41 protein-coding genes and 1 pseudogene (1 of these 42 cut by a window edge) are annotated in these 53,321 nt (G+C 46.5%); 25 read left to right on the top strand and 17 right to left on the bottom strand.

From position 1 onward, the window contains the following. Positions 1-145: 145 nt before the first annotated feature. A complete protein-coding gene (locus VFC92_08480) occupies positions 146-1,687 on the bottom strand; it encodes a T9SS type A sorting domain-containing protein (GenBank protein ID HZK08223.1) in 1,542 nt (513 codons plus the stop codon). Positions 1,688-1,872: 185 nt separating this feature from the next. Here VFC92_08480 and VFC92_08475 point away from each other — a divergent pair, with 185 nt between their 5' ends. From VFC92_08475 to metK, 4 genes are all read left to right on the top strand, one after another. Further along, the gene (locus VFC92_08475) at positions 1,873-4,164 is read left to right on the top strand and encodes a tetratricopeptide repeat protein (GenBank protein HZK08222.1); all 2,292 of its coding nucleotides are present in this window, start codon (positions 1,873-1,875) and stop codon (positions 4,162-4,164) included. Between the two features lie 21 nt (positions 4,165-4,185). Continuing rightward, positions 4,186-5,313, top strand: a complete 1,128-nt coding sequence (gene dnaN / locus VFC92_08470) for a DNA polymerase III subunit beta (protein HZK08221.1) — start codon at positions 4,186-4,188, stop codon at positions 5,311-5,313. Between the two features lie 411 nt (positions 5,314-5,724). Next, positions 5,725-6,633, top strand: coding sequence for a gliding motility-associated ABC transporter ATP-binding subunit GldA (gldA, locus tag VFC92_08465; GenBank protein HZK08220.1), 909 nt, complete (start codon positions 5,725-5,727; stop codon positions 6,631-6,633). 191 nt (positions 6,634-6,824) lie between these two features. Further along, complete coding sequence (gene metK / locus VFC92_08460) at positions 6,825-8,135, top strand: methionine adenosyltransferase (protein HZK08219.1); 1,311 nt, start codon at positions 6,825-6,827, stop codon at positions 8,133-8,135. Positions 8,136-8,351: 216 nt separating this feature from the next. Here metK and VFC92_08455 read toward each other — a convergent pair whose 3' ends face one another. After that, complete coding sequence (locus VFC92_08455; GenBank protein ID HZK08218.1) at positions 8,352-9,089, bottom strand: T9SS type A sorting domain-containing protein; 738 nt, start codon at positions 9,087-9,089, stop codon at positions 8,352-8,354. A gap of 167 nt (positions 9,090-9,256) precedes the next feature. On the opposite strand from VFC92_08455, the gene VFC92_08450 reads away from it, so the two are divergent. After that, complete coding sequence (locus VFC92_08450; protein ID HZK08217.1) at positions 9,257-9,625, top strand: MmcQ/YjbR family DNA-binding protein; 369 nt, start codon at positions 9,257-9,259, stop codon at positions 9,623-9,625. On the opposite strand, the gene VFC92_08445 is transcribed toward VFC92_08450, so the two are convergent. Both VFC92_08445 and VFC92_08440 read right to left on the bottom strand, forming a co-directional pair. Next, positions 9,622-9,876 (bottom strand): hypothetical protein, encoded by a 255-nt coding sequence (locus VFC92_08445; GenBank protein ID HZK08216.1) that lies wholly within the window; start codon positions 9,874-9,876, stop codon positions 9,622-9,624. The genes VFC92_08450 and VFC92_08445 overlap by 4 nt on opposite strands. 74 nt (positions 9,877-9,950) lie before the next feature. Beyond that, complete coding sequence (locus tag VFC92_08440; GenBank protein HZK08215.1) at positions 9,951-12,320, bottom strand: Smr/MutS family protein; 2,370 nt, start codon at positions 12,318-12,320, stop codon at positions 9,951-9,953. Positions 12,321-12,730: 410 nt separating this feature from the next. Between VFC92_08440 and VFC92_08435 the strand changes: the two genes are divergently transcribed. The 7 genes from VFC92_08435 to VFC92_08405 all read left to right on the top strand — a co-directional run bounded on the left by VFC92_08435 (position 12,731) and on the right by VFC92_08405 (position 20,954). After that, complete coding sequence (locus VFC92_08435; GenBank protein ID HZK08214.1) at positions 12,731-13,615, top strand: endonuclease/exonuclease/phosphatase family protein; 885 nt, start codon at positions 12,731-12,733, stop codon at positions 13,613-13,615. Between the two features lie 60 nt (positions 13,616-13,675). After that, positions 13,676-14,860 (top strand): MFS transporter, encoded by a 1,185-nt coding sequence (locus VFC92_08430; protein HZK08213.1) that lies wholly within the window; start codon positions 13,676-13,678, stop codon positions 14,858-14,860. Then, entirely contained in the window at positions 14,857-15,330 is a 474-nt protein-coding gene (gene ybaK, locus VFC92_08425) for a Cys-tRNA(Pro) deacylase (protein HZK08212.1), read from the top strand. Before VFC92_08430 ends, ybaK begins: the two co-directional genes overlap by 4 nt. Positions 15,331-15,506: 176 nt before the next feature. Continuing rightward, the gene (locus tag VFC92_08420) at positions 15,507-16,502 is read left to right on the top strand and encodes a N(4)-(beta-N-acetylglucosaminyl)-L-asparaginase (protein HZK08211.1); all 996 of its coding nucleotides are present in this window, start codon (positions 15,507-15,509) and stop codon (positions 16,500-16,502) included. Between the two features lie 437 nt (positions 16,503-16,939). Then, positions 16,940-19,942, top strand: coding sequence for a GH92 family glycosyl hydrolase (locus VFC92_08415; protein ID HZK08210.1), 3,003 nt, complete (start codon positions 16,940-16,942; stop codon positions 19,940-19,942). Positions 19,943-20,205: 263 nt separating this feature from the next. Beyond that, on the top strand, positions 20,206-20,466 hold the full coding sequence (locus VFC92_08410; GenBank protein HZK08209.1) for a UPF0175 family protein: 261 nt from the start codon (positions 20,206-20,208) through the stop codon (positions 20,464-20,466). Beyond that, on the top strand, positions 20,463-20,954 hold the full coding sequence (locus VFC92_08405) for a DUF3368 domain-containing protein (protein ID HZK08208.1): 492 nt from the start codon (positions 20,463-20,465) through the stop codon (positions 20,952-20,954). The genes VFC92_08410 and VFC92_08405 overlap by 4 nt, the downstream gene beginning before the upstream one ends. Before the next feature lie 171 nt (positions 20,955-21,125). Here VFC92_08405 and VFC92_08400 read toward each other — a convergent pair whose 3' ends face one another. Continuing rightward, on the bottom strand, positions 21,126-23,414 hold the full coding sequence (locus VFC92_08400) for a GH92 family glycosyl hydrolase (GenBank protein ID HZK08207.1): 2,289 nt from the start codon (positions 23,412-23,414) through the stop codon (positions 21,126-21,128). Between the two features lie 169 nt (positions 23,415-23,583). Between VFC92_08400 and VFC92_08395 the strand changes: the two genes are divergently transcribed. Beyond that, positions 23,584-23,865, top strand: coding sequence for a pyrimidine/purine nucleoside phosphorylase (locus VFC92_08395; protein ID HZK08206.1), 282 nt, complete (start codon positions 23,584-23,586; stop codon positions 23,863-23,865). Between the two features lie 151 nt (positions 23,866-24,016). Here VFC92_08395 and VFC92_08390 read toward each other — a convergent pair whose 3' ends face one another. From VFC92_08390 to htpG, 7 genes are all read right to left on the bottom strand, one after another. Next, entirely contained in the window at positions 24,017-26,953 is a 2,937-nt protein-coding gene (locus VFC92_08390) for an insulinase family protein (GenBank protein ID HZK08205.1), read from the bottom strand. A 426-nt stretch (positions 26,954-27,379) separates the two neighbouring features. Next, positions 27,380-28,576, bottom strand: a complete 1,197-nt coding sequence (locus tag VFC92_08385; protein ID HZK08204.1) for an MFS transporter — start codon at positions 28,574-28,576, stop codon at positions 27,380-27,382. 79 nt (positions 28,577-28,655) lie between these two features. Continuing rightward, on the bottom strand, positions 28,656-29,711 hold the full coding sequence (locus tag VFC92_08380) for a VOC family protein (GenBank protein HZK08203.1): 1,056 nt from the start codon (positions 29,709-29,711) through the stop codon (positions 28,656-28,658). Continuing rightward, on the bottom strand, positions 29,708-30,505 hold the full coding sequence (locus VFC92_08375; GenBank protein ID HZK08202.1) for an SDR family oxidoreductase: 798 nt from the start codon (positions 30,503-30,505) through the stop codon (positions 29,708-29,710). The genes VFC92_08380 and VFC92_08375 overlap by 4 nt, the downstream gene beginning before the upstream one ends. Positions 30,506-30,551: 46 nt before the next feature. Then, positions 30,552-31,817, bottom strand: a complete 1,266-nt coding sequence (locus VFC92_08370; GenBank protein ID HZK08201.1) for a DEAD/DEAH box helicase — start codon at positions 31,815-31,817, stop codon at positions 30,552-30,554. 245 nt (positions 31,818-32,062) lie between these two features. Beyond that, positions 32,063-32,524 carry a TPM domain-containing protein gene (locus VFC92_08365; GenBank protein ID HZK08200.1) on the bottom strand — a complete coding sequence of 154 codons (462 nt, stop codon included), beginning with the start codon at positions 32,522-32,524 and terminating at the stop codon, positions 32,063-32,065. A gap of 114 nt (positions 32,525-32,638) precedes the next feature. After that, positions 32,639-34,552, bottom strand: a complete 1,914-nt coding sequence (htpG, locus tag VFC92_08360; GenBank protein ID HZK08199.1) for a molecular chaperone HtpG — start codon at positions 34,550-34,552, stop codon at positions 32,639-32,641. 440 nt (positions 34,553-34,992) lie between these two features. Between htpG and VFC92_08355 the strand changes: the two genes are divergently transcribed. The 7 genes from VFC92_08355 (at position 34,993) to VFC92_08325 (ending at position 43,960) form a co-directional block, all read left to right on the top strand. Then, complete coding sequence (locus VFC92_08355; protein HZK08198.1) at positions 34,993-35,217, top strand: DUF4492 domain-containing protein; 225 nt, start codon at positions 34,993-34,995, stop codon at positions 35,215-35,217. A gap of 54 nt (positions 35,218-35,271) precedes the next feature. Further along, entirely contained in the window at positions 35,272-36,855 is a 1,584-nt protein-coding gene (locus VFC92_08350) for a cytochrome ubiquinol oxidase subunit I (GenBank protein ID HZK08197.1), read from the top strand. Between the two features lies 1 nt (position 36,856). Then, the gene (gene cydB / locus VFC92_08345) at positions 36,857-38,038 is read left to right on the top strand and encodes a cytochrome d ubiquinol oxidase subunit II (GenBank protein ID HZK08196.1); all 1,182 of its coding nucleotides are present in this window, start codon (positions 36,857-36,859) and stop codon (positions 38,036-38,038) included. A 46-nt stretch (positions 38,039-38,084) separates the two neighbouring features. After that, positions 38,085-38,210, top strand: coding sequence for a hypothetical protein (locus VFC92_08340; GenBank protein HZK08195.1), 126 nt, complete (start codon positions 38,085-38,087; stop codon positions 38,208-38,210). A gap of 425 nt (positions 38,211-38,635) precedes the next feature. Then, entirely contained in the window at positions 38,636-42,511 is a 3,876-nt protein-coding gene (locus VFC92_08335; protein HZK08194.1) for a T9SS type A sorting domain-containing protein, read from the top strand. A 78-nt stretch (positions 42,512-42,589) separates the two neighbouring features. After that, positions 42,590-43,294, top strand: coding sequence for an RsmE family RNA methyltransferase (locus tag VFC92_08330; protein HZK08193.1), 705 nt, complete (start codon positions 42,590-42,592; stop codon positions 43,292-43,294). A gap of 9 nt (positions 43,295-43,303) precedes the next feature. Next, the gene (locus tag VFC92_08325) at positions 43,304-43,960 is read left to right on the top strand and encodes a DUF4159 domain-containing protein (GenBank protein HZK08192.1); all 657 of its coding nucleotides are present in this window, start codon (positions 43,304-43,306) and stop codon (positions 43,958-43,960) included. 119 nt (positions 43,961-44,079) lie between these two features. Here VFC92_08325 and VFC92_08320 read toward each other — a convergent pair whose 3' ends face one another. The 3 genes from VFC92_08320 to VFC92_08310 form a co-directional block, all read right to left on the bottom strand. Further along, complete coding sequence (locus tag VFC92_08320) at positions 44,080-46,719, bottom strand: valine--tRNA ligase (GenBank protein HZK08191.1); 2,640 nt, start codon at positions 46,717-46,719, stop codon at positions 44,080-44,082. Positions 46,720-46,932: 213 nt separating this feature from the next. Further along, positions 46,933-47,805: a succinate--CoA ligase subunit alpha gene (gene sucD, locus VFC92_08315; GenBank protein HZK08190.1), complete on the bottom strand. Its 873-nt coding sequence runs from the start codon at positions 47,803-47,805 to the stop codon at positions 46,933-46,935. A 172-nt stretch (positions 47,806-47,977) separates the two neighbouring features. Beyond that, on the bottom strand, positions 47,978-48,406 hold the full coding sequence (locus VFC92_08310) for a transposase (GenBank protein HZK08189.1): 429 nt from the start codon (positions 48,404-48,406) through the stop codon (positions 47,978-47,980). A 184-nt stretch (positions 48,407-48,590) separates the two neighbouring features. Between VFC92_08310 and VFC92_08305 the strand changes: the two genes are divergently transcribed. The 3 genes and pseudogenes from VFC92_08305 (at position 48,591) to VFC92_08295 (ending at position 50,249) form a co-directional block, all read left to right on the top strand. Then, complete coding sequence (locus VFC92_08305) at positions 48,591-49,094, top strand: thioredoxin domain-containing protein (protein ID HZK08188.1); 504 nt, start codon at positions 48,591-48,593, stop codon at positions 49,092-49,094. Between the two features lie 51 nt (positions 49,095-49,145). Further along, positions 49,146-49,520: pseudogene (gene trxA / locus VFC92_08300) on the top strand (thioredoxin). Positions 49,521-49,631: 111 nt separating this feature from the next. Continuing rightward, a complete protein-coding gene (locus VFC92_08295) occupies positions 49,632-50,249 on the top strand; it encodes a WbqC family protein (GenBank protein HZK08187.1) in 618 nt (205 codons plus the stop codon). Between the two features lie 107 nt (positions 50,250-50,356). On the opposite strand, the gene VFC92_08290 is transcribed toward VFC92_08295, so the two are convergent. Together VFC92_08290 and VFC92_08285 are read right to left on the bottom strand one after the other, a co-directional pair. After that, entirely contained in the window at positions 50,357-50,653 is a 297-nt protein-coding gene (locus VFC92_08290; GenBank protein ID HZK08186.1) for a GYD domain-containing protein, read from the bottom strand. 178 nt (positions 50,654-50,831) lie between these two features. Further along, a complete protein-coding gene (locus tag VFC92_08285) occupies positions 50,832-51,713 on the bottom strand; it encodes a hypothetical protein (GenBank protein HZK08185.1) in 882 nt (293 codons plus the stop codon). 123 nt (positions 51,714-51,836) lie between these two features. Between VFC92_08285 and VFC92_08280 the strand changes: the two genes are divergently transcribed. Beyond that, a complete protein-coding gene (locus VFC92_08280; GenBank protein ID HZK08184.1) occupies positions 51,837-52,556 on the top strand; it encodes a hypothetical protein in 720 nt (239 codons plus the stop codon). Positions 52,557-52,704: 148 nt separating this feature from the next. Then, on the top strand, positions 52,705-53,321 hold the 5' portion of the coding sequence (locus tag VFC92_08275) for an alpha-amylase family glycosyl hydrolase (GenBank protein ID HZK08183.1). Its footprint extends 2,167 nt past the window's final position; only the first 617 of its 2,784 coding nucleotides appear in the window; its start codon is at positions 52,705-52,707; the stop codon falls past the right edge of the window.

Raw genomic sequence — 53,321 nt, 5'->3', positions numbered from 1 at the left:
GGGGGGGGCAGTGCTATGTAAAAATGAACTTTTCATTCTAACTCTATTGAAGCAGCAAATGTAAGAATAAACCCCTTGATTACAAAATGTCTTTTGAAAAGGAAATAATTCTTAAAAATTAATTTTTATCGATTGTGGATGGGTTTTACCGAACCACCACCCTTGCCTGCTTTGCAAACCCTTCTTCCGGCACTAGCTGAAGTAGATAAATTCCCGGGCGCAGGTGTGAAATATCTATTGTGATTTTCCGGGTTCCTTGTTCGCAAAGTGTTGCAGGCACTTGGTGTACCAATACGCCGGTGAGCGAAAAGATTTGCAGCGAAACCTGCTGCGCTTTTTCCAAATCAAAACCTACCACAAAGCTTCCTTTGGCAGGATTTGGGAAAACCCGGAGTGCAGCGGCTTCCCTTGCCGGATTTTCAGGAGATAAAAAGCCCAGTGGTGCAGCGTCAAACTCATAGGCGCCCATGTCGATGATGGCGGTGCCGTTGTGGTTGCCGTCCCAGATGCGGTGGTTCATCAGCAGATCGCCGGCGGGCAGCAATAGTCCGGTGGTATCAGCCGTTCCTGCATCGATGCAGGGCGACGATTCGCTTAGCGCAAAAGGTGTTGCGCCTGATCCTGCAAAAGCCGGATCGGCATCTATGTTTCCTTCGAGCCAGTACACGGTAATACTATCCGGATGCACCACGCCTGCCTGGCCACCGGCAATGTTGCAGTAGCTTACAATGAGCGTTGCCGGCGAACTCATTTCATCAAAAAATAGCTCGGTGGGTCCATTATTGAATAAGATGCTATTGATAAAAGTTGCGGAGCTTCCACCATAACACCACACACCTGCCTGCGTATTGCCGGTATTATTGACCATAGTAATATTGATGAAGTTTCCGGTGCTGTTATCCATCAACGCTATTGCACTGCCACGGTCCTCGAGGTATGCATGATTACCAATGATCAATGCATTGCGTATGGTAATATCGGATTGGATACAGGTTATAGCGCTGCCGTTCTGAGCTGATGTATCAGTGGAGAAAATTACATTTTCGAGTATCGGCTTGCAAAATTCCGTGCAGAATAAGCCTGCACCACCTTCCATCCAACTTGTATTTCCTTTGAATGTTACATCAAATAATTCAGGATTTGAAAATGATTTACAATAAATTGCTCCTCCGTGATAACTACACGAATTTCCTAAAAGCTCCACATGGGCTATCAAAGGGCTGGCTGTATCGGAACAAAATATTCCGCCGCCATCGTAAGCCGCATGATTATTAACAATCTTCAGATTGGTGAGTGTAGGACTGGAATGATGGCACTTGATTCCATTACCAAACCAGGCTCTGTTGTTATCCCTTATGGTAAAACCGCATAAAACCGACTGCCGGGTTTCGTTATTCTGAAAACTTATAATTGACGAGAAAGGGAATAACGAATCCGGTTTAAGGATGGTTTCCGAAATCATGGCAGTGTCAGCGGTAGTGAGGTAAAGGGAGGCAACGGTTATGCTTTTGCCATTGAAATTAATAGCCTCATAATAGGTGCCCGACGCCACCAGCACCGTGTCGCCGGCTTGTGCAGCATCTATTCCGCTTTGAACCGTGGGATATTGTTGTGGCACATGCAGGATTTGAGCCGTAAGTATTTGGCTCATCATCAGAAAAATGAAAGTGTAGAGAATTGTTTTCATGATTTTTTTGTGTTTAATACAAAATTAATTTTTTTGTATGATCAATCGAACGAAATATTAATAAAACATGAAATCGTCAAACAAACGACAAATCCCGACCATAAGAAAGCGTTTTAAAATCGTTGACAACATTTTAATAAATTAAAGCTATGCACTTTGCCTCATTTCATTAATTTTGCCAGACAATGAAACGAAACATTTTATTTATCGGGTTTTTATTTTTTACCTCGCTGCTCTGGGGTCAGGTGAGCGATGAAGCCGCTGCCTACCGGCAACTGGCTGTGCGCCTTACGGCTCAGGCTGCCACAGCCGACAGTGCGGGTAATGCCGACGAAGCGCTGAAATTGTTACAGCGTGCCATTGCCATCGACCCGCAATATGCAGGGGCTTTCGCCAAATCCGGTGACATTTATTACCAACAAGAAGATTTTGCGAAAGCATACGCCTATTTTGATACAGCCTTAGCGCTGGAGCCATCACAGCCACTTTACCTGCAACGCGCCGAAGTGCAGATGAAACTTGGAAACATGGAAGCTGCCCGTCGCGACCTTGCGCTGGCGGGCGTTTCGCCGGACGCTGACAACGCAGAAGCCCTTTCGGTGCAATCAGCTTTGGCTGATCAATATTATGAGCAAGGAATGATTTTGCTGTCGCAGAAAAAAACTGACGCAGCTTTTGATAGTTTTAATGAAGCCATCCTGCTCGATCCCAATTTCGCGAAAGCCTACATACAAAAAGGATTGATATTTTATGACAATGCCGATTATGTGGCTGCGACCAATAATTTTAGTCGTGCGCAACAGCTGCAGCCCGAAAGCGGAGCCGTACTCTACATTGTAAAAGTCCTTTTGGCCACCAGCCAAACCAGCAAAGCTACCCAACAACACAACGCCATTGATACTGTGGGTTTTGACGAATCAGCAAAGGAGCTTTATCAGGATGTGAGCGCATTGCTGGCGCAGCATTATCTGGATCAGGCCAGCCGAAAGATAGCCGAGGGACAAGCCGATGAAGCGTTTCCGTTGCTACAACAAGCTGTTGCTATCGATGCCAACAACGGTGAGGCATACAGTTATCTGGGTGCTGTTAATTTTAATAAAAAAAATTATGAAGCTGCAATAACCGCCTACAACCGGGCTATTGAGCTGGCACCGCAGCGGCAGGATTATCTGAACCGTGGCGCTGCCCGCACCGAGCTGGGTGATCTGGAAGGCGCTTTCGCGGATATGTCGGTGGCACGGAATTTTTCGGAAGAAATTGTAGAACCCACCAAACCCGAAAGCCAACCGGAACCTGTAGCGATTGAACCCGCCGCTCCGCATACGATTTCAATTGTGGAAACGAAACCCACTCCAGTCGAAACGGAGCCTTCATCGAAATCCACAGAGCCGGCAAAGGATTATTTTTATTGGATCGACCGTGCCGACCAAGCTTTCCGTGCCAACGAAAAAACCAACGCACGCGAATATTATCGGATGGCGCAGCAGACCGACCCTTCCAAAAGATATCCCGAAACACAGCTTAATTTGCTTGAGCAAGAAATAAAGCCGGCTCCTGTTCCAAAAGCAAAATCTTACGACCAACTGGTTTCAACAGCTGATTATTATTACAGCATAAAAGCCTACAAAAACGCCAAAGAGCATTACGCCCAAGCGTTGGAGCTGGCGCCCGAAAAGAAGTATCCGGCATTGAAGATTGAAGAGATCGACCAACTCTATCTTAACGATAGCATCCCTGCGGCTACTTCCGATAGCAACGATCCTGAAACTTTGGACATAGATGCTTTGCCAGGCCAGAGCAATTCCGGTGCTGGTTTTAACGATGCAAGCAACGCCCTTTATAACGAAGGACTGCGCCGATACTACGACAGCGACCTCACCGGCGCATTGCAGAAGTTTAGAGAAGCCATCGCGCGCGATTCTTCTTTTGTAGATGCCTATTTCAACAGCGGATTTATAAAATTAAATCAGGCTAAATTTGAAGAAGCCATCGCCGATTTCGACATCGTGCTATCGCTGCAACCCAACGACAAAGCCTGGTTTTACAAAGGCCGCGCGCTCATGGGGCTCGCACAATTTCCCGAAGCAGTGGTGCAATACACTTTAGCTATTAATTATAATCCTCAGTTTTTTTATGCTTACAATAATCGCGGGAATGTGCTTTTTCAAATGGAACAATTCCAGGAGGCTGCCGACGATTTTACGGCTGCCATCGACATCAATCCCGATTATGTGTTTGCTTACAACAATCGCGGAAACGCATATTTTAAGTTAAACGATTATCAGGCCGCCATCGACGATTACGACAAAGCTATCGGGCTACGACCCGACTATGGATTTGCGTATCTTAACCGCGGCATCACCTATGAGGTGACCGGACAAATGGACAAAGCCTGCTCCGACTGGCAAAAATCCGCTGAGTTGGGCATCCAGGTAGGTTATGAATATTATATCGAACAGTGTTTAAAACAAGAGTAATCATCAAAATCAACATAGAAAATGAAATTTATCGTATCCAGCAATTATCTGCTGAAAAACCTCCAGTCGATCAGTGGCGTGGCCAGCTCCAGCAACACGCTGCCAATTCTCGACGATTTCCTTTTTGAAATCCGTGAAGACATCCTTCAGGTCACGGCTTCCGACCTGGAAACCACCATGACGGTGAGTCTGAAACTTACCATGAGCGAAGAAGAAGGAGCCATAGCCGTGCCTGCCAAAATTCTGCTCGACACGCTAAAAACCCTGGCGGATGTACCCATCACCTTTACCACCAACAACGACACCTACGCCATCGAAATGACTGCCGGTGGAGGTAAGTACAAACTAAGCGGCCACAACGGCGAAGAGTTTCCAGAAACGCCCAAGGTGGAAGAAGGCAGCAGCTTTACCATTAAATCGACCATCCTCTCGGAAGCCATCAGTAAAACTGCTTTTGCTGCAGGCAACGACGAGATACGCCCTGTTATGTCGGGGGTGCTGATGGAGCTTACCGACGAAGGCATGGCGCTGGTTGCCACTGATGCGCACAAGCTGGTTCGCTATGCCCGCAAAGATGTTATCACCGACAACTACGACTCGATCATTCTGCCCACCAAGCCGCTCAACCAGATCAAAAATATATTGGGCAACGAGGAGATGGATGTAAAAGTGGAATACAACGACAAGAATGCCTTTTTTGCTTTTGGAAATATCCAGCTGCTGTGTAAACTTATCGTGGGCAAATATCCCAACTACCCGGCGGTAATCCCTGTGGAAAACCCAAACAGGTTGCAGGTAAGCCGCTCGCTGCTGCTCAACACCATCAAACGTGTTTCGCTGTTTGCCAACCAAAGCACCCACCAGATACGTTTCAAAATATCGGGGCAGCTACTGGAACTATCGGCCGAGGACATCGACTATAGCAACGAAGCTGTCGAAACCATAAGCTGCAACTACGACGGCGAAGACCTCGAAATCGGTTTCAACTCCAAATTTATGCAGGAGATGCTCAACAATGTCAACACCAAAGAAGTGCTGCTGAAAATGTCGCAACCCAACCGCGCCGGCCTGATCATACCCGTAGAAGACGAACCACAAGACAACGAAGAGATCCTGATGCTGGTAATGCCCGTGATGCTGAATAGCTAAGATGGCAGTAGAAAGAGGTGAGAAATGAGAAGTCAGCCCAATAGAATGACGAATTGAATTCTAAAATTCTGAATCTTAAATATCGACTTTTTAATTTTGCTCCGAAAAGAATGAATTGTAAAGACGCCCAAATTGGGCGTCTTTACGTTTTACGACTTTGGTATTAAAAAGGTAATTTGAAATCTGATGTCTGGGATTTGTTTGAGTTTTTGCATTTTCTTTTTTGAAATTTATTTGGAATATTTACCCCGACTAATGCCGGATGTCTTTTTGTTATTGTTTACACCGACTACCGGCGGTTGGAATTTCAATTCATTGCAGCCGGATGGCTTTTCCTTTTTGATTACAATAAAACCCCAATTTGCCTGTTTTTTGTGAAAACGAAGCAGCAACACAAAATCACCAACACGTATGTCGATTTCCGTTCAAAACATTACCAAATACTACGGCGAGCAGAAGGCGCTGGATGATGTTTCTTTTACCATCGAACCGGGAAATATCGTCGGGCTACTCGGCCCCAACGGCGCCGGCAAATCCACGATGATGAAGATACTCACCGGGTTTATCCCGGCTTCCTCTGGCGCAGCCACCATCAATGGCATGGATGTGTTGGAAAATAACCTCGAAGTGCGGCGACTTGTGGGCTATCTGCCCGAAAACAATCCGCTGTATCACGAGATGTACGTGAAAGAATATCTGGAATTTGTAGCGGGTATTTATAAATTGAAAAACGTGAAACAGCGCGTCGATGAAATGATAGAGCTTACCGGCATTACACCCGAGTACCGCAAGAGGATTGGCGCGCTTTCCAAAGGCTACCGGCAACGTGTCGGGCTGGCGCAGGCGCTCATCCACGACCCCGAAATTCTTATCCTCGACGAACCTACCTCCGGCCTCGACCCCAACCAATTGCTCGAAATCCGTCAGCTTATTCAGCAGATTGGCCGCCGCAAAACGGTGATGCTCTCCACGCACATTATGCAAGAAGTAACGCAACTCTGCCAGCGCGTTATCATCATCAACAACGGTAAAATAGTGGCCGACGACACCACCGCCAATCTGCAAAATCCCGAAAAAGCCGAGCAGGTGCTCGTGATAGAATTTGACAAACCGATCGACGCCGAAAAGCTGTTGAAGATTGACGGTGTTCACAAAGCGGAGCCTGACAGCGAAAACCGCTGGATCATCACCTCAACGGCAAGCCGCGACGTGCGTCCCGACCTTTTCCAGTTGGCCGTGCAGGAGCAGCTCACCGTGCTTTCGTTGCAAAAACGTGATGATTCTCTGGAGCAGATATTTCAGTCGCTTACCAAAAATTAACACCCTGCAATTTGAAATATAAAATTACTTTTGCCCACAAATCCGGAAGACAACATGCCGGTAACGATTAGAATGGAAAGATTTGATTGATTGCAACCATTTAAAAAAATGCTAAAACAGAACGTTTTACCATCCGCCAATCAGCCTTCTTTCCACACATTTTTTTTATTAAAAATTTTAAAAATTCAACGATGAGTTACTTATTCACATCAGAATCGGTTTCCGAAGGTCATCCCGACAAGGTAGCCGATCAGATTTCGGATGCATTGGTAGATGCTTTTCTGGCGCACGACAAAGAGTCGAAGGTGGCGTGCGAAACGCTTGTTACAACCGGCTTGGCGGTGCTAAGCGGCGAAGTGCGCACGACCGGATACATAGATGCTCAGGAGATTGCGCGTGAGGTAATCAACAAGATCGGCTACACCAAGCAAAGCTATCATTTCGATGGCAGCTCCTGCGGCGTGATCTCGGCCATCCATGAGCAGTCGGACGACATCAATCGCGGTGTGGTGCGCGCACGCGAAGAAGACCAGGGCGCCGGCGACCAGGGAATGATGTTCGGCTATGCCACCGATGAGACGGACAACTACATGCCCCTCACCCTCGAGCTTTCGCAAATACTGCTGTACGAGTTGGCGGCCATTCGCCGGGAAGACCAGCAAATGAAATATCTCGCTCCCGACTCAAAATCGCAGGTGACCATAGAATACGACGACGAAAACCAGCCCATACGCATCGATACCATTGTAGTTTCGACACAACACGATGCGTTTGATCCCGACGATGATAAGATGGTTGCAAAAATTAAAGAGGACGTTATAAAGATTTTGATTCCACGCGTCCTCAAAAAGAAAGAGCTGGAGCGCTATCGTCATTTGTTTAAAGACGACTACAAACTGCACGTAAATCCTACGGGGAAGTTTGTGATTGGCGGCCCGCACGGCGACACCGGCCTCACCGGGCGCAAGATCATTGTGGACACCTATGGCGGCAAGGCTCCTCACGGTGGCGGCGCTTTTTCGGGCAAAGACCCTTCAAAGGTGGATCGCTCGGCAGCGTACGCCGCCCGCCACATGGCCAAAAATCTGGTGGCTGCCGGCGTAGCTCGCGAAGTGCTGGTACAGGTGGCTTATGCCATCGGCGTGGCCGAACCGGTGGGGCTTTATGTAAATACATTCGGCACGGCTCAGGCAAAAAATGCTGACGGAAAAGTGATGAAGGATAGCGAGATTTCAAAAGTTGCCCACGAGGTTTTCGACATGCGCCCTTACGCTATTAACCAGCGCTTCCAACTAAAAAATCCTATTTACCAGAAAACGGCTTCCTACGGGCATTTTGGCCGTGATCCGTTTACGGATGAAGTAGAGGTTTTTTATACCGATAAGGACATAACCACCAGAACCATTGAAGACAAGCAACACCACTTTAAAACTGTGCAATTTTTTGGATGGGAAAAGCTCGACTATATCGCACAGGTAAAAAAAGCCTATCATCTGAAATAAGCCTTCGCAAAGGCTCTGCAATTAAAAAAAGGACAGCATTGGATGCTGTCCTTTTTTGTTTCGCCTAGGTTCATCAGTTGACACTGTTTTTTTAGGATCATCAAGCCGGATAATTTGATGAACCAGCTTTGCTGATATAGCCTGATGGCAGCCAACAAAAAACCCCCTGCCGATCGACAGAGGTTTTTTTGCATTGAAATATCGTTTGTTGTTGGCTTAGCGCGAAACCACCAGACGCTTGGTTGCGATGATGTTGTTATCGACTACAATAGAGTAGAAATAAATTCCCTCTTTCAGATCGTTGACGTCGAAGGTAACTTTGCCGCTTGTTCCAAACAGCATAATCTCTTTTACCTTGCTACCCAGCAACGAATGCACACTGATAACAGCCTGACGTGCATTGGCCGGAAGTTGATAATCAAAATTAACACGAGATGAAGCGGGGTTGGGATAAGGATTGGAAATTACCACGTTTTGCTGGCTTGGTGCATCAGCGATACCAATACCGGAGGCAAAGTAATGCACTTCAACCCAAACCGAATCATTCACATTGTTTTCATCAAAAAAGCTGTAAATCATTCTGGTGATACCGTTGTGTTCTTTGGGTTCATAGTGAGCACTAAATTCGATGTTAACCGTTCCAGGGAAAATAGGGACTACCGTTGGTGAGAGGTACACAAAACTTGGAAAGCATGCGCCCCAACAGTAATAGTTGTTTGTACCAGGAATAGTGTCAACCACAATTTTGCGTACTTTAACCATTAAAGTTTCGGTACTTGAAAGATTTTTGATGGAAAGTGCAGCCATCAGTTCCGGCTGCGACGGGTCACCGGGAATGGTGATAGTATTGCCCGACGGAATGACCTGACCTTCGTGTGTGATTTGCATCTGCTGAGCAAAAGCCCCAAAAACAAATGCGACTAAAAATAGTGAGGAAAGTAATACGTTTTTCATAATATTAGTATTTAAAATTAGTGCGTTTTCAGTTTCAATATTTATGCCAGTATTCGTTTTGACGATTAGTTTATAAAATTGTTACAAAAGTACTGCAAAAAATTTTAGCTTCGCAAAATATGCTTTTTTAAGAAAGAAAAAGACACATCCATAAATTGTAAAAACCGATGATGAATGTTGAAGAAATCCGCGACTATTGCCTAAAAAAGCCATGTGTAACCGAGAGCACTCCTTTTGATGAGGTGACGCTGGTATTCAAGGTTTGTGAGAAAATGTTTGCTGTGGTTCCTCTGGACGAAACCGAATGCAAGGTAGCGCTCAAATGCGATCCGGAGAAAGCTATCAGCCTGCGCGAACATTTTCCTTCGGCTGTTGTCCCTGCGTGGCATTTCAACAAAAAACACTGGAATAGCGTCATCGCCGGGCAGGCTCCAAGTCGGCGACATGTGGAACAATGGATCGACGACTCTTACAATCTGGTGGTGGCAGGCTTTACACGAAAACAAAAAGAAATGCTGAAAGAAGCAGATGGTTAAGAATCTTTTGAGGCCGGCTTGCTCACCGTTTTCTTTTTTATAAAAAAACCACCAATTAAATATCCCATCAAAGCTCCCCAAATAATACTCATGTAGGGATTGGAGGTGATGGCGCAGGTGCCGCTGGTGCAGCCCATCTCGGTGTAATAAATCCAGCCACCCACAGCTCCCGCTATCAGGCCGATGAGTGAGGGCAAAGGCAGGATTGCAAAAAATCGCTCTTTAAAAGTTCTGTTCTTATTTTCAGTCATAAGTTGTTTTTTTTAATCAAACACTCCAAACAGGTAAGGGCTAAAAATGTTTGCTTTTAAAAACGCCGGGTAAATCACTTTAGTATCACTACCGTGATTCCGCTGCCGCCCATTTCCACCTTCTCATCGTTATACTGTTTTACTTCAGAATGTCCACGCAACTGCTCGCGGATGATGTCGCGCAAAATGCCGTTGCCTTTGCCGTGCAGTATGCGCACTTCTTTGATGGAAAGCAGCATAGCATCGTCGAGATATTTTTGAAGTTCACCGATGGATTCTTCGGCACGCTTGCCGCGCAGGTCGAGGGTCAGCCTAAAATCCGTCATCTTCGTGTTGAGTTCATCCACAATATGGCCATACGACCTGCGGCGCATTACCACCTTTTGGTGATATTCTTCTTCGCCCACATTCACCAGCTGAACCACCGGCACCCTCATCATCACGCTGCCAAAGCTCACCACCGCCTCGCCGCCGGCAAGTTCGATCACTTCGCCCACGGTAACCTGTGGCGGGATGCGCACCCGGTTTCCCACCAGGATGCGACTTTCTTTTGCAGGCGTTTTTGCCTTTTTAGGTTTGGATGGCGGTTTCGTTTCGGGAGCCGGTGCGGCCTGCTGCTGCACCTTGTCGCCCTCCTCCTCAAGCCGCTGCCTGATTAGGCGTGTCTGTTTCTTTTCGGCCTGGGCTTCTTTTATCTCACGGATGGTATTCTCAATAAGCTTGTTGCTGCCATCAACGATCTGCGCTGCTTCTTTGCGTGCTTTGGCAAGCAATTTTGCCTTGTTGGTTTCGAGCGTTTCGAGCAGCGTGGTGTATTTGGCCAATGATTCGCTGGTCTTTTTTTCGAGTGCTTCCAGCTCCTTTTGTTTTTCGGCCACCTGCCGCTTCTCCACCTCGAGTTGCTGCAACTGCCGATCGAATTTCACCTGAGACTTGCCTGCTTTTTTCTCAGCGCTGCGCAGGATGTACCATGGGAAACCCGTTTTGCGCGCCATCTCAAAAGCAAAAGAACTGCCCGGATTTCCCATTTGTAGCTGGAAAAGCGGCTGCATCTTTTTGGTGTCGAAAAGCATGGCACCGTTCACCAATCCGGGCGTTTTGTCGGCCAGCAACTTCAGATTGGTGTAGTGCGTCGTTACCACGCCAAAAGCGCCTTTGCTATTCAAATGTTCGAGCACAGCTTCGGCAATGGCGCCGCCTACCTGTGGCTCCGTTCCGGTTCCCAGTTCATCTATCAAAAACAGGCTGCGGTTGCCGGCTTTCAGTGAAAAATGCTTCATGTTGCGCAAATGCGAGGTGTAGGTGCTCAGATCGTTTTCGAGCGATTGCTCGTCGCCAATGTCTATAAACAAATCCTTAAAGACGCCCACCTCGGAAGTCTCGCGCATGGGAACTAACAATCCGCATTGCACCATATATTGCAGCAATCCCACCGTTTTCAGGCACACCGATTTGCCGCCGGCATTGGGACCGGAGATTACCAGAATGCGTTGGTCTTTATTAAGATCAATATCCAGCGGTACGATACTTTTTTTCTGTTTTTGGTGTGCCAGAAAAAGCAACGGGTGACGCACATCGCGCCACGAAACAACAGGGAAATCGTTGAGGATGGGCAGCCCGGCCTGCAGCACCAACGCCAGCGAAGCACGTGCCCTGATAAAATCGACCTCGCCCATAAAATAATAGGAGCGAATAACTTCGGGTGCCTGTGGCCGCAGATAGTCGGTGAAGACAATGAGGATTTTGGTGATCTCGCGTTTCTCGGCGTTTTCGAGTTCTTTTATCTCATTGTTGGTCTCGAGCGCTTCGGCGGGTTCGATGTAAACCGTTTGGCCGGTAGCCGATTCGTCGTGGATAAAACCTCTGATCTTGCGTTTGTGCGTGGCCGGAACCGGAATCACCGTGCGCCCGTTGCGAATGGTGACTTCGTCATTTGGGTTAACCCAGCCACTTTTTCGCGCCTGCAAAAGGATGTTGCGGATGCTTTTGTCCACTTCGCCGGCAAGCCGAAGCAAGCGCTGACGTATCTCCTTCAGCTTTTCGCTGGCCAAATCCTTGATGCGCCCCCGATCGTCCATGATGCGATGGATGGCGCGCAGAAGTTCGTTTTCGATGGTAATATCCCGAACCAAAGATTTTAGTCGCGGAAACTTTTTTTCATCAAGCTCACGCAGGTAGGTGATGATTTCGAGCAGCGTCTGCAACGACGATTTCAGATCAAAAAGCGTTTCCTGCAGCAGGTGCGTTCCCGGCAGACTGATGCGCTGCAGGTCGGGGACAAGATTAAAATAATTCTGGGCCGGAAATGTTTTTCCAAAAAGCAACAATTGCCTGAACTCTTCGGTTTGTTCCAGTTGCAAACGAATGGTTTCGTAATTGGTTTCAAACCGGATGTTATCCACATATTCCTCACCCATTGTGCTTACGCAATCTGATCGGAGCATGTTTCGAATCTGATCAAAACCTATCTTCTCTTCAAAATTTCCCGGAAATATCACCTGTTGCTTTTTTTTGCAAAATTATCAAATCCCGCCAATAAGCAGTCGCCAGTCTTCAGTCACCAGTTTCCAACCTCCATCGTTCGGCTTAGCGTTCGGCTTAGGCTGCGGTGGCTGTGGTGGTTGAGCGTAGTCGAAACCAGCTTGTCGAAGTCAGCCTAAGCTGCATCTATTTTCGCAGGCTTAGCCTGCCCTTTTCAATTAAAAGATAGCAAAAGGATTTAAATTTCGCCCTGCGCCCTGCGCCAAGCGCCCTGCGCCAAGCGTTTTCCAAAACCATCCGCCGTAAGGCAAAAGTTATAACTTTGTCCGCACCAAAAAAGTGGTTCAAAAGGATTAACCAAATGTTACTAAAAATGCGAACTGTTCTTCGTCTGCTGCTGTTAGCGTTTGTCATGGTATTGATGAAATCAATTGTTCAGGGCCAGACCACCGGCGACGACACGAAAGCTACCATCCGCGTGGTGAGCTACAACATTCGTTATGATAATCCTAACGACGGCCTCAACGCCTGGCCGTTTCGCGAAGAAAAAGTTGCCACGCTGCTTCGTTTTAATGGAGCCGATATCTTTTGTGTCCAGGAGGCATTGGCCAATCAAATTGTTGATTTGGCGAAAGCCTTCCCGGAGTTTGATTATTACGGCCCGGCACGCGAAGATGGTAGCCCGGGAGGCGGAGAACATAATCCCATCTTTTATAATCGAAATAAATTCAATTTACTTTCGACCGGCACAAGCTGGCTCTCCGACACGCCTGATGTTCCTGGAAGCAAAAGTCCGTCGGCGGCGCTGCCGAGGATTGTGTCGTGGGTAGAATTGCAAGATATAGCCACCGGCAAAAATTTCCATGTTTTTAATACGCATTTTGATCACATTGGTGAGCAAGCACGTGTGGAAGGAGCCAAAGTCGTTACAGCCAAACTGGCTACACTTCCTGCCGACGCCCGCGTTATCCTCACCGGCGACTTCAACACATCGTTCGATACCGAACCCATCACCATTATTACCAATCCCAATAATAAAATGATGATGACCGACAGCCGGCAGTTGTCAAAATATCCGCCGCTGGGTCCGGATTTCACTTTTGCAGGATGGCAATTGGAGGGAACTCCCGGCAACACCATCGACTTTATTTTTGTAAACAAACCCATCCAGGTGATTTACCATGTGGTAATTGCAACCCACAGTGGCGGCGTCTATCTTTCGGATCACCTGCCCGTGCTTGTTGAACTGGAACTCTAATTATAAAATGATAAACTATCTATTTTCTAATCAAAAAATCACTGCAAAAAACTAACGCGCATGAAACGAACACCTAACGCACTGGCGGCAACGCCGATTTTCCTGGCATTTCTCTGTATGGGCTTTGGCGACGTGGCCGGGCCGCTCACCGGACTCGTTAAAGAAGAATTTAACTTATCGAACGCCATGGCGCAGCTCATCCCGTTTATGGGCTTCATCATGTTTGGACTGCTCTCGCTGCCCATGGGCATTTACCAGGATCGTAAAGGCAAGAAATTTATTTTGATGCTGGGACTTATTTTGGCACTGTTCGGCCTGGTATTGCCCATCATTGGCAACTACAGCACTTTCAGTCTGCTGCTCCTCTCGATATTGTTGTTGGGCGCCGGAGCTGCCACGCTGCAAGTGGCCGGCAACCCCATCATGCGCGATGTTTCGCCCGAAGGCAAATATTCTCGCAACCTTTCGCTGGGGCAGTTTGTCAAAGCCATCGGCTCACTCTCCGGCGCACTCATCCCACTTTTGGCAGTAGCTTATTGGGGTGCCGATTGGCGGATTCTCTTCCCGATTTATAGCGCCTTTTTGCTGCTCACCATCGTCATCCTTTCGCTGGTGCGCATACCGCGAACACTCGCCGAAAAAGTTTCGACAGCCACCTTTAAATCTACCTTTCGCCTCATGGGCAATCCCTACATCTTCATGATGGTGATGGCAATATTTGTTTACGTAGGCGCCGAAGTATCGATGAGCTCTCAACTGCCTATTTTCCTCGAAAACCGCTACGGTATCGATCTTGCAACGCTTGGCATTGCCGGCACAGGACTTTTCTTCGTTTCGTTGATGATCGGTCGTTTTCTGGGCGGCGTCATCCTCAACTGGATTCGTCCGCGCACGTTCCTCACCATCACCCTGCTGCTTTCGCTCGTCGGACTGGCTGGTTTATTCATCCAAAACCAGATAGCAGCCATCATCAGCATTATTGTGATAGGAATGAGTTTTGCTAATATTTTCCCACTCATCTTTTCCATCACCGTCGATTGGATGCCGCACCGCAGCAACGAGCTTTCGGGGCTGATGGTTACAGCCATCGTGGGTGGCGCCTTCATCCCACCAATAATGGGGTTAGTTGCCGATAACATCGGGATCATGTTGAGCTTTATCGTGCCGATGATTTGCATCCTTTATATTCTTTACGTAGCCCTTATCGGGAAAAGGAAAGGTCAACAACCGGCATTTGAGAAGTGAAAAAGACCAACGCCGCACGCATCCTCGACCAGCATAAAATAGATTATCAACTGCTGGAATATCAGGTGGACAAAACCGATCTGAGCGCAGTCGCTGGCGCTGCTAAAGTGGGTATGCCGGTGGAAACCGTTTATAAAACGCTGGTGCTGCATGGCGACAAAACGGGCAATCTTATCGCTATGATTCCCGGCGATGCCGATGTAGATCTGAAAAATCTGGCAGCGTTGAGTGGCAATAAAAAATGCCAGATGCTTCCACTCAGAGAGGTACACGATGCAACAGGTTACATCCGCGGCGGCGTGTCGCCATTAGGTCTTAAAAAGGATTATCCGATATTTATTCATTTAGAAATAAGAAATCATCCAAAAATATCTGTCAGCGCCGGGATGCGCGGACTTCAGTTGCAACTGGCTCCCGAAGATTTGATCGCAGTCACCGGGGCAACCATCGGTAACATAACGGCGGATTGAGGATGGAAGCTCCAAAACCCAATCTACAAATGACAAATAAATCTCAAAAAATAAAATCTCAAAAAGCAGGTTGGGTTTGCTCGTTGGTTTTTTTTAATTGAAATTTATTTGGAAATTGTTTTATTGTTGCTTGGGATTTAGAAAAAGCGCTCGTTTATTTAAAACCAAAAATAAAGATGAATAGAAGAAGTTTTATCACCAAAACCACCATCGCTGCCTCCGGCGTGGTTGCAGCATCATCTCTTTTTCAAAAAGAGGTAATGTCAAATCCGGTTCCAGTGCCTTCCGAATCGGGCGCTGCGATTCGTCCGCTCTCCATCAGCACCTGGGTGCACGGACTGGAAGCCAACCGCGTGGCCATGGTGATGATGCAGCAAGGCGGCCGCGCACTCGACGCGGTGGAGGCGGGAGTAAAAACCGCCGAGGCCGATCCTGAAAACCAAAGTGTGGGCTTTGGCGGACGTCCCGATCGCGACGGCAACGTCACGCTCGACGCCTCCATCATCGACGAAAAGGGCAACTGCGGCGCGGTGGCTTACCTCCAACATATTGTTCATCCCATTTCGGTGGCACGCCTGGTGATGGAGAAAACGCCGCATGTGATGCTGGTAGGCGAAGGTGCGCTGCAATTTGCGTTGGAAAACGGATTTCAAAAAACTAATTTGCTTACGGATGCTTCGCGCAAAGAGTGGGAAGAGTGGAAAAAGGAGAGCAAATATCAACCTGTCCCCAACATCGAAAACCACGACACCATCGGGCAGATTGTAATCGATGCAGCGGGCAACCTTTCGGGCGCATGCACCACCAGCGGCATGGGTTTTAAAATGAATGGCCGCGTGGGCGACAGCCCCATCATCGGCGCAGGGTTGTATGTTGACAACGAAGTGGGCGGCGCTACTGCTACAGGCATTGGCGAGCTGGTGATGCGTACCGTGGGCAGTTTTCTGGTGGTGGAACTGATGCGCAACGGACGCTCGCCGCAGCAAGCCTGCGAAGAAGCAGTTACGCGAATAGCCAACAGCAAGATTGATCTCACAGATTCTCAGGTGGGTTTTGTAGCTGTAAATAAAAATGGTGAAACGGGAGGATACAGTCTTCGTCCCGGTTTCGACTATGCTTTGGCCATTGGCAACGAAAACAAGATGATTCCGGCAGAGAGCTATTTTAAATAAAATTATCTTAATGAAATAGAATCACTGGTGTCCGGTACAATAGATTCTTCGCTACGCTCAGAATGACAACGCTTGCGATGGATTGGAGGAGGGAGGGCTAAGTCGGCGGCTCCGCCGCCGACTTAGCCCTCCTAAAAACCCTAAAGCCTTGTCATTCTGATCCGCCAACCGGCGGAGAAGAATCTATTTAAAGGAAATTATGTTTACCGGACAACAATGAAATTGATTATCGAATTCCGCACGAGTTGAATCGAACCTTGAGCTTTGAAGTGCAAATAAATAATAGTTTTCTCTCCGACCAGTTGGCGGATCGAAACGACATGACTGGCGCGCAGGAGTGGGAGACTAAAAAATTTGCACAGCAAATTTGGAAGGAGAAATCTATTAAAAATAAAACAGGATCATTAAAACAATGAATTTTTTAAAAACGAAAAGCTATGAAACTACCATCTGCAACTGATTACCTATCAAAAAATAAAATCTCTGTTTTTTTGCTTTCAATAGCCTTGCTGCTGATTGTTGGCTGTAGTGAAAAGAAAGACCGGATTACCCGTTACGTCGATCCGCTCATCGGCACCGATGCGCACGGACACGTTTATCCCGGTTCTGCTGTGCCTTTCGGGATGGTGCAGCTCAGTCCCGACACGCGCAAAGACAGTTGGGATGGCTGCTCAGGATACCACTATTCCGACAGCACCATCATGGGATTTAGCCACACCCACCTGAGTGGAACAGGCGTGGGCGATTACGGCGACATCAGGATAATGCCCACCACCGGAGCCATTATTACCGAACCGGGAGCGGAAGAGAATCCAGAAACGGGTTATCGCTCGCGTTTCCGGCACGAAACCGAAACTGCTACCGCAGGATATTACGGCGTTCAGCTCGACGATTACAACATCCGGGCAGAGCTTACCGTCACGCCCCGTGCAGGTTTTCATTGTTATACCTATCCGGCCACCGACGAAGCCAACATCATCATTGACCTCACCGAAGGCGTTACTTCCGATAAAATTTTAGAGCTTTGGATAGAGATCATCAGCGACACTGAAATTCAAGGTCTGCGTCGCACCAGCGGATGGGCAAAAAACCAATACGTTTTTTTTAATGCCGAATTTTCAAAACCTTTCAAACGATATGGTTTACTTAAAGATGGAACTGAACAGCCACTCGAAAAAAAAGTGGAAGGTACCGATGTTAAAGCCTGGATCACATTTGCCACCGCAGCGGATGATCAGGTGAAGGTAAAAGTGGGCATTTCGGCGGTGAGTGCTGAAAATGCACGCATGAACCGCCAGGAGGAAATTCTGGGATGGAACTTTGAGAAAATTCGCCGTAAGGCAAATAACCTCTGGCATGACGAACTTACAAAAATAGAAGTGAAGGCGGACAATGCTTCCACAGAAAGTCTTCAGGTTTTTTATACCGCACTTTACCACGCGCTGCTCAACCCCAATCTTTACAGCGATGCGGATGGCAGCTATCGCGGTCACGACAACGAGATTCACAAGAGTGCCCACAGCACCAACTATTACACGGTTTTTTCGCTTTGGGATACTTACCGTGCCGCCCATCCGCTGCTTACTATTTTGGATGAAGAGCGCACCAACGACTTTATCCGCACCATGCTGCTGCAATACGAGCAGGGCGGTTTACTGCCCGTGTGGGAGCTGGCGGCCAACGAAACAAACTGCATGATTGGCTACCATGCTGTATCGGTAATTGCTGACGCTTACGCGAAAGGCATCCGCGATTACGACACCGAGCTGGCGCTTGAAGCCTGCGTAACGAGCGCCATGCAGAATCAGTTTGGTTTGAAATGGTACAAAGAGTTGGGCTACATACCTTCAGACGAAGAATCGGAGTCGGTCTCGAAAACGCTCGAATATGCTTACGACGACTGGTGTATCGCGCAATTTGCTAAAGGACTCGGCAAACAGGAAGTTTACGAAACATTTATAAAGCGGGCACAGAACTACAAAAACGTATACGATCCGCAGACAAAATTCATGCGCGCAAGGCTCAACAGTATGTGGTTTTCTCCGTTCGATGCGCACGAAGTCAACTTTAACTATACCGAGGCCAACTCGTGGCAATACAGCTTTTACGCCCCGCAGGATATCAGCGGACTGATGCAGCTAATGGGCGGTCCGGAAATTTTGGCGCAACAGCTCGATGGCCTCTTTACAGCACCCGAGGAAACCACCGGACGGCGTCAGTCGGATATTACCGGGCTGATTGGCCAATATGCCCACGGCAACGAGCCCAGTCACCATGCAGCTTATCTTTATAATTATTGTGGTCAGCCGTGGAAGACGCAGGCGCTGGTGCGCAAAATTATGAGCGAGCTTTATACCCATCAGCCTGATGGCTTGTGCGGCAATGAAGATTGCGGACAGATGTCGGCCTGGTATGTAATGAGCGCCATGGGATTTTATCCGGTAGCGCCCGGCTCGAATGTTTATGCCATCGGCAGTCCGGCCTTCACAAGTATGAAACTACATCTTGAGAATGGGAAAAAGCTGGTTATTGAAAGCACCAATTTCTCCGATAAAAATGTTTTCATCCAAACGGCCACTCTCAACGGTGAGGTGCTGCCCAACAGTTACCTCACACACCAACAAATTATGGAGGGCGGCTACCTGCGTTTCGAAATGGGCGCTTCGCCCAACAAAGCCTGGGGCAGCAGTGCCAGTGAAATTCCCGTTTCATCCATCGACACGCTGCTGATCACTCCGGTGCCTTTTGTAGCTGAAGGTAACAGTGTGTTTTACGATTCGCAGCAGGTGGCACTGGGCTGCGCCGACACTACTGCTACTATTTATTTCAGCACCGATACCACTTGGAAAATGGAGAAATATGAAACACCTTTCCGCGTAAGCGAAAACACAATCTTGCATGCCTATGCTGAAGCCGAAGGGAAAATGAGAAGTTATGCAACTACCTCGCGGATGATGAAAATAGCCAAGGGGCGCACCATCACGCTCAAGTCGGCTTATGCCAACCAGTACAACGCGGGGGGCGACATGGCGCTGATCGACTACCAGCGCGGCGGCGGCGACTTCCGCACAGGGCGTTGGCAGGGCTACTATGGAGTAGACTTGGAAGCCATTGTTGATTTGGGGAAATCACAAAATATCAAATCAATCTCAATGGGATTTTTGCAGGATACCGATTCGTGGATTTTTATGCCGCAGCAAGTGGATTTTTATACTTCTGCAGATGGACGAAACTGGCGCCTGGCCGGGAAAGTAGAAACCCCGGTGGAAGCTACCAACACAGAACCGCAAACAACAGACTTTACAACCAAGACCAATGGAACCACCGGACGCTACGTAAAAGTTGTGGCGCACAACATCGGACCATGCCCTCCGTGGCACAAAGGCGCCGGCGACCCCGCCTGGATTTTTGCTGATGAGATTGTGATAGATGCGGAATAAAATGTTGGAGCGAAGAGATGACAGATCAAAGAGCCAAAATCATTGAAGATGAATAGAATTGATTACAATAAAAGGATGCCCTTTTGGAAACTCAGAATGATAATGGTTTGCACAAAATTGGGGTAGGGAAGACTTAACAGATTGTTATTATGATCCGCCGACCGTCGGAGAAGAATCTGGTTTATTAAGGATTTTCTTTACAGAACATTGATAATAAATGGATAAATGAAAATCTACTAACTTTGCAATTAAATAATTATGAAATGAACACTCAGACAATATCCATAGATTTTCCTGCTGATCTATTTCTGGCTCTGAATGAAACAGAAAATGAAATAAAGCAGCATATTAAGGTTTTATTAGCCATCCGACTTTACAAATTGCAAAAACTTACCATTGGAAAAGCTGCACAAGTTGCAGGTCTTTCAAGGCTACAATTTGAAACGATACTGTCAGAGCATGAAATCCCAATATCAAATTTGACAATTGAAGATGTTATTTCTGATAAAGAAAAGCTGAAATGAAAAATGGGCTTGTAATTGCCGATTCGGGCTCTATATTTTCACTTGCAGCCATCGAAAAACTTGAAATACTAAATCAATTATTTGATAGCATTAAGATCCCTTTGGCAGTTTGGGAGGAGATAACGCGGAGCAAAAAGACTGCTCATTATCAACAAATCCATTCATTTTTTCAGGATAAGATACAAGAAATTTTAGGCTTTAACGACTTGTCGTTTATAATGGATTACGGAGAATCTGAATCAGTAATTCTATACAAGGAGTTGCAAGCAGACTTTCTGTTAATTGATGATAAGAAAGCTCGTAAAATTGCTGAGAACTTTGGAATCAGATGTATCGGTACTATTGGTTTATTGTCGGTTGCAAAGGATAAGGGAATTATTTTAGAATTAAGACCACTCTTCAAAGTATTGTTAAAAAATAAGCGATTCTACTCCCTAACGTTATTAAATGCTATTCTTGAAAATCACAAGGAGAAGGTGTTAAACTAAAAGGCATTTAACTAACAATGATTATGCGGAGTAACAGCATTTACTGTGATTTGCAAAACTGTGGTGAAGGTTCAAACCGGCAACCACACGTTTATCCAATCCGTCTTGCTCTATGGGTTTAAATCCACTTTTGGAAATTGTTTTTCGAAATTTATTTGGATTACTTTACCTTTACCTCTTCCCCGCCTCCCCCGCCATAACAAACTTTAAAGTACCACCCGCCACCAGTTGCTGGTGACGCAATTTTAAGTCGCCGATTCGCTGGCCATTAAGCCACACCTCTTTTACAAACACATTCTCGGAGCTTTGGTTTTCGGTGGTGATTTTTAAGAATTTCCCATCACCTACCTGCACGGTAGCCTCTTTCACTGCAGGGCTGCCGATTACATACTCATCGGAGCCGGGGCAAAGCGGATAAAAACCCAGCGCCGAAAAGATATACCACGCCGACATCTGCCCGCAATCGTCGTTACCACAAAGGCCGTCGGGAGCATCGGCATACATCGTTTCGCAGATCATGCGCACGCGTTGCTGCGTTTTCCAGGGTTGATTCGTAAAGTTGTAAAGATACGGAATGTGATGCCCCGGCTCGTTGCCATGCACATACAGCCCGATAATACCATCGCGTGTGATGTCTTCGTTGGCGGCGATATGTTCGTCGGAAAGCTGCAAGGTGTAAAGCGAGTCGAGCATGGCGGCAAATGCAGTGGCGCCACCAAACTTCTGCACGAGCCATTCAGGATTTTGTGGAACGTACAGTCCGTAGTTCCAGGCGTTTCCTTCTATAAAGCCCTGGCCATCCGTGTCGAGTGGATCAAAGTCGGCGCGGAAGGAGCCGTCGGAGAGTCGTGGGCGCATAAACCGCGAGGCGCTGTCGAACACATTTTGGTAGTTCGTAGCACGCCGGCTAAATTTAGCGAAAGCGATAGGATCATTTGCAGCGTTTGCCACCTGAGCGATGCACCAATCGTCGTAGGCATACTCCAGAGTTTTGCTCACGGAGCTGCCGTTTCGGTCTTCGGGCACATATCCAAGCTCCATATAATCGCCGATGCCATCAAACTTTTCGTAGGTCGCCGTCGAAATGCATGCGGCGAGAGCAGCAGGAATATTTTTGGTGTAAACGCCTTTGGCCACGGCATCAGCAATCACCGAAACGCTGTGATAACCGATCATGCACCAGTTTTCGTTGGCATAATGCGACCACACCGGCAGCATCTTGTGCGGACTTTGCTGCTGATGCACCAACATGCTGCTCACCATATCGGCATTACGCGCAGGCTGTATCAGGTTGAAAAGCGGATGCAACGCCCTGTAAGTATCCCACAAAGAGAAAATGGTGTAGTTGGTAAAACCGTCGGAAGTATGCACATTTTGGTCGAGACCACGGTATTGTCCATCCACATCTTCATAGATGATGGGCGTAAGAAACGCATGATAGAGCGCAGTATAAAACACGCGCTTATCGGCTTCAGTAAGCGTTTCGACCCGAATCCGCGACAGCTCCTCATCCCATAACTGCTGACTTTCTTTTTTTACTTTATCGAAATCCCAACCGGGAATTTCGGCTTCCATATTTGCCAAAGCTCCCTGCATGCTCACCGGCGACAGCGCAACTTTTACGAGCAGCGGCTTGCCATCCATCATATCAAAATCGAAATAAGCCGTGATGTCGTGACCGGCCATTTCAGGGAAATTATGTTCTTCATCGAATTTACGCCAGAAGCCGCGATAAATGCTCTTGTCGTATTTTTTATGGCCATAATTTTTAAACTTTTTGCTAAAAGCCATGGCGAAATAAACTGTTCGGGTGCGCGCCCAGCCATTGGTTTGGCGATACCCCGTGATCAGCGAATCGTTTTCGACGCGCACGAAAGTCCAAACATTTTTACCATCATAGTTATAAATACCATGACTCAGGTCGAGGATGATGTGTGCCTGGTCGGTTTTAGGAAAAGTGTAACGATGGAAGCCTACCCGCGTGGTGGCGGTAAGCTCGGCCTGCACCTGGTAGTCGTCGAGCATCACGCTGTAAAATGCCGGCTCTGCAACTTCACTTTTATGAGAAAAACGGCTTCGGTAGCCCGATTCAGGATTGGTTTCGGTGCCAGGATTAAGCTGCAGGGCACCCACCGTTGGCATCACCAGCAAATCGCCCAGATCGGAATGACCCGTGCCGCTGAAATGCGTATGGCTAAAACCAACGATGGTGGAATCGTCGTACTGATAACCAGCGCAATATTCGTAAACACGGCGGTTGTATTGGCCATTTTCGTCATATTGGATGGTGTCGGTATCGGGGCTGAGCTGCACCGCGCCAAACGGAACGGTCGCGCCTGGGAAAGTATGCCCCATGCGTTGCGTTCCCGCCATAGGATTTACGTATTGAATGAGGTTTTGCGCCGAAAGCGACAGCAACGCAGCGATGTTGAGTAGGGTAGCAACCAAAATATATTTCATCCGGGATTTCATTTTTAAAAAAAGACAAAGATAATAAACGTGCAAAGTACATCGCGCAATTCTTAATTATCATGGTTAGAAGGAGTGTTTTTGAAATTTGAGGAAATGAAGAAATGCACCTATCTTTGCCATCAATTTTTTAATTATTAACAAAAAAAATAATAGAGCTATGTTGAAAGTAAACGAATACTATGATGGTAAAGTAAAATCCATCGGATTTGAAAATGCCGACGGGAAAATTACTACCGGCGTGATGGCTGCAGGCGAATATGAATTTGGCACCAGCACCATCGAACACATGACCGTAACTTCGGGCGAGCTGGTGGTGCAACTGCCTGGCCAGAAAGAGTGGAAAACCTACAAGCCTTTCGAGACTTTTGTGGTTGAGAAAGATACAAAATTCAAAGTAAAAGTAAACGCTCCGGCGGCTTATCGTTGTTTGTATCTTTAAATAATGCAATCCGCGACTTTTCGCGACAAGGAAATTAGCGATAATTCGCTTAATTGGCGGAAATTCGTGGACAAGTACCGAAAAACAAGTCAGTGATAAATAAAAAACCCGGACGATTTGCCCGGGTTTTTGCATTGGTACAATCTCTTTATTAATAATTAAAAACCTCTTCCAGCGTCAGCACTTCGGGCTTGGCTATCCGCGAAAGCGCAGCCATATCGAGGCTGTTTTTATTGCCCAGAATCATGAAGTTGTAATGATGTCCGCTGATTAACTTGTCGAAGAAATCCTGGCGGAAGCTCTCGATGGTAACGTTGTTGGCGTATTCATAAACGTCGCGGCGGATGTCGTAGTCGATGCCTTTGTCCATGTTGCTGAGGTAGGTCCAGAAAACACCGTCTTTGATGATGCGCTCGGTGTTAATCTTTTTGATGATCGATTCCTTGGCCAGCTCAAACTGTTTTTCGGCCACGGGCATCTGGTTCATCAGCTCGAGCATGGCGGTGGTGGCCATTTCCAGTTTGTCGGCCTGGGTGCCCACAAAGCCATATACGGAGTTGTTGAGGAGCGTATCGCGTGGGACGGAGAATGTGCAGAAAGCGCTGTAAGCCAGTGCCCGCGATTCACGAATTTCCTGAAAGACGATGGAGGAGAGACCACCGCCAAAGTATTCGCCGAAAAGTTGTGAAGGAGCGATGAGGTTTTTGTCGAACGTACTGCTTTTACTTACCAGAATCACGTTGGCCTGCACCATGTCATAATCGACGATGTAAACTTTGCTTTCGGTATTGTCGAGCTGCACGTACTTGATCTCTTCGGGCAGAGGTGTCACCGCGTCGGGCAGGCTGTGTAGATTTTTGATCTCTTTGCGGGCATGGTCGAAACTGGCCGGACCGTAGTAAAAAATCTTATGCTCGAAGTTGGTCATCTCCCCGATCATATCGGTAAGCGTTGCCGGATCGATGGCTTTGAGTTCATCTGCAGGAATCACATTACGAAACGAAGAGTTCTGACCATAGATGCCATAGTTGAGCAGACCGCCCCAGAGAATGGCATTTTGATTTTTCTTGCTGTTGTTTTGTTTTTTAAGCAATCCGTCCACATAATCAGAGTAGGCCTGCTGATCAGGTTTGGCATTTTTGAGCACATCTTCAAGTAACTCAATGGCTTCAACATACGATTTACTAAGGCCAGAGATATAAACATACGAGCGGTCGTCGCCGGCGCTCACGCCAAAGGAAAGCCCCAAACGGAAAAGCTCACGCTGCAGCTCGGCAGCGGTGTATTTATCGGTGCCCAGATAGGGAAGGTAATTCACCGCCAGCGGAAAAAGCCGGTTGTGATTTTTACCCATGTCGATGATGTAGTTGAGCGTGAAAATCTCGTTATTTTTATTTTTGATATAAAACATCTCAACACCGGGCATCAGCTCCGATTTCTCGATTTGCTCTTCAAAATTAACAAATACCGGTGCAACGTCTTCCGATTGCTGGCTGGCAAATTCTTTAAAGAACTCCGATTGGTATTCTTTGTTGATCGGAACAGGTGTGAGCGCCGGTTTTTCCACGCGCATGATGTTATCGCTAACTCCGTGGCGTTTGTAAACCACCACATAGTTATCGGTGTAATGTGTGTTGGCGAAGTTTACAATTTCTTCTTTTGTAATTTTTTCCATCGAATCCATAAACCTTAGCCGCTCGTCGATGCTGATGCCTTTTACATAGTTATCCACATAAGTGTAAACCCTGCTAAAGTTGCTTTCGTTGCTGCGAATTTCGCTCAGGCGCATATCGTTCACGAGCGCTTCGATCATCCAATCGTCAAATTCTCCATTCTTTATCTTGTCGAGTTGCTCCAGCATCAGGTCTTTTACCTCTTCGAGCGACTGATCCTGACGCGGTGAAGCAGCAAAAACGTGCATTCCGTAATCTTTCAGAAACTGGGCATAACTATAGGCGTTGAGCACCTTTTGTTGTTGCACCAGATTGAGGTCGATCAGGCCAGCCTGGCCGTTGCTCAGCAACTGGCTTATCATGGTCACCATCTTGTTATCGTAGCTGTAGTCGCCGTCGAAGCGGAAGGCCAGCATCATACTTTCAGCATCTGGGCCGGTCACCTCTTTTACTATTGATCCTTCCAGCGGTACTTCCACCGGCTGAACCACTTTGGGCAATTCCTTGGATGGAATTTTACCAAAAGTCTCATCAATCATTTTTATGGTGGCGTCGAAGTCGAGATCGCCGGCAAGCGCCACGGCCATATTGTTGGGCACATACCAAGTGTGGGCAAACTCATAGATATTTTTCATCGATGGGTTTTTTATGTGTTCGGGCAGCCCGATTACGTCGCGGCCATAGGGATGATTTGGAAACATGGCTTTCATCATCACCGCAACCATACGGCTGCGGTCGCGGTCCTGATACATATTAAATTCTTCATACACGGTTTCGAGTTCTGTGTGAAACAACCGCAGAACGATGTGGCTGAAACGTTCGCTCTCCAGAGAAAGCCATTTTTTTAGTTCGTTGGCCGGGATGTCGTTAATGTAAACCGTGTAGTCGTAGCTGGTGCCCGCATTGGTATTTTTGGCGCCGATGCTCGAAACCATCTTATCGTATTCGTTGGTGGCTACAAAGGTGGCAGCTATTCCCGAAAGGCTGTCGATGCTTTTGTAGATTCGTTTTTTCGCCTCAGGATCAGAAGCGTTTTTGTGTTCGTCAAAGAGGTTTTCGATCTCTTTGAGAATCGGCTCCTCTTCGGCCCAGTTTACGGTTCCAATCTTACCGGTACCTTTAAACATCATGTGCTCGAAGTAGTGTGCGAGGCCGGTGGTTTCGATGGGATCGCTGGTAGAACCGGCGCGAACACCGATGAGCGTAGAAATACGTGGCTCGTCGGGATTTACCGAAAGGTAAACTGTCAGTCCATTGTCGAGGGTATAAACCCGCGTTTGCAAGGGGTCGTCGGCCACGGTGGTGTAGGTGTAATCGTTGGAATCGGTGTGGGTGGTAACTTTGTACTTTTCGCTCTGGCAGGCGAACATCATACCCACGGCTGCAAGTAGCAGCACAAGTTGGAGTCTTTTCATTGTATTAATTTGATTAATGATTGAAGAATAGTTTTTAAAAAAATGTATTTATATTAAAATGACAAGGCGTTTTATTTTATTAATAATAAGTCATTTTTCGGCACGAAAGTAAAATAAAATCTGTCATTTCTATAAATAAGGGATAGGTCAATTATAGATCATTTACAAAAACATTCTCATTACCAGCCTATGCGCTATGGTGTAGAGAGTTTCTTTCTGTTTTTCTCTGCGCCTCTCCACCTCCGCAGTTAAATGCTTTTTTCACCACAGAGCAACAAGGACACAGAGATTATGGAAACCTCTTTCTTCTGTCTTTACTCTGTGTCTCCGTACATTCGTGGTTTATTCTTATTTTTTTTCTGCGTCTCCACGTCTCCGCGGTTAAACTCTTCTTTTCTTCCATGCCTCAAAAGAAATGTCAATAATTTAATGATTCTTTCCTTCTTCCGTTTTAAACTTTCCTGCCACCAATGCCAGCAGTAGCAGAATTATGAGCGCGGAAACAGCGCCGGTGTAGAATGCAGCAGCCATGCCGGCGGTTGCATAAACCAATCCTGTAATCACAGGGCCGAGGGTTTGACCCAGCCGCAGCACCATGCCGTTTACCGACATAAAAGCAGCGCGGTATTGGTTGGGAACGCTACCGGCCAACAGCGTTTGTATGCCGGGAATATTAATACCCATAGCAGTTCCAAAGATAGCTGCCGGAAACAGCATCATCCATTTGCTCCCGATAGTCGGGATCAGCAGCATACTTACAACATATAAAGTGTTGGCGACGAGCAGCAAAGGCTTGTAATGAAATCGTGCCGCCAGCCGCCCCAGATTGGGCGACACCGCAGCGGTAGTTACCGAGCCCATTGATAAAACCAGACCTATCTCCCAGGCCTCAGCGCCAAAGCGTCCGTAGAGCAGCAGCGGCAGGTAGGTAAGGTACGAACCATACAATATTATAAAGGTGAAGACACTCACCAGGAAGAGCGCGATAACGTTGCGATGCTTGAGATAGCTGGCCACACCACGCAGGTAAGTTTTAAAAGGCTGCATCGCTTCCGGCGCCGGCGTGTGCATTCGCAGCACGATCCAAAGCCCAACCGGCACGGCAAGCACCGGCAGGAAAAAAGGGAAATACCAGCCAATCATGGCCAACGCACCACCGATAGCGGGATAGGCCGCTGTGCCGATGCTCAGCACGCTGGCGTTGGCGCCCATGGCAGTGGCTCGTTGACGTCCTTCGTAAAAATCGCCTACCAGCGTCACATTGATGGAACCGAGGCTGGCTGCGCCCACACCCTGAAAAAACCGAAACACCAGCAACCAAGTGAAGTCGCGAGTAAAGCCACAGGCCACTCCGGCAGCAGCAAACAAAAATAATGACGGCACCACGACAGTCTTTCGTCCGTAACGGTCGGCAAGGATGCCCAGAAAAGGATTAAGGAAAATGCCCGGAAGCGTAAACATTGTGATGAGCAGTCCCACCTGCTGATTGCTGATTCCCAGCACCTGGCTGATGCGCGGAAACACTGGCGTAATAGACGAAACGCCCATCACGGCAATGAGTGTGATGGAGAAGATCATCTGCAGCTTCTCCTGAAATATCAGTCGCTGTGGTGATTGGGGCATGGGGTTATTGGTTGTTCTCTCCGGATAGGCTGGATTCGTTCTTCGTTAATCGTTAATTGTTAATCGTTCTTCGTCAGACCTAAAACTTCCTGACCATAGCCATAAGCTTGAAAAACCATTTTGGCAGTGGTTTTATCTGTCCGCGTTTTTGAAGGTTGAGATACCAACCCAGCTTTTTCATCATGGGAATTTTGTGTGTTTCCACAAATTCTATCAGGGCGCCGTCGGGGTCTTCGATGTAGCCGAAATGCCCTGCTGCTGCGCCCATATCAAAACTATCGGCGCTATCGACGGTAAAAGCATGACCTGCCGCAGCACATTCTTTACGCAAAGCATCCATTCCAACAATATCAAAACAAACATGGATATATCCCAGGTCGCCCCAAAAACGATTGTCGAAGATTTTGCGCGGCGTACGATCCAGCGCCTGCACCAGCTCCAAATTGCTGTTCCTCAGCAGCGGACTAAAGGCGCCGCCGCGTGGCAAACGATGCCCCAGCAGCACCCGGCGGTAACGTTCTTTGCCGCCATGGAGCGATTGCCAGTCGTCGAAGACATCGGTATTGTCATAAATAATATGATCGTAACCCAGAATCTTTTTATAAAAATCGACGCTTCGCTGCATGTCGCTTACGCCAATGATAAGCCCCGAACTACCCCCGGTAAGCTTCTTCTGCTGCAGCAACCAGTCGTCCCCCTGCTCTATTTGAAAGAGATTGTTGTAGGGATCTTTCATAAAAAAATAACAGCTACCGTTGGGCGCTTTCATCACCGGTGAAAGTATATCGAGTTTTTCGCGCGAAAAGTCGGCATGTGCTTTATCCACGTCGGGAGATTTTATTTTACATGCATAAAACCCCAGGTCGCCGGGTTGCAGATCGAATGCCGGCGGCACTGGCGTACGCTGTTTGTATTGCCAAATTTCAAAACCGCCACCACCTTGCATGTTGTAGGTGAGAATGGCGTGACGATACTGCGGCTTGTTGCCGGTGTAAGGCAGCATCAGTACGGCCTCGGCGGCCTCATCAAAAATGGCGACATCGTAACCAAAATATTTGCTGTACCAGTCGCGTGCCTGATAAACATCCGACACCCCGATGCCTATTTGCTGGATGCCTGCAATAGTCTTTGTCATGTTTGCTGAGTTTTTTTGTTGACGAGTTTGTAATAGAGTGCCGGCAGCCACCTTCTTATCCATACCATGGCGAGTTCGGTGCCACCGACGAGTTTTTCTTTTTTCTTTTTAGCTATAGCTTTCGCAATATGGCGGGCACAAGCTTCCGCGGTGATGCCGCCGGCCTGTCCGGCGTCCATTTTGCCGTGGCTGCTTCCGTCAGCTTTTAACGAATGAATCGAGATATTCGTCTTCACCCTTCCGGGCAATATCATCGTTACAAAGATATGGTCGCGATGGTGCTCGGTGCGCAGCGTTTCGAAATAACCATGCAGCGCGTGTTTGGCAGCGGAATAAGTCGAACGCAGTGGCCAGCCAAATTTACCCACAATACTACTCACCACCACCAGATGGCCACGCTGCTGCCGAACCATTATCGGTAAAACCGCTTTTGCCAGGGCTACGGTTCCAAAATAATTCACTTCCATCAACCGACGCTCGACGGCGGCGGGTGTTTCCAAAACTTTTGAGCGCTGACTGATTCCACCATTGAGAATGAGCAGATCGATAGTGCCAAAAGCAGCAATCACCTGCTGCACCTTATCGGAATAGTCGCTTTTATCTTCCAGATCGAGTGGCAATACCAACACGCCAGCAGCATAAGGCTTGCACTGCTGTTCGGTTTCCCGGAGCAACTCCTGGTTGCGCGAAGAAAGCACAAGCCGAGCACCTGTGCGAGCATAGTGCAAAGCCAACGCTCGCCCGATACCTGATGAAGCGCCAGTGATCCAGATGGTGGTTTTTGTAATTTTCACGAATTGAAATTGATGATGCGTTTATTTTCTTTTCGTACTCTGCAGTTTATTGCGGTTTGCGATATGCCGGACGCCGTTTTTTTTGCTGATAGCCACCACGCGCCTGCGGTGACTTGTATTGTGCCGGGCGACGGCCAAAAGATTCGGCAGGTTCCGGAGTTTCTTCAATAGTACCATCGTCCGGGAAAGGATGATGGGCTACAACGTGAATTTGTTTGGCAATGAGTTTTTGAATATCGCGCAGGTAAGGTTTTTCTTCGGCGTCGCAAAACGACAGCGAAATACCGGTGGCACCCGCCCTTCCTGTTCGGCCAATGCGATGCACATAAGTCTCAGGGATGTTGGGCATGTCGTAATTGATCACGTGTGAAATGTCGTCTACGTCGATACCACGGGCTGCTATATCGGTGGCAACCAAAACATTGGTACTGCCACTCTTGAAATCGCCCAATGCCTTCTGCCGTGCGCTCTGCGACTTATTACCATGGATAGCGTCGGCATTGACATTGGCTTTCGCCAAAAGTTTTACAATCTTGTTAGCACCATGCTTGGTGCGCGAAAACACTAACGCCGAGCTTACCGATTCCGTTTGGAGCAGATGCACCAGCAGCTTGGTTTTTTCTTTTTTATTAACAAAATAAACCGATTGGTCTACCTTTTCGGCGGTAGTCTGCTCGGGCATAATGTCGATGCGCTGCGGGTTTCCTAATATTTTTCGCGAAAGCGTAATAATGTCGGCCGGCATGGTGGCTGAGAAAAACAGCGACTGGCGGCGGCGTGGCAGTTTGTCGATAATCTTGCGAATGTCGTGGATGAAACCCATGTCGAGCATGCGGTCGGCTTCGTCGAGCACAAAATATTGGATCTGATCCAGCTTGATAAAACCCTGCTGCATGAGGTCGAGGAGGCGGCCGGGTGTGGCTACCAACACTTCTACACCACGCTGCAATGCCTGAGTCTGATTGCCTTGTTTTACGCCACCAAAAATTACGGTATGCCTGATGTTGGTATACCTTCCGTAGGCTTCAAAACTTTCGTCGATTTGTATGGCCAGCTCGCGCGTAGGTGTAATGATGAGCGCCCGAATAGCATTGCTGTTATTTTTTTGTTCGCGATCATTGTAAATATGTTGCAGGATAGGCACGGCAAAAGCTGCCGTTTTGCCGGTACCAGTCTGTGCGCAGCCAAGCAAATCGTTGCCGCGCAATAATATGGGAATAGCCTTTAGCTGAATAGGTGTAGGTTGCGAATAGCCTTCGAAGTCGAGAGCTTTTAAAATGGGATCAATAATCCCTAATTCTTTGAATGTCATAGTTTTTTAAAATTGGCGGCAAAGGTAGCGCAATTAATTTGTATGGGTTACTAACCCGCTTTGGCAACTCTAAGGCACGCTGTTGGAAAGAATAGATTTTTAATAGATTTAAATGCCTGGCAAATTCGCAGGATGCGAGCCATGGCCAATTACAATAAGGTTTTTAAGGAAAATGATCTGGTGATTTTGTAAAGTCGGATGAACGACATATAGTGAGGTGCTGCAGGAGAATAACCTTCCTCCTCCTACCCTATCGACACTTCGTCGGGTAGCTCGTTAACGCCGTTGTTTCGGTAAGGAAAAAAACTTTTTAGATATTGTCCGGTACGGCCAATACCGTGGATAAGGCCATCAGTGAAACGATTTTCGCGGAAATAGTCAAGCATCTCCAGCTTTAGCGCCTCCCAAAACATAGGTGAAGTGGACAGCCTTATTCCTTTATCGCAGATGACAGCAAACTTGCGGTTGCGCACTGCCAGATAAAAAAGCACTCCGTTGCGGTTTTCGGTTTTATATCCTACTTTTTGGAAAAAGACTTCACTGGCACGCTTCATTACATCACCGCTACAAACATCTTCTATGTGCACCACCATCTCACTTGAAGTGTCCAATTCGGCGTTAAGCACTGCTTGTTTGATGTCGTCCAGGTCTTGCTGGCTGAGCGCTTGCATCTCATCCTGGGAATCTACAGGGGAGGTTCTAATCATAGCGTCAATTTTTATTCACTGCTTTATTCATAAGTTTCGACCTGAAAAAAAACAGGGCGTTTCCAAGGTTTAGAATGGTAACGCCCTGTAGAGATATTTATTTACAAAAATGAATTATAAAATTTCGACACTACGACGGATAAAGCGGGTAAGGTCTTCGCCGCGCAGTAGGTTTTGCGAAAGCAGGGCAATGTCAATCAATTGTTTGGCCAGCTGCTTACGCGCTTCCTCATCGATTTCGCCGGCAAGTTTGGTAATGAGCGGGTGGTTGCTATTAACGATCAGGTTGTAGCTGTCGGGCAGGTTTCCCATTCCCATCATGCCGCCGCCCAGTGCCGACATATCTTTCATGCGGCGCATAAATTCGGGCTGCGTGATGAGTACCGGCAAGTCTTTCTCGCTCAGGTTGTCGAACATCACCGTGAATTTCGTTTTATCCACAGATTCCTCAAACACCGGTTTGATGGCTTCTTTCTGTTTGTCGTCGAGTTTGGAAGGCAGTTTGTCGTCGTTCTTTTTTATCAGATTGTCGATGGTGTCGGCATCCACGCGTGCAAAGGTGGTGTCGTCGAGTTTTTGTTCGAGGGTATTGATAAAATGATTGTCGAGCATGCCGTCCATGAGCAGCACCTGATAACCGCGGTCGCGTGCAGTATGAATGTAGCTGTGCTGTTCGTCGGCATCGGTGGCATAGAGATACACCACTTTTTTGTCTTTGTCTTTCTGACTTTCCTTGATCTTTTCGCGGAACTCGTCGAGCGTAAAGGCTTCTCCTTCTGTATTTTTGACCAGCACAAAGTTACGGGCACGTTCGTAAAACTTCTCGTCGGAGATCATACCAAAATGAATAAACACTTTGATGTCGTCCCATTTTTTCTCGAACTGCGGGCGGTCATTTTTATAAATCTCGTCCAGTTTGTCCGCCACCTTTTTGGTGATGTGGTTGGAGATTTGTTTTACGCGGCGATCGCTTTGTAAATAACTACGCGACACATTGAGTGGGATGTCGGGCGAGTCGAGCACGCCATGCATCAACGTTAGGAATTCAGGCACAATGCCTTCAACCGAATCTGTGACGAAAACCTGGTTGGCGTAGAGCTGGATTTTGTCGCGCTGAATTTCCAGATTCTTTTTCACCTTGGGGAAATACAATATCCCGGTAAGGTTGAAAGGATAGTCGACGTTGAGATGAATATGAAACAGAGGCTCCTCCCAATTCATGGGATAAAGCTCACGATAGAAATTATTGTAATCTTCGTCGGTAAGGTCGGCGGGCTTGCGTTTCCACAGCGGGTCGGTGTTGTTGATGATGTCAGGCTTTTCAACTTCGGTGTATTTGTCGTTGCCATCTTTGTCTTTTTCACCTTCTACTTTCACCTGTTCTTTACGGGTTCCAAACTGGATGGGCACCGGCAGGAAACGGCAATATTTTTTGAGCAACTCGCGAATTTTGTACTCTTCCAAAAATTCTTTCTCGTCGTCACTGATGTGCAGAATTACTTCTGTGCCGCGCTCTTTCTTGTCGGCCTCAAGCATTTCGTAGTCAGGACTACCGTCACAAACCCATTTCACCGGCTTGGTGGCGCCACCTTTTTTGTAGGTTTTGGTGATAAGCTCCACCTGATCGGAAACCATAAACGCTGAATAAAATCCCAGCCCAAAATGGCCGATGATAGCATTTTGCTCTGCTTCTGATTTTGTCTTGAATTTTTTTACAAACTCCTCAGCACTCGAAAAGGCGATCTGGTTGATGTATTTGTCCACTTCATCGGCGGTCATACCGATGCCGCGGTCGCGGATGGTAAGAGTTTTTTTCTTTTTATCTACCTCCACATGAATGGTAAGATCGCCAAGATCCTCTTTGAAATGACCGGTGCTGGCCAACGTTTTGAGTTTCTGGGTAGCATCGACAGCATTGGAGATAAGCTCGCGCAAAAATATCTCGTGGTCGGAATAAAGAAACTTTTTAATGATCGGAAAAATGTTCTCCGTTTGTACGTTGATTTTCCCTTTTTGTATCTCTTTCATAATTTACAGAATTACTAATTTCTGCCGGCGCAAATCAAAGGCTATGCCACCACCCCGAAGGCTGACAATATGTCCCCACAAATGGCAGATTTCAAACTCCGGCTATTTTCTCTGTACCCTTTGTGCAAAACTTTGTGATCATTATGATTAAATCAAACTCCCGGAAAAATTTTATCTCCTTCTGCTAATTTGGAATTGCTTATAAATAAGATGCTAAAACCATGTGAATGAAATGGTTTAACCCGGATCAATACAAAAGCACAACAAATCAAAAACAGCATTTTGATGAAGCGTCGGTTGTCGAATGGAAAATAGTTCTACTTTTAACCTCTCAAAACAACACGCATTTACCACTCATAAAAGAATATTTATGATAAGGAGGGATTTGATATCGAACAACAAACTAAAATAAGGATCGCAGGAATTTTAAAATTTTTACTATGAATTCGAAAGGCAACATTGTGGGCAGGATATGGCGCTTTTACTACAACGGCTTTGCCTCGATGACCTGGGGGCGACAGTTGTGGCTGATCATTTTCATCAAACTATTCATCATGTTTGTGGTGTTGAAACTGTTTTTCTTTCCCAATTTTCTCAAAACTAATTTCGACACTGATTCCGAAAGGAGCAACTATGTAATTGAACGCCTCACCGACATCGATTAAATAATACTACACAAGTTCTTTATAAAAAACACGTAATAACTAAATCAAAAGAAAATGGAAAACTTCGACATTCTCCTCGTCGACTGGTCGCGGGGACAATTTGCGCTCACGGCGATGTTTCACTGGATATTTGTGCCATTGACGCTCGGGCTTGCATTTATCATCGCCATTATGGAGACGATTTATGTGCGCACCGGCGACGAAAAGTGGAAAACTCTCACCAAGTTCTGGGCGAAGCTTTTTGGGATCAACTTCGCCATCGGCATCGCTACGGGCATCATCCTGGAATTTGAGTTTGGCACCAACTGGAGCAACTACTCCTGGTTTGTAGGCGACATCTTCGGCGCGCCGCTGGCCATCGAAGGCATCATGGCCTTTTTCCTGGAATCAACTTTTATTGCCGTGATGTTTTTTGGCTGGAACAAGGTGAGCAAAGGGTTTCACCTGCTCGCCACCTGGCTGGTAGCTATCGGTGCCAACCTCTCCGCATTGTGGATTCTGGTGGCCAACGCCTGGATGCAAAACCCGGTGGGTATGGCTTTTAATCCTGACACAGCCCGCAACGAAATGGTCGACTTCTGGGCGATACTTTTTTCGCCTACCGCCATCAACAAATTTTTGCACACCATTGCCTCCGGCTACGTTTTGGCTGCAATATTTGTAGTTGGCATCTCAGCCTGGTTTCTACTCAAGAAACGAAACACTGTTTTTGCCAAACAAAGCATTGTGATAGCCTCAGTTTTTGGAATCGTAAGTTCGTTATTTTTGATATTCACCGGCGACGAATCTGCGCGTGAAGTAGCAAAAGTACAACCCATGAAATTTGCCGCAATGGAAGCATTAGCGGATGGAGGCACCAATATCCCGCTTGTCGCAATAGGCCATCTCGAAAATCAGCCAGCAACCGCACCGGGAGGGGAATTGCAGTTCCGCGATTTTATTTTTAAAATAGAAATACCCAGCTTGCTCTCCTTAATGACTTATCTCGACCCAAACGCTTACATTCCAGGCATGAGGGATATCATAAATGGCTACCATGATCCTCACACCGGCAAAGATGTGCCTTCTTATCCCGAAAAGATACGACGTGGCAAAGAGGCCATTACCACTCTCAAAATGTACAAAGAAGCGATGAGCGATGGCGATCCCGAAAAGATAGAAGAATATGGTGCACGCTTCGATGACCCAGAATGGATTGACAATACATTCAGGTATTTTGGCTTTGGATATTATAATGATGACAACATGGCCGGGCTTGTGCCCAATGTGCCGATCGCGTTTCACTCTTTTCATCTCATGGTGATACTTTCCATGCATTTTCTGGCGCTGTTCTTTGTGATGCTCCTATTCGTTTTACGCAACCGGCTGGAGAAAATGCAGTGGCTGCTTTATATAGCTATCTGGACCATTCCGCTGGTTTACATCGCCAGCCAGGCCGGTTGGGTGCTGGCCGAACTAGGACGCCAACCCTGGGTAATACAGGATCTGATGCCCACGCTGGCTGCCGTTTCGCAGCTCGATTCCAGTACCGTGCAGGTTACTTTCTGGCTCTTTGCCATCACCTTCACCACGCTGTTTATCGCCGAAATAAAAATTATGATTACTCAAATAAAAAAAGGAATGACAGGAGGAAAATAACATGTTTGAAACACTATCATTATTATCATTGCAGCAATACTGGTGGATCATCATATCATTGCTGGGCAGCCTGCTGGTATTTTTATTCTTTGTGCAGGGCGGCCAAACGCTCATCTACCGACTGGGCAAAACTGAAATGGAACGTAAGATGATCGTCAACTCGCTGGGGCGTAAATGGGAATTTACCTTTACTACCCTTGTAACTTTTGGCGGTGCCTTTTTTGCCAGCTTTCCGCTATTTTATTCGACAAGCTTTGGGGGCGCTTACTGGGTGTGGATGATTATCCTGTTTGCTTTTATCATACAGGCCATCTCCTATGAATACCGCACCAAACCCAACAACTTTTTAGGACAAAAAACCTACGAAGCTTTCCTATTTGTTAATGGAGCGGTTGGTACCATACTTATTGGCGTAGCTGTTTCTACCTTTTTTACCGGAAGCGAATTTTCGGTTGATAAACTCAACCTAACCAACATTTTCGGCACGGGCTCTACAGCCATCTCAGCCTGGCAAGGTCCGGCGCACGGATTGGAAGCTGCACTCAACATCCAAAACCTATCGCTGGGACTGGCAGTCTTTTTTCTGGCGCGCGTGCTGGGCATCCTTTATCTCGACAACGACATCGACGACAAAAACATCAAACAACGCGTTCGGCGCCAGCTCATTATTAATGGAATTCCCTTTGTCGTCTTCTTTCTGCTCTTTACCGGACTGTTGCTCACAAAAGATGGCTTTGCAGTAGTTCCGCAGGATGGAGTCGATCCATTGTTCTGGACTGTGCAGATGGAACCTTATAAATATCTGCATAACTTTCTGGCGATGCCGGTGGTACTTATTCTGTTTTTGATTGGTGTGCTGGCGGTGCTTTGGGGTCTAATCGGTACAATTTTAAGCAAATGTTCCAAGGGTATCTGGATAGCCGGCGCCGGCACAGTATTCACCGTTTTCTCCTTATTTCTGGTTGCAGGTTTCAACCTTACGGCTTTCTACCCTTCCACATACGATCTGAACAGCTCTTTAACCATCATGAATAGTTCCTCAAGCCACTTTACGCTTACGGTTATGGGCTATGTTTCGCTGATGGTTCCCTTTGTTCTGGCTTATATCGTAATTGCCTGGCGCGCCATTAACAACAAAAAAATAACTTCACAGGAATTCGATGAGGAATGGCATTCTTATTAAATTTCCCTTTTATTAAATCATTGTTTCATCTAAAAAAACGAACGATATGCACCTACTACAAATCATACAGCTCTTGCTCTGGCCGGCAGTAATTCTGATCACCTATTGGTTGGCAAGATATTATCTGAAAAAACTGAACAAAAAACTAGTTGAAGACGGCGAGAACGTTTGATCATGCCAACCCGATAACAGTTAATAATAAAACTACGGCAGTTACCTTGGGGTAGCTGTCGTTGGTGTTTATAAGTTGTTGATAAAAAATAACGTAAATTAAGATGTTTCTTTTGCGAATAAAGCGCTCCCACATCGAAGATTTAATTATTTTTGCATCTCTTTGGATTGTATAGATGTAAAAGAAGGCTTTGCGTTAATCTTTGTTAATAATAAATACCCAAGGAAATTTCAAAGTAAGGGTTATGTAGTTAAAAATCATTGCTTTATGATTTAAAAGGAGATTTCAATGCTGTTTTAGAAAAAAAATCAGTTTGAGGTGTGGATTTTAATAATTATAATTGCAGTTGATTTTCCTAAATTGTAACATTCATCAAGCTCAAGAAAATAACAATAAACCAAATATTCATTTAAAATGAGATCATTATGAAAACGTTTACTAAATTTTGCCTTTTGGCATTCGTGATTGGTTTTTCAGTCTCTTTGACTGCCCAGAAGCTACCTGATAATCAAACAGGTAATACTGCTCCTGACAAGTTAGAGCTGATTCGCCAGTTGCATGGCCCCACAGCACAGGTACCTTTAGCCCCCAATGGTTCCAAAGCTATTGGTGATGATTGCACCAACCCGGAGATCATCAACATTACCAGTGGCAACGGGCTTCCTTTACCGCTGAATAATCAAACCACTACAGGAAGAGGCAACAATTACGAAAATACCTGCCTCAACGATTTCGACGGCGGAGAAGACATGATTATCGAACTTAATCTGGCTTTCGACACCACCCTCACCTTCACCATCGACCCCAAAGGCACCCCTTTTTCGGGTATGGCTCTCAACGAGGACTGTTACGATAATCCCACAGCCACGTGTCTTGCTGTTAGTACCGATACCTATGGCGACGGAATGGAACATGGTTTTGCCATTGCACTTGAAGCAGGCACCTACTACCTGATTATCGACAGCTGGCCAAATGTCAAAAGCTTTTCCATCCCTGACTTCAATTTGGTTATCGCAGCTACCACTGTAGTACCTAACGATGATTGCGCAAACGCAATAGCCGTTGGCGAAGTGAATGGTAAGTACTTTTCGACATTAGAAGCTACGCCCAGTGTATGGCCGCTCGATGGAAAATACGACATATGGTACAGCTACACAGCATCATTCACAGGAAACGCAACTGTAGATGTTTGTGACAGCGACTTTGACACTTACCTCGAAGTTTATGATGCTTGCAATGGAGCATTGCTTGATTTCAATGATGACGCTTGTGATTTACAATCCAAGGTGACTCTTCCTGTTACAAATGGCAGTGAATATGTTGTCAGAGTAGCTGGATTTGATAATGAAACCGGTGAAGGCTTCTTAAGCATTTACGAGGAAACTACCTGCACCTTACCTCCTGTAGGAACTGCCGAAGGTGAAGTCTGCGGCGATTTTGACAACGATGGATGTAACATCGATCCACCAGCTTTCTTTACCGTTGCTGATGGCGATTTGATTTTTGGCAATCTCTCTGCTGAGAATAACGAACGGGACACCGACTGGTTCGAACTCACCATCGGAGCAATCAGCAGTGTTAAACTCTCAGTTAAAGCCGAGCAAGCCACTACCTTTGGTTTAGTGATGCAAGCTGAATTGGGAGTTCCCGGATGCGATAACTTAGGCAACTACTTTACACATTACAAAAATCTGCCTGCTTGTCTGGAAGATTCAATCGAATTTATGAACCTACCTGCAGGCACCTATTATTTCATGGTTGCCCCAACAAGCTATAATGGACACCCGTGTCCCGGATACAATTATTACGCTGAGTTTGTTGTAGAAGCTAACGCAGTTGGAACCATCAGTGGTGTAGTTACTGACGGCCTTGCCGGTATTAATGGCGTGACTGTTTCGGCTGATGTTTTTAGCACTACTACCGATGCTTTAGGAAATTATTCGTTTGACATTCCCGCCGGAACTTACGCCGTTACTGCCAGCGGATTTGGAGTTGGATATTCCACTTCAACAGCTACCGGCGTAGTTGTTACAGATGGAAATATCACAATGCAGGATTTTGAACTAAACGACAAGCGTCCTACACTCACCGCAGCATCTGATCCGGCATACGGCTACGTAGAGCTTGATTGGGCTCCGGCTGCCAAGAAACAAGAAAAAGGTACTGATGTCGTAATGGGCGAAGTTGAAAGCAACAACGACTATCTTCCTTCCACTACCATGGATCTGGATTTTACACTTACTGCCTACGCACCCGAGAATCCCGCTGGATTTCAGGATTGGGGAGCTTATTTCGAAATTGAACTGCCTGCAGGATTCACCATAGTTTCAGCAACGGATTTTCCATTAGCTGATGGAACTACCTTACCGGCAACCATTGATGGACAAAAGGTCTATTGGGAAACTGGACTTGAACCTTTCTGGAAAGATAACATCCCAATGCATTTTATCGATTTCTCAATAAATGTTACCACTGCTGCCATTGTCGGCCCTCAGGTAGCTGGATATTACTTTATGAGTGATGGCACAACGGGCGACCCAAACGACTTTAACGGATATGTCACTATCTATGAAAATGGCGGCGATTATGTTCCCACTTTCAACGTTTACCGCATGCTCGATAACGGTGCTCCAGGATACGAATTTATCTGGTTGCTCAAAGGCACCCCCGAAACAGGAATGTTCGACGTAATCCATGATGGCAACTGGTGCTACTATGTAACTCAGATCATGCTTGACGGAACAGAATCTGCACCTTCGGACACAGTTTGTGTAGAAGTAGTTAGCGGATGCGGTGATGCTATAGATTACGGTGTCCCCAACGATCCTGCAGTGGATGCTGAAACACTTGTAGCAGAACAACTGCAGTGGTTCACTGTTGAACTCCTGAACGACATGGACATCTTTGTTTCTACCTGCGGTTCTGATTTTGACACCTACATCGCTTTGTATGATGATTGCGAAAATGTACCTAACTTCCCTGCCGTGATTCCTGATGGAGCTATCGGCTTTGCCTATGATGGTTGTAATAATGGTGCGGCAGCATCTGGTTTCTGCGACCTGGAAGCCGGTGTCTATTACATTGCCGTTGGTGGTGAAAATGGTGAGTTTGGCAACATCAACATTAACATCACTCAGGTACAATGTCTGACTATCCAGAAAGACTGGAGTGGATTCTCAATCTACATGGAACCGGCACCCAGCACAGCTATTGAGGATGTATTAGCAGGTCTTTCTGAGAACATGATCATCACCGTCCGTCAGCAGCCGCCGCTTGGTGTCTGGTGGGTTCCCCAAAACATCAATACCATTGGTGACATTACACCCATCTTAGGCTACAAATCAAAAATGATAGTCAAAGATAGCTGCATTGTTACAGGAATCGAAACTACCAACAAAACTGTGAATATCCCCAAGGGTTCCAGTTACCTCCCGGTAAGGGTTCCCTACGAAGTAGCTACATCCGATTTTGCTGATGCCGTTGGCTCAAACCTGTTATTTTTACACAATATATTCACAACTGACACATGGTGGCCAAATGGTGGCATTTATACACTTCTCAACCTGAAACCCGATGAGGCTTACCTGCTTAATATGTACAATGCAGACACCTATACCTATCCACCATTTGATGCAAAATCATCAAAATCGTCAGGTGCAACAAAACCATACAAAGGTGAAAATCTTACTTGGAACGAAGTTGAAAATACGGGTATTTCTCATTTTATATCTATCGAGGCTACAGTGCTTGAATCGCTTGAACTTGATGACCAAATCGGTGTTTTCAATACAGAAGGATTATGTGTTGGTTTCTTGGAAGTTACTACTCAAGACAACAACATCCTGCTTTTGGCCTTTGGTGATGAAATGATATTAACACCTAACGTAGTAGATGGACTGACTGAGGGCGAACTGATGAGCTATCGACTGTATCGACCTTCTACCGAGCAGGAGTTTGTAGCTACAGTTACATACAACACCTCCATGCCCCACCACAACGGACTTTTCGCCGTCGAAGGCTTGTCGATGATCAGTGAAATGAAACTGAGCGCGGTAGCTATTGGAGAGAAGACTTTGGAATCAGTAGCCATTTATCCTAACCCAACCACTGGCCAGTTAACGATAAAAGGTCTCGACAAAAATGCTACCCTCACTATTACCAACGTAAAAGGTCAGGTGATTTATCGTGGTGTAATTGCCGAGAGCACTACCATCAATCTTTCGACACAGCCCAAAGGAATCTACTTTGTGCAGCTTGTCAACGAAGAATCTACACGTATTCAGAAAGTTATTCTCGAATAATGATCTTAAAGTTCATCAAAAAAACCTGCTCTGTAACCGGAGCAGGTTTTTTTATTGTTTCAAATTAATAATAAGGAGATGCACTGGTTTTATTCGACGACAATCGATGGCGATCAATTTACTACCGACGCTGAGGAGTCGCGTCACATCAGTCGCGTCCTGAGGTTGGTACCTGACGATCGTGTGATTTTTACCGATGGTATCGGGCATCGTTTTACTTGCAGGTTACTCGACAATAATATACGGGAGTGCCGTTTCGAAGTTATCGAAAAGGAGCTTGTTCCGACGCCTCCCCACCGGCATAATAACATTGCGGTAGCTCCTACCAAAAACATGGCACGATTTGAATGGTTTCTCGAAAAAGCTACTGAGATTGGCATCGGCATTATTACGCCATTGCAATGTCAACATTCGGAACGGGTAAGGATTAACCCCGAGCGTCTGCACAAAATTCTGGTTGCCGCCATCAAACAATCGCAACAAACCTGGTTGCCGGTGCTCAAAGAGCTTACCGCATACAATAGTTTCGTCGGTCAACAAAAGGACACCACCCAAAAGCTGATTGCATACATGAGCGATCAAGCCCACAAGCCGTTATTCGATATTGCAGAACCGGGCAGGGATGTGGTGGTGCTGATTGGTCCGGAGGGCGATTTTAGCAGCGAAGAAATCACAATGGCGCAGCGCCATGGATTTGAACCAATAAGTTTGGGCGAAAATCGTTTAAGAACGGAAACTGCTGCACTTGTAGCCTGCCATACACTGGCGCTTAAAAGTCGATAATATCTGATTATGAAAAAAATATTTGCCTTACTCGTTATTGCTGCGATTCTGACGACAGCCGCCATACCCAAAGGCGGCGTGCAGATCGCATTGCTAAAATACAAAGGTGGCGGCGATTGGTATGCCAACCCCACCTCGCTGCCAAACCTGATAGCTTTTGCTAATAAGCAGCTAAAAACCACCATCAACAGTGAGCCGGCAACTGTAGAGGTAGGCAGCACCGATATATTCAATTATCCTTTTGTTCATCTCACCGGACACGGTAACGTGGTGTTCTCCACACAAGAAGCACGCAACCTCCGGGAGTATTTGCTGGCCGGAGGCTTTTTGCATATCGACGATAATTATGGTCTGGATAAATTCATTCGTCCGCAGATGAAAAAGGTTTTCCCGGAACTCGATTTTGTGGAGTTACCTTTCGACCACCCTATTTATCACCAAAAATTTCATTTCACCAGCGGCCCACCCAAAATACATGAACATGATGGCAAACCATCACAGGGATTTGGGCTGATATGGGAAGGACGCCTGGTTTGTTATTATACCTATGAAACCGATCTGGGAAACGGGTGGGAGGATTACGAAGTACACAAAGACTCGGAAGAAACCCGGCTAAAAGCTTTGAAAATGGGTGCCAACATGTTGCAGTACATCTTTTCAGAATAGAATAAAAAGCCACTAATTCAAACTACAAACAAAAATTCCAAACACGAGTGTTTGGAATTTTGAATTTTAGCTATTGAGATTTATTTGGATTTTACTTCATTGGATTTTGGAATTTAATCTCATCCTTGCAGCGCAGCAATCTGATCGGTGATAACCTTAATCTTATTTTCGGCATCCAATAGCTTCTTGCGTTCGCCGGCAACCACCGCCTCCGGTGCATTATTTACGAAGCGCTCGTTGGAGAGTTTCTTCTTCACCGAATTGTGAAAACCTTGCGTGTATGTTAGTTCATCTCGCAACTTCTTTATCTCACCTTCCACATCCACAGTTTCTGTGAGCGGAATATAGAATTCGGTGGAACGCACCACAAACGAAAGCGCATTATCAACTTTTTCATCCACATATTCAAGCTTTCGCAGATTGCAAAGTTTGGCTATCAATCCATCAAAAGTAGTATCAGGCTGCTGGTCGAGATTCTTTTTGATATAAAACTCCAGAGATTCCTTCTGCGGGATGTTGCGAGCAGCTCTTACATTTCTGGCTGCATTCACAACCTCTTTGGCAAAATCGAATTGCTCGAGAATTTTGTGATGAATACGCTGTTGCTCAGGCCAGGACGCTATAATAATGCAATCTTCATCGGCACGATCAGCCAGCAGGTGCCACACCTCCTCGGTAAGAAATGGCATAAAAGGATGCAACACCTTCATCAGGTTTTCGAAAATATTTATCGTTCGCTCGTAAGTAATTGCATCGACAGGTTGTTGATATGCAGGCTTGATCATCTCGAGATACCACGAACAGAAATCGTCCCAAACAAGTTTATAAGTAGCCATCAAGGCATCCGAAATGCGGTATTTGGCATAATGCTCATCGATGGTTTTTAGCGCATCGTTAAATTGCGCCTCGAACCAATCGGCGGCAATGGCACTGTTTTCAGGCTGCGGTATATTGCTGTCTATTTCCCAGCCTTTTACCAAACGCATCGCGTTCCAGATTTTATTACTAAAATTACGGCCCTGCTCACAAAGCGAAACATCAAAAGGCAAATCATTGCCTGCAGGTGAAGTAAACAACATTCCCACACGCGTTCCGTCGGCGCCATATTGCTTCATCATCTCCACCGGATCGGGTGAGTTACCCAGAGACTTGGACATTTTGCGTCCTTGCTTGTCGCGCACAATTCCCGTAAGGTAAACGTTTTTAAAAGGTATCTCACTGCGGTACTCCAGTCCGGCCATGATCATGCGGGCCACCCAGAAAAACAAAATTTCAGGTGCCGTGACCAGGTCGTTGGTAGGATAATAATAATTGATGTCGGGATTATCGGGATGGCGAATTCCATCGAAAACCGAAATAGGCCACAGCCACGACGAAAACCAGGTATCGAGCACATCTTCATCTTGCTTAACATCGTCGAGGGTAAGATTTTCGAGTTCGGGATATTGCGCACGCGCTTTTTGCAAGGCTTCTTCAGCCGACTTAGCCACAACCATTTCGCGATTGGGCAGGTAATAAACGGGAATGCGCTGTCCCCACCAAAGCTGCCGCGAAATACACCAGTCGCGCACATTTTCCATCCAGTGGCGATAAGTATTTTTAAACTTACGTGGATGAAAAGCAACGGTATCGTCCATCACCACTTCCAGCGCCGGGCCAGCCAGCTCCGACATCTTCAGAAACCACTGCAGCGAAAGCTTAGGCTCGATGGGCACATGCGTGCGTTCGGAATATCCAACTTTGTTTTGGTAATCTTCTACTTTTACAAGATTGCCTGCTGCATCGAGATCTTTCACAATTTTGCGGCGCACCACATCGCGATCTTCGCCCACATAAAGCTGAGCAGCTTCGTTGAGGGTGCCATTGTCGTTGAAAATATCGATACTGTCGAGCTTGTGCCGGATTCCGATTTCATAATCGTTGAGATCATGCGCCGGAGTAATCTTGAGGCATCCGGTACCAAATTCCATATCGACATACTCATCTTGAATAATGGGTACCGGACGGTTGAGGAGCGGAACCAGGACACGTTTTCCGGCCAGACTTGTAAATCGTTTGTCGCCGGGATTTACACAAACAGCCGTATCGCCCAAAATCGTTTCAGGCCGCGTGGTAGCGATGGTCACCCACTGATTGTCTTCATTTTCGACTTGATATCTTACGTAATAAAGTTTGGAATTTTCTTCCTGATACACCACCTCTTCGTCGGAAAGTGCTGTGAGGGCGGCAGGGTCCCAGTTTACCATGCGCACGCCACGATAAATCAATCCTTTGTTGTACAAATCGATAAAAACATCAATCACCGACTCGTACATGCTCTCGTCCATGGTGAAACGGGTTCGTTCCCAATCGCAGGAGGCTCCGAGTTTTTTGAGTTGTTCGAGGATGATTCCTCCGTGTTTTTCTTTCCATTCCCAGGCATGTTCCAGAAACTCGCTGCGGCTCAGATCCTTTTTGTCGATATTTTTTTCTTTAAGATGCGCCACTACTTTGGCCTCGGTGGCAATAGAAGCGTGGTCGGTGCCAGGCAGCCACAAAGCATTTTTGCCCTGCATACGGGCGCGCCGTACCAGCACATCCTGCAAGGTATTGTTGAGGATGTGTCCCATGTGCAACACGCCGGTAACGTTAGGCGGCGGAATGACGATACAAAAAGGCTCCCGGTCGTCGGGCACTGATCTGAAATAACCTTTCTCCATCCAGCATTGGTACCACTTGTCTTCGGTAAGCGACGGATCGTATTTTGAAGGAATCTGCATTGTACTTGAATTGATAGTTAAAAAAGAGGTGCAAAAGTAAGTAAATCCGCATTGCAACAAAAAACGGCTGACTTGCAACAGCCAACCGTTTGTGTTTTTATCAATGTTTTATTGTGAATCACAACAAGCTATCGAAGGCCTGATAACTAAATATTTAAAAATTCTTTGTGCCTAGCTTCCGTAATATTTTATGGATTCACGCGTAAAGTTGGATTATGCCTTGAGCAGCTCGGCCATTTTCTTGCCGATGTCAGCGGGCGAGTCCACCACGTGGATGCCACACTCACGCATGATTTTTTTCTTGGCTTCGGCGGTATCATCTTTTCCGCCGATAATGGCACCGGCATGACCCATGGTTCGGCCTTTGGGAGCGGTGGCACCGGCAATAAATCCGACCACAGGTTTATGGCTGTTCGCTTTTACGTATTCAGCCGCTTCGGCCTCCATGGTTCCGCCAATTTCACCAATCATCACAATGCCTTCGGTTTTGGGATCGTGCATAAAAAGTTCGATAGCGTCACGCGTGGTGGTGCCAATAATTGGGTCGCCGCCAATGCCTATGGCAGTAGTTTGTCCCAGGCCGGCTTTGGTGAGCTGATCGACGGCTTCGTAGGTTAGCGTTCCCGAACGTGAGACAACACCCACACGACCGGGAGTATGAATAAAGCCAGGCATAATGCCTACTTTGGCTTCGCCCGGTGTGATTACGCCCGGACAATTGGGACCAACCAAACGGGTTTTTTTATCTTTCAAAAACTCCATCACCATTATCATGTCTTTGGTGGGGATGCCTTCGGTTATACAAATAACTACGCCAATGCCTGCATCAGCAGCTTCCATAATGGCATCGGCAGCAAAAGCCGGCGGCACAAAAATCAACGAAACATTGGCACCTTGCTGCTCCACAGCCTCGCGAACCGTATTAAAAACCGGGCGATCGAGGTGCGTCTGGCCACCTTTGCCAGGCGTAACGCCTCCGACTACCTGCGTACCATACTCAATCATTTGCTGTGCGTGAAAAGTTCCTTCGCTGCCGGTAAATCCCTGCACGATTACCCTCGAATTTTTATCAACCAAAACACTCATGACGAATTATATTTTTAATTTTTAAAGTTTGGACAAAAGTAAATTTTTTCATCCTAAGGCTGTCGAATTAAGTTTTTTTAAATGGGATTAGATAGTTGTTCGTTGTTTATTGTTCGTTGTTTGTTGTTCGTTGTTTGTTGTTCGTTGTTCGTTGTTGGTGGACTGCGGTTTATTACGAAAGAGGTTCCTTCTCATCAGCAACCGGCTGAACAAATTGCAGACTGCCATTGCGACTAATACAATCGGTGATTAGTTTTTTGAATTTCCAGCAGGTCATCTGACGCTTTTCCAGACGGCGTGACAGCTCATACGACGAGATGTCGGGGTCGCTGCAAACGCTGTAGGCTATAGCAAAAGCTTCGGTGAGTTCTATTTTGCAACGATGAAAAATGGTGTGTGCCGTTGCCGACTCGTCGTGCTTGCAGCGCGTGCATCGTCGCGAGAAGGGTGTTTTGCCTTTACAATAATTCGTGTTGCCACATTTGCGACACACAAAACCATCTTTCCACTTCTCAGCTGCCAAAAATTCCTGACATTGTTCGTTGCTGGCAAAGGCCGCTTCAAACTCTACAGGCTTGAGTTGGTCTATCAAGTGTTTCATTTTTAAAAAATCATTTATAAAAGTTTGCTGTCAATCTGACCTATCATAACAGATGAATTGGGTTTAGCAGGGTTTTTGCAAAAATACATAAAAAGTGATACTGAAACGATTTACTAAATGAAATAATTATAGTTTTGCAGCCAACTTATAAAATTGTAACCATCATCAAAACATCGATAACATAATGAGAAAAACAACAATGATAACCATCATTAGCCTGCTGATAGCCTTTAGCAGCACAGCTTGCAACAATACTACCGGCGACGAAAAACAAACCGTCAAGGCTGAAGCCGCCACCACAATGAGTAGCGACGAGAAATCATCTATTTCGCCTGAATTTCTTACCGCTGCGACTTTTAAATCAAAAATATGGAATTACGAAAAGAATCCACAGGAGTGGATTTACGAAGGTAGCGAGCCGGCCATCATCGATTTTTACGCCGACTGGTGCAAGCCCTGCAAAATGGTAGCCCCCGTGCTCGAAGAGATAGCGCAGGACTACGAAGGAAAGGTAAAAGTTTATAAAATAGACACCATGGTAGAAAAAGAGCTGGCAGCCGTTTTTCAAGTCAGCAGCATCCCGGCATTTCTTTACATTCCAGCCCAGGGCCAGCCACGCATGGATCGCGGTTACAAAGATAAAGCAGCATTCGAACGCATTATTCAGCAAGAGCTGCTGAAGGACTAACCCCTGGGAAATTTAATTTTTAATAATCATAAAAAACCTATAACAATGGAACATTTGACCAAAGAAACATTTCTGAAAAAAGTATTCGATTTTGAAAAAAACAAAGAGTGGAAATACGAAGGCGACCTGCCTTGCCTGATCGACTTCTACGCCGACTGGTGCCAGCCTTGCAAAATGGTAGCGCCCATACTTGAAGAACTTTCCAAAGAGTATGCTGGTAAGGTTCACATTTATAAAGTTGATACGGAAGATCAGCAGGAACTTTCTGCAGCTTTCGGTATTCGCAGCATTCCATCGCTACTGTTTTGCCCCAAGGATGAGCAGCCGCAGATGGCACAGGGCGCCTTACCCAAAGAAACCATGAAGCAGGTGATTGAAGAAGTACTGCTTAAAAATAAACAAGAAGCTACCGTAGAGAAAAAGTAATCCTCCTTATTTTATTTGAAACGGTAATGAAGAGTGCGGCAAATGATGCCGCACTTTTTTTTGTTGCAAACTTGCTACTTTCGCAGCGTTTTAACCAGCTAACCTATTTTCATGGAATTTACAAAACCCGTCTTACTTTCCACAGCCTATCTGCCACCGGTGCATTATGTGGCTGCCATGCTGGCGACTGGCGAGGTAATTATAGAAAGGCATGAAACGTATCCCCGGCAAACCTACCGCAACCGCTGCGAGATAGCAACTGCCAACGGAAGGCTGCCACTCACCATTCCTGTGCACAAACCCCACGGCAACCGAACCAAAACGCACGAAATATTAACCGACACCCAAACCAACTGGAAAGTTCTGCATTGGCGCGCCATCCGCACCGCGTATGCCAACTCTCCTTATTTTCTCTATTACCAGGACGAGCTGCTGAAAATTTACGAAAGTAATGCCACCCATCTGATCGATTTCAACCACCACATACTCACCGCCGTGCTGGCGCTTATCGGCATCGAAATCCGCATAAGTTACACTGATCATTTTGAAAAACAGCTAGTCGGCATGGAAGATTTACGCACAGCTTTTTCGCCAAAGCGACCGACATCAGATGATAGCTTTAAAATATATCATCAGGTTTTTGCTGAGAAGCACGGTTTTATCAGCGGATTAAGTATTCTGGATTTGCTGATGAATCAGGGGGGAGAGGCTATAAAATATCTGCGTTGATGCAAAATAAACTACCGGAGAGGCGCAGAGACGCAGAGAAGAAAAAGATTAATTCTTTCTAAAAATCTCTGCGCCTTAGCGCTTTTGCGGTGAAATAAGTTTTTTAATTAAATTTCCTCGGTGAGCTCCAGGAACCGCTTGTAGGGAATGGCCAGCATACTCCTGGCTTGAACGGCTCCGTTGGCCTGGCTGATCAGCGATACCTTGGCAGCGATTTCAGGATCGGGCGCTTCGTAGATATCGATAAAATCGTATTCGCCCATAATGGCGTAGTGCGAAAGGAATTTCACTTCAGGACATTTGGTCTTGACATGATCAAGCCAGCTCCGTCCCTGGCGTTCGCGGTTTCTCATCTCATACGAAAGATCAGTTGATAGTTTTGTGAACAGAATGTAGGTTTGCATGATATCCTCCTTTTTTTGATGATTAAAAACTTGAACCCGAAGATACAATTATTTCTGTATCCATAAAAAGAGTTGCAAAAAAAATGAGTATTTAAACTATTCGCAACAGAATAAATAAAGTTGAAAACCACGGCCAAACAAATGATGAAAGGGCTTCAATCCAGGATTTCCGGAGGAATCAGATGTAAAAAGGAAAGCCGAAATTCTTGTCGTTTATGAGCATCACCTTATCAATACAGCCATCCAAGTCGGTGTCGATAAGACTTTCGATGAGTGTTTGTGTTTGCCCATCAGAGGTTACCTCGATGGTTGCTTCGGCGGGGCGGAAAATCTTAGCACATCCAAAATCGATTGGCCAGGGATTTTGTGTTTCCGTCACAAAGTTCGCAGCAGTATTGCCGCTTTCAGCATTACCCGAAAACATTCCCCTGGCTGTAAACATCACATCAAAGCGAAGCAGATCGAACTTTAGCGGCTCAGCTGCGCCGGCAGTCTGAAGTATCTCTTTTGTGGACACCACTACCACTCTCCCTTCAGCATATTCACATCCGACGGAAACTTCAAAGGTGAACTCAGGCTGTCCGCCGATCACCTCACCGGTGCGAATGTATTGCATATTTCCGTCATAGTGCACACCGTCGATGAAGTAATTGTCCAAAGTTGCATACGCCCAGTCCCCGTCCGGTATCGAATCAGAAAAGGAAAACACCCGGATTTTACCGCTTTTTACCCTCTCGTCGCGAGCAAGCGTTTGCTCTCCGTAATCGATTTCATAACGAATCTTTCCGGGAGAATCGGCAAAGCGCGTCACCAGCGCACTGTCGATGATGGCCGTACCTTTGCGCAACAGCGCGGTATCGTTCATCACGCGATGCAAAACGGAAAAATTATAGGTGATGTTGATGTCGGAGCGTGCGTAAAGCGATGTGACTTTGGCGATATCAACAAACTCGGAGGTGTCGTCCTTCTCGCATGACGAAACGGAAAAAATAAATATTGCGACAAGCAACGTCAACAGGCAATTTTTCAGGAAGGAGTGGTGGTAAATGGAAGATTTCATTTTTTTAAACAAGCTATTTGTTCATGCTAACGCGCTTTGCGCAAAATGATTTTGGGACGACCCAAATTTTAGTCCGGTTATCAGAAATAAAAATATGTTTGCACACACAAAACAAAAGCTCAGATGAAAAAACAGGATTTCTATTTTGCCGGCGCGATCATTTTATTTTTCCTCCCATTTTTTATTTTCCAACCGCTGTACGATTTTTACAAGGTTTTTAATGCCGAACACCCTTTCATCATCAGTTTCATCAAGTTTGCAATCTTATCTACTTTGGGCGAAGTCATCGGATTGCGCATTCGTACGGGGCAATATCACCAACGGGGCTTCGGGCTGCTGCCACGCGCGTTGGTGTGGGGCTTTTTGGGCATAGGCATCAAAATGTCTTTTATCATCTTCGGCACCGGAGCGCCCCATATTCTCACCACGCTGGGCTTCCAATTTCCGACAGATAATCCGGCTGACATCCTCAACCAGAATTTCTTTGCAACTTTCTCGTGGCTACAATTGCTCACTGCTTTTACGGTGAGCATAACCATGAACACCTTCTTTGCGCCAATCTTTATGTCGTTTCATAAAATCACCGACACACACATCCTGGCTACCGGCGGCACACTTCGGGGGTTCTTCACTCCTATCCCGATGGCCACCATCATGCAAAATATGAACTGGAGCGTGCAGTGGAATTTTGTTTTCCGCAAAACGATTCCATTTTTTTGGTACCCGGCACATACCATCACTTTTCTGCTGCCGGCGGAGTATCGCATCCTTTTTGCGGCGGTGCTTGGCGTGGTACTCGGCATTTTGCTTTCCGTCGCCAGCCTGAAATCGCGTGGCGAATAGGGTCGCATTTGTTGACTTTGAATTGTTATCCTTTTGATTCAAAATTTCTGATCAAACCATCTTTTGTAATCCAAAACCAAATCGTAGCCCAAGCGTTATGTTTTACTATTTTTGTAAAAATTCAATTTGACCATAAAAGGTTTCCACGATGAAAAAACTTACAGTTCTCCTTTCGGTGATGATAGCTGCTTTTTCGACAGCAGCGCAAATCACCACCACACCTGAATATCCTACCGATATTGTCGAAATCACTTTAACCTTTGATGCTACCGGTACCGCTTTGGAAAATTACAATGGCGACGTTTACACCCACACCGGCGTTATCCTGGAAGGCGCAAGTTCGTGGAGCCATGTTATAGGTGACTGGGGGAACAATACTAACCAGCCCAAGCTTACCAAGCTGGGCAACCACAAGTACCAACTGGTCATCACGCCCAACCTTCGACAATTTTACGGTGTCGAAGCCGGCAAAGTAGTTGCACAACTGGCATTCGTATTCAGGAGCGCCGACGGAAGTTCTCAGAGTTCCGACTTATTTGTCAATATTTTCGGCGACGACCTACAGCTCATTATCTTAGAACCTGCGCAGGCAAAGATTTTTGCTGCTGAGGGAGACGTGATTCCCATTGATGCCATAAGCCCGCAAGCCGACTCGATGTTTTTGATGGTAAATGATACCCCGATTGTGGCGGTTGCTGCTACAGAAATCAATTACCCACTCATCGCCGAAAATCTGTCAGGGTTTTGGCAGGATGTGGTTGTAAC

This window comes from Bacteroidales bacterium (genome assembly GCA_035647615.1).
In the GTDB taxonomy this organism is placed as follows: Bacteria; Bacteroidota; Bacteroidia; order Bacteroidales; family 4484-276; genus SABY01.
The sequence above is the reverse complement of the archived record's forward strand: the minus strand, read 5'-3'. Positions and strand labels throughout refer to the sequence as shown.

Bases quoted from the DNA above. Each gene is read 5' to 3' on its own strand.
- VFC92_08480 (HZK08223.1), bottom strand. From the start codon at position 1,687: ATGAAAACAATTCTCTACACTTTCATTTTTCTGATGATGAGCCAAATA.
- VFC92_08475 (HZK08222.1), top strand. From the start codon at position 1,873: ATGAAACGAAACATTTTATTTATCGGGTTTTTATTTTTTACCTCGCTG.
- dnaN (HZK08221.1), top strand. From the start codon at position 4,186: ATGAAATTTATCGTATCCAGCAATTATCTGCTGAAAAACCTCCAGTCG.
- gldA (HZK08220.1), top strand. From the start codon at position 5,725: ATGTCGATTTCCGTTCAAAACATTACCAAATACTACGGCGAGCAGAAG.
- metK (HZK08219.1), top strand. From the start codon at position 6,825: ATGAGTTACTTATTCACATCAGAATCGGTTTCCGAAGGTCATCCCGAC.
- VFC92_08455 (HZK08218.1), bottom strand. From the start codon at position 9,089: ATGAAAAACGTATTACTTTCCTCACTATTTTTAGTCGCATTTGTTTTT.
- VFC92_08450 (HZK08217.1), top strand. From the start codon at position 9,257: ATGATGAATGTTGAAGAAATCCGCGACTATTGCCTAAAAAAGCCATGT.
- VFC92_08445 (HZK08216.1), bottom strand. From the start codon at position 9,876: ATGACTGAAAATAAGAACAGAACTTTTAAAGAGCGATTTTTTGCAATC.
- VFC92_08440 (HZK08215.1), bottom strand. From the start codon at position 12,320: ATGCTCCGATCAGATTGCGTAAGCACAATGGGTGAGGAATATGTGGAT.
- VFC92_08435 (HZK08214.1), top strand. From the start codon at position 12,731: ATGCGAACTGTTCTTCGTCTGCTGCTGTTAGCGTTTGTCATGGTATTG.
- VFC92_08430 (HZK08213.1), top strand. From the start codon at position 13,676: ATGAAACGAACACCTAACGCACTGGCGGCAACGCCGATTTTCCTGGCA.
- VFC92_08420 (HZK08211.1), top strand. From the start codon at position 15,507: ATGAATAGAAGAAGTTTTATCACCAAAACCACCATCGCTGCCTCCGGC.
- VFC92_08415 (HZK08210.1), top strand. From the start codon at position 16,940: ATGAAACTACCATCTGCAACTGATTACCTATCAAAAAATAAAATCTCT.
- VFC92_08410 (HZK08209.1), top strand. From the start codon at position 20,206: ATGAACACTCAGACAATATCCATAGATTTTCCTGCTGATCTATTTCTG.
- VFC92_08405 (HZK08208.1), top strand. From the start codon at position 20,463: ATGAAAAATGGGCTTGTAATTGCCGATTCGGGCTCTATATTTTCACTT.
- VFC92_08400 (HZK08207.1), bottom strand. From the start codon at position 23,414: ATGAAATATATTTTGGTTGCTACCCTACTCAACATCGCTGCGTTGCTG.
- VFC92_08395 (HZK08206.1), top strand. From the start codon at position 23,584: ATGTTGAAAGTAAACGAATACTATGATGGTAAAGTAAAATCCATCGGA.
- VFC92_08390 (HZK08205.1), bottom strand. From the start codon at position 26,953: ATGAAAAGACTCCAACTTGTGCTGCTACTTGCAGCCGTGGGTATGATG.
- VFC92_08385 (HZK08204.1), bottom strand. From the start codon at position 28,576: ATGCCCCAATCACCACAGCGACTGATATTTCAGGAGAAGCTGCAGATG.
- VFC92_08380 (HZK08203.1), bottom strand. From the start codon at position 29,711: ATGACAAAGACTATTGCAGGCATCCAGCAAATAGGCATCGGGGTGTCG.
- VFC92_08370 (HZK08201.1), bottom strand. From the start codon at position 31,817: ATGACATTCAAAGAATTAGGGATTATTGATCCCATTTTAAAAGCTCTC.
- VFC92_08365 (HZK08200.1), bottom strand. From the start codon at position 32,524: ATGATTAGAACCTCCCCTGTAGATTCCCAGGATGAGATGCAAGCGCTC.
- htpG (HZK08199.1), bottom strand. From the start codon at position 34,552: ATGAAAGAGATACAAAAAGGGAAAATCAACGTACAAACGGAGAACATT.
- VFC92_08355 (HZK08198.1), top strand. From the start codon at position 34,993: ATGAATTCGAAAGGCAACATTGTGGGCAGGATATGGCGCTTTTACTAC.
- VFC92_08350 (HZK08197.1), top strand. From the start codon at position 35,272: ATGGAAAACTTCGACATTCTCCTCGTCGACTGGTCGCGGGGACAATTT.
- cydB (HZK08196.1), top strand. From the start codon at position 36,857: ATGTTTGAAACACTATCATTATTATCATTGCAGCAATACTGGTGGATC.
- VFC92_08340 (HZK08195.1), top strand. From the start codon at position 38,085: ATGCACCTACTACAAATCATACAGCTCTTGCTCTGGCCGGCAGTAATT.
- VFC92_08335 (HZK08194.1), top strand. From the start codon at position 38,636: ATGAAAACGTTTACTAAATTTTGCCTTTTGGCATTCGTGATTGGTTTT.
- VFC92_08330 (HZK08193.1), top strand. From the start codon at position 42,590: ATGCACTGGTTTTATTCGACGACAATCGATGGCGATCAATTTACTACC.
- VFC92_08325 (HZK08192.1), top strand. From the start codon at position 43,304: ATGAAAAAAATATTTGCCTTACTCGTTATTGCTGCGATTCTGACGACA.
- VFC92_08320 (HZK08191.1), bottom strand. From the start codon at position 46,719: ATGCAGATTCCTTCAAAATACGATCCGTCGCTTACCGAAGACAAGTGG.
- sucD (HZK08190.1), bottom strand. From the start codon at position 47,805: ATGAGTGTTTTGGTTGATAAAAATTCGAGGGTAATCGTGCAGGGATTT.
- VFC92_08310 (HZK08189.1), bottom strand. From the start codon at position 48,406: ATGAAACACTTGATAGACCAACTCAAGCCTGTAGAGTTTGAAGCGGCC.
- VFC92_08305 (HZK08188.1), top strand. From the start codon at position 48,591: ATGAGAAAAACAACAATGATAACCATCATTAGCCTGCTGATAGCCTTT.
- VFC92_08295 (HZK08187.1), top strand. From the start codon at position 49,632: ATGGAATTTACAAAACCCGTCTTACTTTCCACAGCCTATCTGCCACCG.
- VFC92_08290 (HZK08186.1), bottom strand. From the start codon at position 50,653: ATGCAAACCTACATTCTGTTCACAAAACTATCAACTGATCTTTCGTAT.
- VFC92_08285 (HZK08185.1), bottom strand. From the start codon at position 51,713: ATGAAATCTTCCATTTACCACCACTCCTTCCTGAAAAATTGCCTGTTG.
- VFC92_08280 (HZK08184.1), top strand. From the start codon at position 51,837: ATGAAAAAACAGGATTTCTATTTTGCCGGCGCGATCATTTTATTTTTC.